Raw genomic sequence first — 41,548 nt, 5'->3', positions numbered from 1 at the left:
GGCTGCTTCGCAGCCCAACGCGGGGCAAGCCCGCTCGCCACAGTTACAGTGTTCCTCCTTGGCTGACAGGCATTATGGCAAGCCCGCTTGCCACAAAAATGCGTTTCGTCATGCTGCCCGCGTTATCGTTAGCAATCTTCGCAATGTTTGAGTCCTTGTATGCCTGAACTGCACGTCGGCGAACGCCACTGGTCGGTCTCCACCGGCAGCAACCTATTGGATGCCCTGAACCAGGCCGGCGTCGCCGTGCCCTACAGTTGCCGCGCCGGCAGTTGCCATGCATGCCTGGTGCGATGCCAGGGCGACGTCGAGGACAAGCAACCCGACGCCCTCAGCCCGGCACAGCGCCAGGATGGCTGGCGCCTGGCCTGTCAGTGTCAGGTGACGGCGGACTTGCGGGTCGAAGCGTACGATCCGACACGCGACGGTCTGTCGGCCGAAGTGGTAGGCGCTGACTGGCTGAACACGACTGTACTGCGCTTGCGCCTGCAACCGGAGCGCGGCCTGCGCTACCGGGCCGGGCAGCATCTGGTGTTGTGGGCGGGGCAGGTGGCGCGGCCCTACTCCCTGGCCAGCCTGCCCCAGGAAGATCCGTTCTTGGAGTTTCATCTCGAGTGTCGCCAGCCTGGCGCGTTCAGCGATGCCGCTCGGCAGTTGCGTGTCGGGGACCGCCTGCGCCTGGGCGAACTGCGCGGCGGCGCGTTGCAATACGACCCCGCCTGGCAAACCCAGCCGCTGTGGCTGCTGGCATCCGGTACCGGTATGGGCCCGTTGTGGGGCGTGCTGCGCGAGGCGTTGCGCCAGAATCACCAGGGGGCTATCCGCGTGATTCATCTCGCCCATGATGCCAGTGGCCATTACCTGGCCGAACCCCTGGCCGCGCTGGCCGCGCAGCATGCGAACCTGACGGTGGAGCTATGGACCGCGGCGGAGCAAGCCCAGGCATTGGCGCAACTGCGGCTTGTTTCGCGGCAAACTCTGGCCTTACTCTGCGGGCACCCCGCCAACGTCGAGGCCTTCTCCAAGCGCCTGTTCCTGGCGGGATTGCCGCGCAATCAACTGCTGGCCGATGTGTTCCTGCCCCGTGGTTGAGCGCTGAATTCTACAGCCGCGAGACTGACCATGACCGACGCCATCCTGCAGCAGCGCGAACGTGGGTTGCTGACCCTGCAGTTCAACCGCCCCGACAAGAAAAACGCCCTGACCCGAGCCATGTATACGCAGTTGGCCGAAGCGCTGGAGCAGGCTGATGCGGACCCGACCATCAGCGCTGTGTTGATTCAGGGCAGCAACGCGTGTTTTACCGCCGGCAATGACATCGGCGATTTTCTTGAGCTGCCACCCAGCGACCTCGACAGCCCGCCGTTCCACTTCATGAAAAGCCTGCTCAATTGCCGCAAACCCGTGATCGCCGCCGTGGCGGGCGCAGCGGTGGGCATCGGCACGACCCTGCTGCTGCATTGCGACCTGGTATATATCAGCCGGGATGCGCGGTTGCGCATGCCGTTCGTCAACCTGGGGTTGTGTCCGGAGTTTGGCTCCAGCCTGATCCTGCCGCGTCTGTTGGGACATGCGAAGGCGGCTGAACTGTTGCTGTTGGGCGAGGGCTTCAGCGGCGAACAGGCCGTAGCGTGGGGAATTGCCACCGAAGCCTTGGGCAGTGGTGACGCGGCGTTGGCCAAGGCGCGGGACATCGCTGAGCGCTTTGAAACCCTGGCACCGGGGGCGGTGCAGGTGACCAAGCAATTGATGAAGAGTGTGGACCGTGAACAATTGCGGCAAGTGATCGAGGAGGAGGGGGCGTTGTTTGTCCAGCGATTGAAATCACCGGAAGCGATTACGGCGTTGTCGGCGGTTATCGCCAGGCGCTGACAGCTGATGCTGTTTAGACGAATTCATTCTAGAGAACTGTGAGAAATCACAGTGATCTGCGCTGCGCGGTCTCCCTATGCTGGTCACTCATGCATCTGCGCGTTGAACCGTCCTGGAGGCCAGAATGAATGCTCATGACTTTTCCTGGAGAAACGGCAAACCGGGTGCGCTTGATCCCTCGTTTGCCGACCACGGCAGTTGTTTGTTGGACTTTGAAGGGTATGCCCAGAGCATGATCGTCAGCTCGGCGGGGGGCTGGGTTATTGGCTTGCGGCCGGACAAGCATTTCGCTTTGGTGCGCCTTGGGCATACGGGGCAAGTGGTGCCTGACTTCGGTGACAAAGGTTTTGTGTTCGACAGTTTTTCCGACGACCCCTATGACCGCTCTGCCCTTGAGAATGTCGTTGAGCTTGCTGACGGCAAGATATTGGTGCTGGGTTCGGTTTATGAGGACGACAGTCGCCAGTACTTTCCGGCTGCGGCGCGCTACGACGTCCGGGGCCAACTCGACCGTGGCTTTGGGGATGGCGGCAGGATCGTTTTCTGGCAGTTTGACGGGGACGGAGGGAGGGTGGCCGATCGCTCCCAAGCGATCCATGCAGAGCGTGCCGTTCCTCGTGTTGGGCCGTTGCTTCAGGCAAAAGGTGAGGTGATTTTTCATTTCTATGGGTTCGATGGTGGGGCGTCGTATTTGGTCAGCCTTGATGACAAAGGCCAACTGAATAGCCATTTCGGTGGTAAGGGTTTTGTTCGTCTGATCTATGGTCAGCGGCCTTTGCGACTCAGCGCGCTGCTTCGCCAGCATGACGACAAGGTGGTCTTTGCCGGGTATGGCGAGGGCTTCGCCGCTGTGATCGGCCGTATGGAAGGCAATGGTTTTTTGGATAAGGCTTTTGCTGATCAGGGTTTTTATGCGCTGCGGGATAGCGAGGTTCGTGTGGACAGTTTGTTTGCACGAAGCGACAGGACGCTCTTCGCGGCGGGTACGCCTCCACAGGAGCAAGGACGATACCTGGTCTTGCTTAAGCTGGATGCGCAGGGTAAACCAGACTCGACATTTAACGCGGGAAAGGCGTTGCGCGTCGACGTGCCGGGGCTGGAACCCCATCCGCATGCTTTAGCGATTGATCTGGAGGGGCGCTGGTGTCTGGCGGGTGGGTGCTTCCTGGCTGAAGAGCCGAATACCCGATACAGCCTGTTGATTCGCTTTCTTTATACAGGAGCGCTCGATAGCGCTTATGGCAATGGCGACGGGGTGGTGGTCGGTCCTGATGCCGGGGAATTTCTAGCGATGCAACTGGAGCATGATGATCGTGCCGTGGTCGTGGGCCATCGTGGGATCTTTCCCTTCTTCCCGGTGATTGAGCGTCACTTGGCGTAATTATCTGCGTCGGCTAAAACGCAAAAAGCCCCGCCATTCACATGGCGGGGCTTTTGTATTTCAAGCAACCGATCACTCAGACCATTGGGTCGCCAACGTGCAGGATTTTCATGCCGTTGGTGCCGCCGATGGTGTGGTAGCTGTCGCCCTTGGTCAGGATGACCCAGTCGCCTTTCTCGACGACGCCACGCTTGATCAGCTCGTCGATGGCCGCCTGGCTGACTTCGTGCGGCGGCAACGACGCCGGGTCGAACGGTACGGTATACACGCCGCGGAACAAAGCCGCGCGGGCCTGGGTTTCGCGGTGCGGGGAGAACGCGTAGATCGGTACCGAGGAGCGGATGCGTGACATGATCAACGGCGTGTAGCCACTTTCGGTCAGGGCGATGATCGCCTTGACGCCCGGGAAGTGGTTGGCGGTGTACATGGCCGCCAGGGCGATGCTCTGGTCGCAGCTTTCGAAGACCTTGCCGATGCGATGGCTGGAGGTCTTGCTGGTCGGGTGCTTTTCAGCACCGACGCAGATACGCGCCATGGCCTGGACTGCTTCCAGCGGGTACGGGCCTGCGGCACTTTCTGCAGAAAGCATCACGGCGTCGGTGTAGTCGAGCACGGCGTTGGCCACGTCGGACACTTCGGCGCGGGTCGGCATCGGGTTCTGGATCATCGACTCCATCATCTGGGTCGCCACGATCACCGCTTTGTTGTGGCGGCGTGCGTGCAGGATGATCTTCTTCTGGATACCGATCAGCTCGGCGTCACCGATTTCCACGCCCAGGTCGCCACGGGCAACCATTACGGCGTCCGACGCCTTGATCAGGCCGTCGAGGGTTTCGTCGTCGGCCACGGCTTCGGCGCGTTCGATCTTCGCCACCAGCCAGGCGGTACCGCCGGCTTCGTCGCGCAGCTTACGGGCGTATTCCATGTCGGCGGCGTCGCGCGGGAAGGATACGGCGAGGTAATCCACTTCCATTTCGGCGGCGAGCTTGATGTCGGCCTTGTCTTTTTCAGTCAGGGCCGGGGCGGTCAGGCCACCGCCGCGACGGTTGATGCCCTTGTGGTCGGACAGCGGGCCGCCGATGATCACGGTGCAGTTCAGCTCGGTGACGGAAGCGGTGTCGACGCGCATGACCACACGGCCGTCATCCAGCAGCAGTTCGTCGCCGACGCCGCAGTCCTTGACCAGGTCCGGGTAGTCGATACCGACGACTTCCTGGGTACCTTCGGTCAGCGGGTGGCTGGTGGAGAAGGTGAACTTGTCACCGATCTTCAGCTCGATCCGCTTGTTGGCGAATTTGGCGATACGAATTTTCGGGCCTTGCAGGTCACCCAGCAATGCGACGAAGCGGCCATGCTTGGCGGCCAGGTCTCGCACCAGCTTGGCGCGAGCCTTGTGCTCGTCCGGAGTGCCGTGGGAGAAGTTCAGACGGGCAACGTCCAAACCAGCCAGAATCAGCTGTTCGAGGACTTCCGGCGAGTTGCTGGCCGGGCCAAGGGTGGCGACGATTTTGGTACGACGGACGGACATGCACAGACTCCTGAGTTCAAGCGCTGAGGAAGGCTACTATGCTCTTTGGTTGTAGTCATTGTTCGTTTGCACTACTTATCGGCCATTCGCTTGTTTTCGCTTCGATTGAATAAATGAACATCCTTGAAGATTTTCGACCAGGGGTCGATACACTGCACAAGACAGGAGAACCCCCATGCGAATTTTGCTCATTGCTGCCCTGGCCGTCAGCGTTATCGGCTGCACCCGCTGGTCGATGGACCACCATTTGAACAACGCCTACCGTGCGTACGGGGTCGGTGACTGCGAACGCGTGACCCTGGAATTGTCCCAGGTCGACCGTGAAAGCCGTACCCGCCGCTATGTGCAACCTGAGGTCTCGATGTTGCGCGGGCAATGCCTGGAGCGGCAGAAGCTGTTTGTCGATGCGGTGCAGACCTATCAGTTCATCATTAATCAGTACCCGTCCAGTGAGTACGCTTATCGGGCCCGTGCCCGGCTCGATACCCTGCAGCAACTCGGGCATTACCCCGGCGCGAGCGTTGCGCAGCCACGTCCGGCCTCGTTGTGATGATATTTGTCATTCTATAGCTGGCCCGTCGCCAGTCTTGGGCTATTCTTTGAATGTCCGTTTGTACAAGTTTGTACTCATACGGATGGAATGCTTGGGATTGGCAGCTGTAGAGTGACAAGGCGCTTGCTGTTGTCGCACCGATTCCCAGGGAGAGCGGCCTTAATGGGGCGTTCCGAATCACTGGTAAGGCCAGAGTCATGGCCAATGGATGGCGATTTCATCATGTTTACCGACCGACGTATTGAGCGACATCAGTTGTCTTGTTTCCTGCAAGTGTTTAACCGAGTGACGGACAAACCCATTGGCTACTTGGGTAACGTGTCCGAAGATGGGCTGATGTTGATCAGCCAATTGCCGATGATGGTCGACGTAGAGTTCGAGCTGCGCTTGAAGATTCCTGCGGCTGGCGGCGATTTTCAGGCCATTGACCTCACAGCCACCTGTTTATGGAGCCATGAGGACGTCAACCCGCAGCACTACGATTCCGGGTTCAGCGTGGTTGAAGCGTCGCCAGAGTACGGCCTACTGATCAACGCCTTATTTCAGTACTTCAGTTTCGATCCCTTGCAGGCTTCTGCCTAAACGTTACTTGCTGCAAGCCCGGCTTAGGTCGGGCTATCCATGTTGGGGTGTGTGACATTCACAGGACGCCGGCTTTTTTCCAGCCCAGGTAACGTGTCACCAAGGCCGGCCCCAGCCCTGAGGGTGGTGTATCCAGTACCGATAACCCGTGGGCGCTCAAGCGTTCGTGCAGTTCGTCCCTTTTATTCAGGTAGTCGACGGTGCCGCTGTAGGCCAGCGCTTCGGGCAAGGTTTGCACCGGCGACTGGCGCAATTGGTCGAGTACGTCTTCGCGCAGGCTGGCGACCATCACCCGGTGCTGTCGGCCGATGCGCTTGACCGCTGTCAGTAATGCCTCATCGTCCTCATCCCGCAGGTTGGTCACCACAATGACCAATGCCCGACGTTTTTGCCGCGCCAGTAACTGACTGGCTGCGGCCTCGTAATCGGCTGTGCGTCGGGTGGTGTCCAGGTCGTATACGGCGTTGAGCAACAGGTTCAACTGGCCGGTGCCCTTGACGGGGGCCAGGTAGCGCGGCTGGTCGCAGGCAAAGGTACACAGGCCCACCGCATCGCCCTGGCGCAAGGCGACATAACTGAGCAGCAGGCAGGCGTTGAGTGCGTGATCGAAGTGGGACAGTTCGGCATCCTGGCTGCGCATGCGTCGGCCACAATCGAGCATGAACACGATCTGCTGGTCGCGCTCGTCCTGGTATTCCCGGGCAATCGGCGTGCGTTGGCGCGCGGTGGCCTTCCAGTCGATCTGCCGCAGGCTGTCGCCCTCGCGGAACTCGCGCAACTGGTGAAACTCCAGGCCCAACCCCCGTCGCTGGCGTTGACGCACTCCCAGTTGGCTCAGCCAGTTATCCACACCCAATAGCTGGGCGCCATACAGGCGGGCGAAATCCGGGTAGACGCGGGTGGCATCGCTGGCTTGGGTAAAGCGTCGTGCGGCCCACAGCCCCAAGGGGCTGGGCAGCTGTATCTCGCATTGACTGAAACTGAAATGGCCGCGCCGCAAAGGGCGTAGGCGATAGCCCAATTCACTGCATTCGCCCGGGCGCAGTTCGATGGACTGGGGCATATTCTCCACACTCAAGCCGTCGGGGACGTGATCGAACACCTGTACGGTCAGCGGCTGTGGGTAATCATGGTCGAGCTTCAGGCGTACTTCTCCCCAGCGGCCCAGCGCCAGGCTGCCTGGCATCTGCCGTTGTACCCGCACGGAGGGGCGGCGGTGCAGGCGAGCTGCGTCCAGTAGTGCCAGCAGCAACAGTGCCAGCAGCAGGCCCCAGGCGACTGAATGCAGGCTGGTGGGTAGCTTGAGCTGCAACGCTGCCGCCGTACCCAGCAGGATATTCAAGCCCAGCAGCACGCCGAGCCAGCTCAACAGCAGACGAGTCGGCTTCATGGACGGCTCATTGGCGAGGCGCCGGAATCTGGTCCAGCAGTTGCTTGAGCACCTGGTCCACCTCCAGTCCGTCGATATCCAGTTCGGGAGCGATACGAACCCGGTGGCGCAGCACCGCCAAGGCGCAGCCCTTGATGTCGTCCGGGGTGACGAACTCGCCCCCGCGCAGCAGGGCTCGGGCACGGGCACCGCGTACCAGGGCAATGGAGGCGCGCGGACCTGCACCGATGGTCAGCCCCGGCCAACTGCGGGTGGCCCGGGCCAGGCGCACGGCGTAGTCCAGCACTTGCTCGTCCAGCGCCAGCTCACTGGCTATCTGCTGCAACTTCAGTACATCCCCGGCTTGCAGCACGACTCGCAGCGGTTGGACATCCAGCATGTCGGCCCGGGACGAACGCGTGACTTCGCGCACCATGTCCAGTTCCTGCCGGGAGTCGGGATAGTCCATGCGTACCTTGAGCATGAAGCGATCCAGTTCGGCCTCGGGCAGCGGGTAGGTGCCTTCCTGCTCGATGGGGTTCTGGGTCGCCAACACCATGAACGGCTGGCCGATCGGCAAGGCCTCGCCCTCAAGGGTGACTTGGCGTTCCTGCATGGCTTCGAGCAGCGCTGCCTGGGTCTTGGCTGGCGCGCGGTTGATTTCATCGGCCAGCAGCAAGTGGGTAAACAGCGGCCCCTTGCGCAGTTTGAATTGTTCGGTGTGCAGGTCGTACACGGCATGGCCGGTGACATCGCTGGGCATCAGGTCCGGCGTGAACTGGATACGTGCGAAATCGCCGCCAAAGCAACGGGCCAGGGCCCGCACCAGCAAGGTCTTGCCCAGCCCGGGTACGCCTTCAAGCAGCACATGGCCACCGGCGATCAGCGCAGTGAGTACGTCATCGATTACCTGATCCTGGCCGATGACCGCCTTGCGCAGTTCAATGCGCAGGGACTGGGCCTGCTGGCTGGCGAGTTGCAGGGTTTCGCTGGTCAGGGCCGTGGCCGTTGGAAAGTCGCTCATAGGGCATTCCTGAGAGTTTGCAGGCATGCCACCTGACGGCTGAAATCGGCGCTGGAAAGCCGTTTTGCCGAAAGTGGGCCGAGGGCCTGATTGATGACGTGGGAGGGTTGGCGTGTCAGGTGTTCAAGGACCCGCCACTGTTCTTCGGTGTCGAGGTGTTCAAAACCGGGGTGGCGGTGCCGGGCGGCGCGCAGGATATCGCGCTGCAAGGCACGGAGCAGCGTGCCTTGGCCGTTGCGCCGCATGAGGAAATCGGCGCTGGCCTTCAAGTGCTCCTGCAATTGTCGGCGAGCCTTGGGGGCGGGCGCCTGGATCGGCCCCTGGCGCATGCCGGCGTGCCAGAGTGCCAGGATGAGCAGCGCGGCGAGTGCGACCAGGGCCTGGGGGAAATGGCGCAGCAGCAGGGTGAACAGATCGTCCACGTCGCTGTTGAACAGCAAGGTCACGTCAGTGCCCTGGTTCAGGTACCACAGCAGCCAGGCGTTATCGTGCTTGCCGATGTTCGCGTTGTTCCACAGGTCACTGTCAGTGACCACCGTCACATTGCCTTGCCCGAGGTCGAGTTGCATCAGGTGGCTGGACCTGGCGCTGTTGGCGGAAAACTGCGCGACATGCCTGGGGTCGGTGAGATTGAAGTCGGTATCGAAGCTGAAATAGGCCGGAGCGGTTTCATTGTCGACATAGAGCTTGGTCAGGTCCGGCGTTTTCTTCTTGGGGGCCGGGGAGGGGGCTTCAGGGTCATCGCTCAATGTCTGGTGGATGTGCAGGCGATCGAGCAGCCAGTCACCGCTCTTACCGGTCTCTTCATCCCACAGTGCTTCGGCGACCACCAGCAGGTGCCCGCCGGACCTGGCCCACGCCAGCAGTTGATCCACCTGGCGTGGGGTCATGTTGCTGCGCTCACCTAGCAACAACAGGCTGTGGCCCTTGGCTGGCAAGTCGTCAAGCCGATCAAGGCCGTTGGCATGCCCCACCGACAGGCCTTGCTGGCGCAGGAAATGCTCGGCTGCCAGGTAGGGATTGGCCAGCGCCTCCGGCGATGGACCGCGATCCACTACTTGCTCATACGGGATAGCCTTCTGCCACGCGTACAAGCCGCCCGCTCCCAACAGGCATGCCAGCAGCAGCCCCACCCACAATAACGGTTGTTTCATCATGCGGCCCCCGCGTTGAACAGGGCGCGCCAATCTCGGCACAGTTGCTGTTGTGCCAAGGCCGGTGGGAGGCGATGACCATAGGCGAGGTTCTGCCAATGACGGGTCAGATCATCGCTGAAGGCCAGCAGTTGCGGTTGTTGCAACTGATGAATGCGAGCCAGGACCTGGCCCTCGGTGTCTGCGCTTTTCAGCGGCAGGTCGAAGTCGTGCAATAACCGACTGAGCAGGCCGCGATACAGCAGGCCAAGGGCTTCCCGTGGTTGGGTGGCCCAGAGTTGTTCGGCGGTAGCGGCGATATCGTCTGGCAAGGTTTCGGTGGCCAGTTCCAGGCCGAATAATTGCGACGGCACCGGCCTGGTGATTTCAGGCTTGAGTGGCACTTGCCGGCTGACAAACGTGCGCAGCCAATCACGATAGCGCCAGATCAGCAAGGCCACGCTACCTGCCAGCAAGCTCCATAGCAGCACTTCCAGGGCTTGGGCGACGGGCTTGAAGGTATCGCTGTTGAGATTGTCCAGCAGCGCCTGGAGCCAGGCCGGCAGCTTGCCGTCGCCGTGCTCTTTGTTTTTGACGATGGGTTTATCCTCGCCAAAACGGTAGTGGGTGACGGTTTCCGGGTTCTTGAAGGGGGGCACGTCCAGCAGCGCCTTGATCGATTGGCTGGAGGCCTGGGGCGTCAGTGGCTTGGGTGATATGGGGTTGTCTGCCAGGGCCTGTGGGCTGAACGGCAGCAACATCAGCCCGGCCACCAGCAACAGCAATGGCGCGACACTGCTCAAGCGTTGGCGCAGGCGGCGGAATACCAGCTCCAGGTCCCAGGCCTCCAGCACGGTGCGGCGGTTGAGATAGAGGCTGAAGCCGCAAGCGATGTAGATCGGTTCCCAGAACACCAGGATCAGCGCATAGAAGGCGTTGCCCAGGTGCTCCAGCCATAGCCCTTCTGAATCGCCCGCCAGCGCCAGGCGTTGCCAGTCCCAGGCCAGTTCAAGCTGCTGTGGAATCAATAGATAGAACAGCGCCATGCAGCCAAACCAGAGACCAATCTCCAGATGCACGCCTAGGATGGTCAACCAGCGTGCGGCCCCGGCGTTGTGTTGCTGCAATACACCCAGGCGTTTTTGGCGTGCCGGGCCATCCAGGCCTTCGAGTTGGCTAACCGGCATCACAAAGCTGCGGCTCAGGCTGAACCGCCGCCAGGTCAGGCTGGCCAGCAACTGGCCCTTGAGCAGTCGCGGCCATTGGCGCACGGCCTGCTTGAGGCTGGGCGTCTCGCCAAACAAGGTTTTGGACAGGATATGCAATGGCAGGCGGTCGAAGGCGGGCTTTAACCACCAGAACAGGAATATGGCCGTGGACGGGGATTGCCACAGTAGCGCGGTCAACAGGATGAACACCGGGAGGGTGACGATGGCCCAACTGGCCATTAACAACAGGCGGTGTTCCCGGGCCATTAATACGCCAAGGTCCATGGCTTCCCAGGTCGTACGGGGACGAATCACGACGCTGGCATCACTCAGGCGCATGATGAGTCCGTCCGGCAAGGATCAGGTAGGCGGCCACCAGTAGCCAGAGCCCGGCACCAACCAGGTATTTCACCCAGTGAGCGACCGAGGTAATGGATGACCAGTAGGCTTCGATAAAGGCTGCGATCAGCAGGAAGGCCATGACACCGCAGAGCATCTGCACGCTTTTGTGCGCTGCCAGCCGCAGGGCCTCGCCACGGGTCAACCGGCCGGGAGCGATCAGCGCCCAGCCCAACTGCAAGCCCGCCGCGCCGGCCAGGGCAATGGCGCTGAGTTCGAATGCGCCATGGCCGATGACGAATGACCAGAAAGTCTGGCCATAGCCGATTTCAGTGAGGTGCCCGGAGACGGCACCGATGATCAGGCCGTTGAAAATCAGGAAGAACACGCTGCCCAGCCCGAACAGCAAGCCGGCGGCAAAGGTCTGGAAGGCGATGCCGATGTTATGCATCACGTAGTAGCCGAACATCATCCAGTCTTCACTGGAGGCGCGGTCGGCGACGCGGCCCAGGCGACTGGCATCGGGGTCGTACATGCTTTGCATCTCGGCCACCTGCTGGGGGCTGACGATGCTGTAGATCAGCTCGGGGAACAGGTACACCAGCAGCGCGATACCCACCAGGCTGCCGAAAAACAGCAGGCTGGCGATCAATACGAAACGCCATTGTTCACGCACCAGCCGAGGGAAGTCGGCCAGGACGAAACTCAACAGGTTAGCCCCCAACTGGCTGCGATGGCGGTACAACTGTTGGTGGCCGCGCAGTGCCAGCTGTTGCAACGGGTCCACCAGGTAGCTGCTGTAGCCACGCTCCTGGGCCAGGGCGAGATGTTGGCACAAGCGTCGATATTGATGAGGGAAGTCGGCCACATCACCGGCCTTGGCGTTGCCTTGCTCCAACTGCTTCAGTTGCTCGGCGAAGGCTTGCCATTGTGCTTGATGACGACTTTCGAACAGGCTCTGCTTCATGTCGGCCCCAGTAAGCCACGCGCCACGCCATTGAGCTGCTCCACGGCGCGAGCCGGGGATACTTGCAGGGGCGTTGCAAGGATTGAGGCCAGTTCGTGTACCCGCTCAGCCGACAGTTGGCCCTGGCGTTCCGCGAAACCCAGGATCGCACGTTGTTCGCTGAGCTCCAGGGCGAAGGGCAGGCGCAGGGCCGCCGCCGGGGGCACCTGTGGACGAGCCAGGGGGTGTTCACGGTAGATCACCAGCGTGCCGCCGGCCAGGTCGCCCAGTCGTTTGAAATGAGGATGTTGCAGGCAACTGATGGCGCCGAGAAAGTAACCGAAAGGCAACATGTCGACAAAGCGCAGCAGGTTGCGGATAAGCGAAGCGGACCAGCCAACAGGCGTGCCGTCGTCCTGTACCACGCGCAGGCCCATGACTTGCTTGCCGGGGGAGCAGCCCTGGTTGAGAACTTCAAACAGCACCATGTACCACCAACTGACCAGGAACAGCAGCAGCGAACCCAGGCCTATGCCGATATTGCCGAGCAGGGCCAAAGGCACCAGCAGGATGCCCATGAACAGCCCGCGCACGCCCAGGTCGAAGGCAAAGGCCAGCGCGCGTGGCAGCAGGCCGGCCGGGCGCAAGGGCAGGTCGATGCCCTCCGGGGTCTCGATCTGGTAACGGGTATCCAATGGGGCTGATGGCATCGCGATCCTTGGCAGTGCAGGGCAGTTGGAAGACACGGATGCTAGCAGTGTCGGCGGTGGAAGCAACCATTCAAGGTTTTTCTGGGTGTTTGTACCGTTAAGGTAGCGCTGGCCCCGAACGCCTTGCAGCGCCTAGACTTTGTCGATCTTCAGCACAGGAACAGCCCGTGACCTCCATTTTCTGGTACGACTATGAAACCACCGGCATCAACCCGCGCAGCGATCGCCCCCTTCAGGTAGCGGGTATCCGCACTGACCTCGACCTCAATGAGGTTGGCGCACCGGTCAACCTGTATTGCCGACCCAGTGACGATATCCTGCCTCACCCGGCGGCCTGCGCCATTACCGGCATTACCCCGGGCATCCTGGCGCAAAAGGGCTTGGCCGAAGCCGACTTCATGACTCGGGTGCATGCAGAACTGGCGGCTCCCGGCACCTGTGGCGCTGGTTACAACACCCTGCGCTTTGACGATGAGATGACGCGCTACAGCCTCTATCGCAACTTTTTCGACCCCTATGCGCGTGAATGGCAGGGCGGGAACAGTCGCTGGGATTTGATCGATGTGGTGCGAACCGCCTATGCGCTGCGCCCGGAAGGGATCACCTGGCCCCAGCAGGATGGGCGTGTCACGCTCAAGCTTGAGCGTTTGACCGAGGCCAATGGCATCGAGCATGGCCAGGCCCATGATGCCTTGTCCGATGTGCGCGCCACCATTGCCCTGGCCCGGCTGGTGCGCGAGAAACAGCCCAAGTTGTACGACTGGCTGTTCCAGCTGCGCAGCAAGCAGCGGGTGATGGACCAGGTGCGCCTGCTGCAACCGATGGTGCATATCTCCGGGCGTTTTTCTGCCGAACGCCATTATCTGGGGGTTGTATTGCCCCTGGCTTGGCACCCGCGCAATCGCAATGCGCTGATCGTCTGCGACCTCGGGCTCGACCCGCAGGGCCTGTTGGACGTGGACGCCGAGACCTTGCGCCAACGCCTCTATACTCGCCGTGATGAACTGGCCGAAGGCGAGTTGCCGGTGCCGCTCAAGTTGTTGCATATCAACCGCTGTCCAGTGGTCGCACCGTTGAACGTGCTGCGTGCCCAAGACCGTGCGCGGCTGCAATTGGATATGGACGCTTATCAGGCGCGTGCGCTGCGGCTAACTGACGCACAGGAAGTTTGGCGCGACAAGTTGGCGGCGATTTACGCGGATGAAGAGTTTGCACCGGTGACCGACCCGGAGCAGCAGCTCTACGATGGTTTTATCGGTGATCGTGATCGTCGTTTATGCGAGCAAGTGCGAGCGGCAGAGCCTGCGCAATTAGCGAGCCAGCAGTGGCCATTTGATGATCAGCGTTTGCCGGAATTATTATTCCGCTACCGAGCGCGTAACTTTCCTGACACCTTGAACAGTGAGGAGCAGCAACGCTGGCAATTCTTCTGTCAGCAACGTTTGAGCGATCCACAATGGGGCGCCCCCAATACCCTGGAAGCATTTAATCAGGCGCGCCAGGAGTTGGCTGTTAGTGCTACGCCGTTTCAATGCCAGGTGCTCGATCAATGGCAGGAGTTTGCCAATGCATTAGCGGCGCGCTTGAAGCTGTAGTCAGCTAATTGCAGAATCTGCAGGCAATAAAAAACGCCAGCAAGCTGGCGTTTTTAATGTGTCGCGTATCAGGCGCAAGCCTGGCAAGGCTTAGCCCAGCAGGGTAGCCCAACCTTCAACCACGTCAGCGCCCCACTTGGCTTTCCACTCTTTCAGCGTCTTGTGGTTGCCGCCTTTGGTTTCAATCACTTCGCCGTTGTGTGGGTTTTTGTATTGCTTGACCTTACGAGCACGCTTGGTGCCGGTAGTTTTTACGGCGCCACGTGGTGCTTTAACTTTCGATTCTGGATCCAGCAGCGCAATGATGTCACGCAGGGATTTGGAGTATTCGCCCATCAGGGTGCGCAGTTTGCCTTCGAATTCCAGCTCGGTTTGCAGCTTGTCGTCTTGGGACAGGTTCTTCAAACGGGCTTGCAGTTCTTTGATAGCTTCTTCGGTGGCACGGTATTCGTTGATCAGAGACATGTGGACTACCTTATGTAGAGCGCTGATTGACAGGGATAGTGGCCCAATAATAGTCAGGCAATTTCATCAAGTAAACATTTAAGAATGCATTTATGTGAATTACTTTGAATGTTTGTGGCAAAGCGATGCAATTGAGTTAATTAGTAGAGGGCACGGCTATAGATAATCTCGTTAATTTCCCTCGCAACTGCACGTGCTTGCCCATGCATCTTCATATAGCAGTGCTAAAACCTTACGCTATTAAGGGCTGTGGCCAGGCCGGGCTGTCAGAATAAGCCTCAAGGAATACTGCAGTTTTTCTGCGTAATCGCTAGAATAGCGGCCTTTGCGAAGTTCTGGAGTTCCCCCCTAATGCGCACTTTTCGGCTGGTGATAGCTTGCCCGGACCGGGTTGGCATCGTTGCCAAAGTCAGTAACTTTCTGGCTTCCCACAACGGCTGGATCACCGAGGCGAGCCATCACTCGGACAATCTCAGCGGTTGGTTCTTCATGCGTCACGAAATTCGTGCCGATACGCTGCCCTTTGGTCTTGAAGCTTTTCGTGAGGCGTTTGCGCCGATCGCCGAAGAGTTTTCGATGACCTGGCGCATCACCGACACCGAGCAGAAAAAACGCGTGGTGCTGATGGCCAGCCGCGAATCCCACTGCCTGGCTGACTTGCTGCACCGCTGGCACAGCGATGAACTGGACTGTGAGATTGCCTGTGTGATCTCCAACCATGACGACCTGCGCAGCATGGTCGAGTGGCATGGCATCCCGTACTACCACGTACCGGTCAACCCACAGGACAAGGAGCCCGCGTTCGCCGAGGTCTCCCGCCTGGTCAAGCAGCATGACGCTGATGTGGTGGTACTGGCGCGCTATATGCAGATCCTGCCACCGGACCTGTGCCGCGAATACGCCGGCAAGGTCATCAATATCCACCACAGCTTCCTGCCGTCGTTCGTCGGTGCCAAGCCTTATCACCAGGCTTCCCTGCGTGGTGTGAAGTTGATTGGCGCAACCTGCCACTACGTGACCGAGGAGCTGGACGCCGGCCCGATCATTGAGCAGGACGTGGTGCGTGTCAGCCATAGCGACAGCATTGAAGACATGGTGCGTTTCGGCCGCGACGTCGAGAAGATGGTGCTGGCCCGTGGCCTGCGTTATCACTTGGAAGACCGCGTGCTGGTGCACGGCAACAAGACGGTCGTGTTCTGATCATCGTGTTTTGATTGAACAAAGAAGGGCCTGGGCGTTAAATCGTCGCAGGCCCTTTTTATTGATCGGCATAAGAGGACAAGCCCATGACCGACCCGCTCGATAAAGCCACATCCAAGGCGCCCGCTACGTTGGGCGAGGGGTGTCTGAGTCGCTATGACCCGGATGCGCTGGATGCCGAGGATGGTACGGACTTCCCAGGGGCTGCCCAGTTATGGGAGCAGTTGCAGGAGCAACCTGCTTACCCTGAAAAAGACGCTTGAGCAGTGGTTTGCCAACCATCAGCACAAACACCGGCCCACCGGCCAACAGATAGAAGTAATAGGTCACCGCCCGCCAGATCAAAATCGCCGCCGCGGCGGTGGATTTGCCCACCATGGGCGCCAGCAAGGCCGCCGACGTCAGTTCCGCCGCGCCGGCACCGCCCGGTAACAGGCTGAATTGCCCCGCCGTCAAAGACAGCATCTGGATCAGGAAGCTCCAGGCCCACTGCACATCGCCGCCCAGCCCGCGTAGCGCCAGGTACAGCACGCTGTAACGCAATAGCCAATGCAGACTGGTCAGCGCGAACACTGCCACCAGTGTGTGCCAAGGCAGTTTCAGCGTGTCACTGAATGCCGCTAGAAAATGCAGCAGCCGGCGTGCCCAGCGCCGCCGTGTCGTGGCCCGAACCTTTAGGGCCTTGAGTGCCAGGCCTATCAGGCGAATCAGGCGCCGATGAAATCGCACCATGAGCAGGCAACTGACAACGCCCCCGGTCATCGATACGGCGCTGAGCCCCAGCAACCATTCCAGGCGTGGATTGAGGCTGTGGAACAGCGCGTACAACGCGATCCCCACCAGCGCACAAAGAAAAAACAGCAAGTCGCTCAACTGGTCCATGGCGAATACCGCGCTGCCGTGGGCCGGGCGTATACCGTGGCGTGCCAGCAAGGCCATCAAGGTCAGCGGCCCACCGCTGCCACCGGGTGTAGCGCACATGGCGAACTCAGTCGAGATCACCACCCCAAGGCATTTAAGTCGCCCCAACCGGCCACGGTGCATGCCCAGCAATAAGCGGATGCGCAGGCTGTTGATCAGCCAGCACAGGACAATCATGACAAACATCAGCAACAGCAGCGGCAAGGGGAATTGCCGAAGGCGCGTTATGGTTTCGCTGCCCCCCAATCCCACGGGAATCACCAGCGCGACCAGCAGGGCGAGCAACAGCCAGATCAATCGGCTCACGGTTGCATCGCCAGCCACGCGGCCTTGGTCAGTGGGATGCGTCCGGCGTTCAACAGGCGTTGCAGGGTGTCCAGCCAATAACGGCGGGAAAACTCATGGCGCATGTCCACCGGGTGTAACCCCAGGCGAATGACCGGGGCTGTTTGCCAGTGTTGCTCACGTCGGTCGCTGAGGACTTTGGACAAGCCACGGCGCCAGGCGCTGCGCCCGCTCCACACCAGCCCCGGCGCATTGAGCGCGGTGAAGTCGGGCAGGCGATACAGGTGCTGCGGGTCGCTGGTGTAGCTCAGGGGTAATTGGCGTAGTGCCTGGCGAGTGCCCTGGCTCATCAGCCAGGCAGGGGCGACGAAGCCCTGCAGCGGCCAGCCATTGCGTTGGAACACCTCGATGCCATCGGTAATACGCTGCAAGGCCTGGACCTGGGGCAGTTGGTAGAACTCGCCTTCATGGGTATAGACCCGGCGCATGAACCACTCTTTTGGCGAGCGCGGTGGCGGTTGATCGTCGCAATGGTAGTAGCCGTGCAACGTCAGTTCATCGCCCTTGGCGACGCGGGTGTCGAGCAACCGTCGGAAATCAGTGTGGGCGGCCAGGGCGTCACGATGATGAAAGTCCGGCACCACCAGCCAGGTCATCGGCACGGCGCCCAAGGCGTCGACAGCTTCGACGAATGGGCGATAGTCGGTCCAGGTGTGCGGCGCGACATCGTGCAGCACCAGTAAAACCGAGCGCTCAACCATGGGCGAGCATCGGTTTGTGGCGGCCCAGCACCGCGTAGTAATGACCCAGCAGGCTATCGACCACCGTGTCCCAGGCGTAATGCTGTTCGACATGGCGTCGTGCCTGCTCCCCCAGGCGCCGACTATCGGTGCCGAACAACTCGCGCACGGCATCGGCCATCGCTTTGGGGTGGTTGGGCGCGCAGAGCAGGCCGCAGCGCTCGTCGACAATCTCAGTGAACGCACCGGCCGCCACGGCAACGACCGGGATACCGCAGGCCATGGCCTCCAGGATCACCAGGCCGAAGGTTTCCTGGTCTCCGGCATGCAGCAGCGCGTCGGCACTGGCCATCAACCGGGCGACATGGAGGGCGGGGCGGAACCCATCGATCACCGTGACGTTGTCCGGTACGCTGGCCGGCATGCCAGAGCCCACTAACAGTAAGTGGTAGCCATCCCCCAGGCGCTTCATGCACTTGAGCAGCACCGGCAGGTTTTTTTCCTTGGAACCTCGCCCGGCGAAGATCAGCAGGCGGGTGTCTTCATCAATCCCCAGTTCGGCGCGCAAGCCGGGGTCGCGCACGGCCGGCGTGAAGGTCTGCAGGTCGACACCCAGCGGCTGCACGAACACATTCCTGACCCCAAGCCCGATGAGCTTGTCGGCCATCACTTGGCTCGGCGCCAATACCCGATCGAAATTGCCGTAGAGCTTGCTGACATACGCCTCGACATTAGGGGTAAACCAAGGCCCCATGCGGTTGCTCACCAGCAGCGGTAAATCGGAATGGTAGAAGCCGATGACCGGCACATCCAGCTGGCGCCGCGCATCCAGTGCCGCCCAGGCGGTCAGGTAGGGATCGCCAACTTCGATCAGATCGGGCTGTAAGTCATGCAGGACATTTCGCCAGGGCGCGAGCCGAAGGGGGAAGCGATAGCCTTTGCCGAAGGGCAGGGCAGGCGCCGGCACCTTGAAGATCCCATCCTGTTCGCTCAAGTGCGCGCCGGGGATCAACAGGCTGTGGCGAATGCCGGGCTTGAGCGCCAGACGCCGATGCTTGGCGTCGAGATAAGTGCGTACGCCACCGCTGGCAGGGGCGTAGAACATGGTTATGTCCGCAATGTGCACGATGAACATCCCTCCTATCCGTTGCTCTCCTAACGTGGACCTGAGGTAAGGATAGATGTTCGATCGAGATTGGGGATGCACGGTGCGATCGAGTTTGAACAGCGTCAGTGTGGGAGAGGGTTCACTCGCGATAGCCGTGGTTCAGTCAATACATCACCGGCTGATACTGCGCTATCGCGAGCGAGAGGGCTGCCTGTCAGATGCGGAAACTACCCACCAGTTGCTTCAGCCGCGCCGCCTGCTGTTCCAGGTCCGAGCACGCGCGCAGGGTTGATTGCAGGTTTTCCACGCCTTCCTGGTTAAGCGTATTGATCTCGGTGATGTCCATGTTGATCGACTCCACGACCGAAGTCTGCTCCTCGGTGGCGGTGGCGACGGACTGGTTCATCCCGTCGATCTCACCGATGCGCTGGGTCACGCTGTTCAAGCGTTCGCCGGCCAGGTTGGCGATTTCCACACTGTCGAGGCTGTGGCGCTGGCTTTCGCTCATGGTGCTGACCGAGTCTCGGGCGCCGATTTGCAGCTCCTCGATCATGGTCTGCACCTGCTGCGCCGACTCTTGGGTGCGATGCGCGAGGTTGCGCACCTCATCGGCGACCACCGCAAACCCGCGTCCGGCTTCCCCGGCACGCGCCGCTTCGATGGCGGCGTTGAGTGCCAGCAGGTTGGTTTGCTGGGAAATACTGGTGATTACCTCAAGAATCTGGCCGATATTCACCGTCTTGCTGTTAAGTGCTTCGATATTGCTGCTTGAGGTACTGATCATCGCGGAAAGCTGGGTCATCGCCTTGATGTTGCGATCAACCACCTGTTGACCGTCTTCGGCCAACTGCCGCGCATCGCTGGCCTGGTTGGATGCTTGCGCAGCGTTGCGGGCGATTTCCTGGGCTGCGGCCCCTAGCTCGTTGATGGCGGCGGCAACGCTGTTGGTACGGTTGGCCTGCTCGTCGGAGTTGACCATTGACGAGTTGGAGGCGCTGACCACCCGCAGGGCCACTTCGTTGACGTGCTCGGTGGCCGAGGACACTTCGCGAATCGATGTATGAATGCGTTCCACGAAGCGGTTGAACGCATTCCCCAGGATACCGAACTCGTCGTGGTTCTGGATGGTCAGCCGGCGGGTCAGGTCACCCTCACCGTCGGCGATGTCCTGCATGGCACGGGTCATCACGTGCAGCGGTTGCATCAAGACGCGAATCAGCATGCCCAGCAGGGCGATGATGATCACCACGGCAATGACGGTAGCGATGACGGCCGAGGTACGGAATTCGCTGAGCATGGCGAAGGATTTGTCTTTATCCACCGAAATACCCAGGTACCAGTTCACCGATGGCAGCCCTTTGATTGGCGTGAAGGTCACGATGTTGTCTTTGCCATTGGCTTGGACCTCACTGAAATCACCGCTGATTTTGGGTGTGTGTGTCGGGTAGACGTCCGCCAGGGTCTTCATCACCAGGTTTTTGTCCGGGTGCACCAACACTTTGCCGTCGGCGCTGACCAGGAACGCATAGCCCATGCCGCCGAAGTTCAAGGCTGCGATGTTGTCCACCAGGGTTTGCAGGCTCAGGTCGCCGCCGACCACGCCGATGCTCTGGCTGCCCTTGGCGCTGGGGGTGGCGATGGAGATGATCAATTGCCCGGTTGCGGCATCGATGTAGGGTTCGGTCAGGGTCGAACCGTTGCTGTTCTGGGCGCCTTTGTACCAGGGGCGAACGCGCGGGTCGAAGCCGTCCGGCATCTTGGTGTCGGGACGGATGGTGAAGGCGCCTTTGCTGTCGCCCACGTAGGTCGCCATGAATGCAGAGGTCAGGGCTTTCTGTTCCAGCAGGCTGGCAACCACGCTTGGTTCGGGATTGATGGCGATGTTTTGCGCAGCGTTTTCCACCAACGCAATGCGCCCGGTGAGCCAGGTTTGAATGTTGCTGGCGGTGACATCGCCCATTTCATGCAGGTAGTTATTCAGGTCGTCGCGAATCGCGTTGCGTTGCAGGTAGTCGTTGTAGAGGGTAAACAGCGCGAAGGCGGCAATGACGATAAGGGAGGCTGCAAGCAGGATTTTATGGCTGAAACGCAGATTTTTATTCATGGCTTGAAGGGTCCGCTAAGGTCTTTATATCCGAAGCGCGTCCTTGTGGGAGGCGCAAAATGGCAGTGTCAAAAAAGGTGTGATACTTCTTGGCGATAGCTCTGTGGGTCCCTGTAGGAACTATCTGACCTATTTTTAGACTTTGTGGGTCTCACATCTGTCTGTATCGACTGGCGGCACGAAAGATTAACCATAGGTGACGAAATGCCTGATTCCTCGCAACTCCTTATTGGTGCCGGTCCCGACGACCAGCCCATCGCCCAGGCCATGCGCCTGGCCAACCGCCACGGGTTGATTGCTGGCGCCACCGGCACGGGCAAGACCGTCACGCTGCAACGCCTGGCCGAGGCGTTCAGTGATGCGGGCGTGGCGGTATTTGCCGCCGATATAAAGGGTGACCTCTGTGGCCTGGGCGCTGCGGCGAACCCGCTGGGCAAGGTGGCCGAACGCATCGCCGGCATGCCCTTTCTTCATTACACGAGCAAGGCGTATCCGGTCACGCTGTGGGACATTCATGGCCAGTCTGGTCATCCCTTGCGCACCACTATCAGCGAAATGGGCCCGCTGTTGCTCGGCAGCCTGCTGGAGTTGACGGACAGCCAGCAGTCGGCGCTCTACGCGGCATTCAAGGTGGCAGATCGCGAAGGCCTGTTGCTGCTGGACCTCAAGGACCTCAAGGCACTGCTCAACCACCTACGCTATCACCCGGAACTGCTGGGGGAAGATGCCGCGCTGATGACCACGGGTTCCAGCCAGGCATTGTTGCGGCGCCTGGCGGTGCTGGAGCAGCAGGGTGCCGAAGCCTTGTTTGGCGAGCCGGCCCTGCAGCTTGAGGATATTTTGCAGCCTGCCAGCGACGGACGCGGACGCATCCATTTGCTGGACGCCAGCCGCCTGGTGCATGACGCGCCGAAGGTCTATGCGACCTTTCTGCTGTGGCTGCTGGCGGAGTTGTTTGAACAGCTGCCGGAGCGCGGCGATGCGGACAAACCGCTGCTGGCGCTGTTTTTTGACGAGGCCCACTTATTATTCGCCGACACGCCCAAGGCCTTGCAGGACCGCCTGGAACAAGTGGTTCGATTGATTCGCTCCAAGGGGGTGGGGGTGTATTTCGTCACCCAATCCCCTGGCGATTTGCCTGATGCGGTGCTGGCGCAACTGGGCCTGCGTATCCAGCATGGGTTGCGTGCGTTCACCACTAAAGAGCAGAAATCCCTGCGAGCGGTGGCGGACGGCTTTCGCCCCAACCCTGCGTTCGATGCCTTGGCGGTCCTGACAGAGCTGGGTACGGGCGAGGCATTGGTGGGCACCTTGCAGGAAAAAGGCACACCGGAAGTCGTCCAACGCGTGTTGGTCGCACCGCCACAATCGCGGATCGGGCCGCTCAGTGAAGGTGAACGTGCCGCCTTGGTCGCCAGTTCGCCGTTGCAAGGCCGTTATGACAAGCCGATTGATCGAGAGTCGGCCTATGAAGTACTGATGGCGCGCAAGGAATTGGGGCCTGCCGAGGCGTCCACGCCTGCAGCCCAGGAGCCGAGCTTTACCGATAAGGCCGGTGCGTTCCTGGGGACCGCGGCGGGCAAGGCGCTCAAGTCCGCCATGCAGCAAGCCGCCAATCAGATGGGGCGGCAATTGGTGCGGGGCTTGTTGGGGTCTTTACTGGGGGGGAGCAAGCGCAAATAACGGATCAGGGCTTGGGCTTGGCATGCGCGGCCAGGCGCTCCAGTGCCGCGCGCAAGCCCGGGTCGCTGATGCCGTCGGCCGTGGCTTGAATGGTCTCGGCCGCGTTCACCGATAAATTGATTGTGTGCCCGACCGCGCCTTGCTGCACGGTTGGCGGTTGCACCTTGAACTGGATCCGCGTCAGGCTGGCGAACTCATCGAAGGCCATCAATTGCCGTTGCAGGCGTTTTTGCTGATAGCGCAGGCGTGTTGCCCAATGGCCATCTGTGACAATTAGCAGCAGGTTGCCTTCGCGCCAGGAGGCCACATGACAGTGTTCCCGCGCGGCAGGTTGCAGTTGGGTTTCAAGCAGGCGTTGCAAATGGCCCAAGCGTTGCGCATGGCCGAAGATGGCTTTCAACGGCTTGGCTTCGCGAAGCAACACGCTGGGCGCGCGGGCTGTAAGAGGGCGAAATGCCATGATCAGACACCTAAAGTAACAGAGCGGCCATCTTAGCAGAATCCGCCCAGGCACCCCCAGGCAATGCATTGGCGAGGCTTTACCCGTGAAATCAATAGATAACTTCTGGGCTCCATGGGTTGAAGTTCCAGCAAAAGCCCTTATTTTAAACAAGCCCTCTCACAGCACCATGCCAGCATCGGGGAACAACGCCACTTTCCTCACCCACGATTCCGGGTAGAATGCGCGTTCGCATGCGGCCGTGAGGGCTGCTCGGGCCACTCACGGTGCGCCCTCCATCCCTATGTGTGGAAGAACCTGCCGATATGTTTGCGCCTTTGTTAAAGAAACTTTTTGGAAGCAAGAATGAGCGCGAAGTCAAACGCATGCTCAAGACGGTGCAGCTGGTCAATGCCTTCGAAGAGCAGATGGTTGCCCTTTCGGACGAGCAATTGCGCGCCAAGACCGAAGAGTTCAAGGCCCGCATAGCCAAAGGTGAAACCCTCGACAAGCTGCTCCCCGAAGCCTTTGCGGTTGCCCGTGAAGCCGGTAAGCGCGTCATGGGCATGCGCCACTTCGACGTCCAGTTGATCGGCGGCATGACCTTGCATGAAGGCATGATTGCCGAAATGCGTACCGGTGAAGGCAAGACCCTGGTGGCGACCCTGGGTGTTTACCTCAACGCACTGTCCGGCAAGGGCGTGCATGTTGTGACGGTGAACGACTACCTGGCCCGCCGGGACGCCAACTGGATGCGCCCGCTGTATGAATTCCTCGGCCTGACCGTCGGTGTCGTGACGCCGTTCCAACCGCCGGAAGAAAAACGCGCGGCCTACGCTGCCGACATCACCTACGGTACCAACAACGAATTCGGCTTCGACTACCTGCGCGACAACATGGCGTTCAGCATGGAAGAAAAATTCCAGCGTGAACTCAACTTTGCCGTCATCGACGAAGTCGACTCCATCCTCATCGACGAAGCCCGTACCCCGCTGATCATCTCCGGCCAGGCCGAAGACAGCTCGCGCCTGTACACCGAGATCAACAAGTTGATCCCGCGCCTGGAGCAGCACATCGAGGAAGTGGAAGGCGTGGTGACCAAAGAAGGTCACTTCACCATCGACGAGAAGACCCGCCAGGTCGAACTCAACGAAGCCGGCCACCAGTTCGTCGAAGACATGCTGACCCAGATCGGCCTGCTGGCCGAGGGCGAAAGCCTGTACTCGGCACACAACCTGGGCCTGTTGACCCACGTGTATGCTGGCCTGCGCGCCCACAAGCTGTTCCATCGCAACGTCGAATACATCGTCCAGGACGGCCAGGTCGTACTGGTTGACGAACACACCGGCCGTACCATGCCGGGTCGTCGTCTGTCCGAAGGCCTGCACCAGGCCATCGAAGCCAAGGAAATGCTCAACATCCAGGCTGAAAGCCAGACGTTGGCGTCCACGACTTTCCAGAACTACTTCCGTCTGTACAACAAGCTGTCCGGCATGACCGGTACCGCCGACACCGAAGCGTTCGAGTTCCACCAGATCTACGGTCTGTCGGTGGTGGTCATTCCGCCGAACAAGCCATTGGCGCGTAAAGACTTCAACGACCTGGTGTTCCTGACCGCCGAAGAGAAATACGCGGCGATCATCAATGACATCAAGGACGGCATGGCCCAGGGTCGTCCGATCCTGGTGGGTACCGCCACCATCGAGACTTCCGAGCATGTGTCCAACCTGCTCAATAAGGAAGGCATCGAGCACAAGGTCCTCAACGCCAAGTTCCACGAAAAAGAAGCCGAGATCATCGCCCAGGCCGGCCGCCCAGGCGCGCTGACCATCGCCACCAACATGGCCGGTCGTGGTACCGACATCCTGTTGGGCGGCAACTGGGAAGTGGAAGTTGCGTCCCTGGACAACCCGACCCCTGAGCAGATCGCCCAGATCAAGGCCGACTGGCAGAAACGCCACCAGGCGGTGCTGGAGTCCGGTGGCCTGCAGGTGATCGCTTCCGAGCGCCACGAGTCGCGCCGTATCGACAACCAGCTGCGTGGTCGTGCCGGTCGTCAGGGTGACGCCGGTTCCAGCCGTTTCTACCTGTCGCTGGAAGACAGCCTGATGCGTATCTTCGCCTCGGATCGGGTGAAGAACTTCATGAAGGCCCTGGGCATGCAGTCCGGTGAAGCGATCGAGCACCGCATGGTGACCAACGCCATCGAGAAGGCCCAGCGCAAGGTAGAAGGTCGTAACTTCGACATTCGTAAGCAACTGCTCGAGTTCGATGACGTCAACAACGAACAGCGTAAAGTGATCTATCACATGCGTAACACGTTGCTGGCCGCCGACAACATTGGCGAGACCATTGCCGATTTCCGCCAGGACGTGCTCAACGCCACCGTCAGCGCGCACATTCCGCCACAGTCCCTGCCTGAGCAGTGGGATGTTGCCGGTCTGGAAGCTGCGTTGAAGAGCGACTTCGGTGTTGACTTGCCGGTCCAGCAATGGCTCGACGAAGACGACCACCTGTACGAGGAAACCCTGCGCGAGAAGCTCATGACCGAGCTGCTGGCCGCGTACAACGAGAAAGAAGAGCAGGCGAGCGCCGAAGCCCTGCGTACTTTCGAAAAACAAATCGTACTGCGCGTGCTGGATGACCTGTGGAAAGACCACCTGTCGACCATGGACCACCTGCGTCATGGCATCCACCTGCGTGGCTATGCCCAGAAGAACCCTAAGCAGGAGTACAAGCGCGAGTCGTTCACGCTGTTCTCCGAGCTGCTGGATTCGATCAAGCGCGATTCGATTCGCGTGTTGTCCCACGTCCAGGTGCGTCGCGAAGATCCGGTCGAGGAAGAAGCTCGCCTGCGCCAGGAAGCGGAGGCCTTGGCTGCGCGCATGCAATTCCAGCATGACGAAGCGCCAGGTCTCGAGGCTCCTGAGGTGTTGGGCGAGGAGGTCGATGTGGCCCTGGCCCAGACCCCCGTGCGCAACGAGCAGAAGCTGGGCCGTAACGAGCTGTGCTGGTGCGGTTCGGGCAAGAAGTTCAAACACTGCCACGGCGAAATCAACTAAGATTTTCGCCTGACGCTGCAACACCCCGCGCCGCGACCGGCATCAGCCGTCGCGGCGTTTTGCCATTAATTCCTACCGTCGAACGCGACGGCACAGACACCACCTATTTTTAAGGAGCGCATTCATGGCTGTTGGTCTTGGTCCTTTGCCCACTTTGCACCCGGTTGCCGGTTTTGAACTCGGTATCGCTTCGGCCGGCATCAAACGCCCGGGGCGCAAGGACGTGGTGGTGATGCGCTGTGCCGAAGGCTCGACCGTCGCTGGTGTGTTCACCCTCAACGCCTTCTGCGCCGCGCCGGTGATCCTGGCCAAGCAGCGCGTGGCCGGCCCGATTCGTTACCTGTTGACCAACACCGGCAATGCCAACGCCGGCACCGGTGAACCTGGCCTGGTTGCCGCCGCCCGTACTTGCGCCAAGCTGGCGCAACTGACCGGCGTGGACGCCAGCCAGGTACTGCCGTACTCCACCGGCGTGATCGGCGAGCCGCTGCCCGTGGAAAAAATCGAAGCGGCCCTGCAAGCCGCGTTGGATGACCTGTCTGTGGATAACTGGGCGGCCGCCGCCACTGGGATCATGACCACCGACACGCTGCCCAAAGGTGCAAGCCGTCAGTTTGTGCACGAAGGCGTGACGGTCACCGTGACCGGCATCAGCAAAGGTGCGGGCATGATTCGCCCGAACATGGCCACCATGCTCGGCTACATTGCCACCGACGCCAAAGTTTCCCGCGATGTGCTGCAACGCCTGATCCTGGATGGCGCCAACAAGTCGTTCAACCGCATCACCATTGATGGCGATACCTCCACCAACGATTGCTGCATGCTGATCGCCACTGGCCAAGCCAACCTGCCGCAAATCACCGAAGCCAACGGGCCGCTGTTTACTGCATTGAAGCAGGCGGTGTTCGAAGTGTGCATGGACGTGGCCCAGGCCATCGTGCGTGACGGCGAAGGCGCAACCAAGTTCGTCACGGTTGAAGTCAACGGCGGCGGCAACCACCAGGAATGCCTGGATGTCGGTTATACCGTGGCCCATTCGCCACTGATCAAGACCGCACTGTTCGCCTCCGACCCGAACTGGGGGCGTATCCTCGCCGCCGTCGGTCGTGCCGGCGTGCCGGACCTGGATGTGAGCAAGATCGACGTGTTCCTCGGCGACGTATGCATCGCCAGCGGTGGCGCGCGCGCCGAGACCTACACCGAAGCCCAGGGCTCGGCGGTGATGCAGCAGGAAGAAATCACCATCCGCATCGAACTGGGGCGTGGTAACTGCAGCGAAACCATCTGGACCACCGACCTGTCCCACGAATACGTGAAGATCAATGCGGAATACCGCACCTGAAAACGAACGTTACCTCGTAGGCGCGAGCTTGCTCGCGAAGAACGTCAACGATAACGCGGACATTCTGGATGCACGCGGTGCCTGGGCGTTTTTCGCGAGTAGGCTCGCTCCTGCAAAGGGCAGCTCAAGGCTTGTAAGGGAGACAGTGGCGTGAAACGAGTGCATGTAGCAGCAGCGGTGATCCGCGGCGTCGATGGCAGGATCCTGCTGGCGCGCCGCGCCGATACCCAGCATCAGGGCGGTCTCTGGGAGTTTCCTGGCGGCAAGGTGGAGGCCGACGAGTCGGTCGCCACCGCGCTGTCCCGCGAGTTGCAGGAAGAGCTGGGTATCCAGGTCACCACGGCGCGGCCACTGATCAAGGTGCAGCATGACTACCCGGACAAGCAGGTGTTGCTGGATGTCTGGGAAGTCTCGGCCTTTACCGGCGAGCCCCATGGTGCTGAAGGGCAGCCGCTGGCGTGGGTGGCCCAACGGGATTTGCTCAACTATGAGTTTCCGGCAGCCAATGCGCCGATCGTTGCCGCCGCACGCCTGCCCGCCGAATACCTGATCACCCCGGGCGAGCTGGAAACCCCGACATTGTTGCGTGGTATCCAGAAAGCCATTGCCGGTGGCGTCAAACTGGTTCAGTTGCGTGCCCCCAACGGTTATGACCCCAAGTACCGTGACCTTGCGGTGGACGCAGTGGGGCTGTGCGCCGGTAAGGCGCAGTTGATGCTCAAGGGGCCGTTTGAATGGCTGGGGGATTTTCCGGCGGCCGGCTGGCACATGACCGCCGCGCAACTGCGCAAATACGCGAGCAAGGGCCGCCCGCTGCCCAAGGATCGTTGGCTGGCGGCTTCCTGCCACAACGCCGAAGAACTGGCGCTGGCGGAAATGATGGACGTGGATTTTGTCACGCTGTCGCCCGTGCAGCCGACCCAGACCCATCCTGATGCCCAACCGTTGGGCTGGGAACTGGCGGCAGAGTTGATCCGTGGGTTCAGCAAACCGGTGTTTCTGTTAGGCGGGGTTGGGCCTGCGCAGCGGGAGCAGGCGTGGGAAGCCGGCGCTCAAGGTGTCGCAGGGATTCGGGCGTTCTGGCCTGAGCTTTGATGGTGCTCTGAAGGGCCCTATCGGGGGCAAGCCCCCTCCCACATTCGACCGAGTTCCAACTTTGGAATGTGATCAACATGTGGGAGGGGGCACCCCGATGAGGCCCAATCAGTCACCGAATCATCATCAGTGCGGCTTCGCCGCCGCCTGCCACAACACTTCTGCAACACCCTGGCGCTTGGCAATCACCCGCGCCGCCACAAACAGCAAATCCGACAGCCGATTGATATACGCCAACCCCACCCCTTCCAACGGCTCGACAGCATTCAGATGCTGACAGCGCCGCTCGGCACTGCGCGCCAGGCTGCGGCATACATGGGCCTGGGCAATCAGCGCTGAACCACCAGGCAAGATAAAGTTTTCCAGCGGTCCGACTTCCTCGTTCCAGCGATCAATCGCTGCTTCCAGCCGATCAACTTCCGCCGCATTCAGTGCCTTGTACTCCGGCATCGCCAACTCGCCGCCCAGATCGAACAATCGATGCTGGCAAGGCGTAAGCACCTCGATCACGTCCTGTAAGCCTGGATGCTGCCCGCCGAGTGCTTCGAGATACGCCAGCAGCAGCCCCAACTGACTGTTCAGCGTATCGACTTCGCCAATGGCTTCCACCCGTGGGTGGTCCTTGGGCACGCGGCGACCGTCGCCGAGGCCGGTTTCACCCTGGTCGCCGGTACGGGTGTAAATCTTCGACAGGCGAAAGCCCATGGTCAGTGCTCCAGTTGGGTAAGTTCAGCGGGGGACAATTGGCTGCCCGCCAGGGGCAGGCGCAAGGTGAAGCAGGTACCTTGGCCCAGGGTGGAGTGCACCTCCATCTGGCCCTTATGGTTGTTGGTGATGATGAAGTACGACACCGACAGCCCAAGCCCGGTGCCCTGGCCGATCTCCTTGGTGGTGAAGAATGGCTCGAACGTGCGTTTGCGCACGTTTTCGCTCATGCCGATACCGTTGTCTTCCACCTGGATTTCGGCCCAGGGCGGATTAAGGCGAGTGCGCAGGATGATGCGTCCCGGCTCGCGATCGTCCCCGCGCAGGTGAATGGCTTGGGCGGCGTTTTTCAGCAGGTTGAGCAACACCTGCTCCAGCTCGTTGGCGGTGCCGGGCACCGGGCCCAGTTGCGGGTCGAATTGGCGGATGATCGCCTGGCCCTTGAAGTCGAAGCCGATGGCGAGGTCGAAGTCATTACCGGCAATTTCCACGGCCTGGTCGATCAGGGCCGGCAAGTCGCAAGGCGCCATTTGCCGATTGCTGCGGCGGCTGAAACTGAGCATATGGGTCACGATCTTCGCCGCCCGCGCGCCGGCTTGCTGGATGCCGTCGAGCAGCTGCGGCACTTCGCGGCTTTGCAGGTAACGGTTGACCGTGTCCAGGTCGATGCCAACCTGCTCGGCCTGTTCCAGGTTCTTGGGCAGGTCGGGCGACAAGCGGCGGCGGATGTTTTGCACGTTATGCAGGATCGCTCCCAACGGGTTGTTGATCTCATGGGCCATGCCGGCCGCGAGCCCGCCGACGGAAAGCATTTTTTCCGACTGCACCATCATTTCTTCCAGGGACAGGCGCTGGGTGATGTCATCGATACGGATCACCACGCCGCGCCCGGCACCGCCCGTCAGCGGGTAGAAGGTCAGGGCGTAATGCTTGGGCTCATCGTCCTTGATCCAGGTGACCCGCTCGATGCGTTCCACCGTGTGTTGCTCGACGGTAGCCTTGATTTGCGGCAGGTACGGCTTGAGGGGTTGGAAGGCGAGGTAGATCGGCTGATTCAAGGCTTCGTCGAGGCGCGTACCGGAAAGCGCGCTGGCTTCCTGGTTCCACTGGGTGACATAGAGCTGCTCATCCAGGGCGATCAGCGCCGACGGCATGGAGTCGATGATGCTGTTCAGGTAATTCTGGAAACCGGTGAGTTTTTTCTCGATCTTGCTGCGCACCTGGACTTCCAGTTCCAGCTTGCGGTTGGTGTGGCGCGTCTCCTCGGCCAGGCCCTGGGCCTGGGAATAGGCGGCCTGGGAGTCGTCCCGCGCGCGCTTGAGCTGCTGTGCGCGGGCTTCGATACGCGACAGCATGGTATTGAAGGCCTCGGCCAGGCTGCCGATTTCATCGCGGTTGCCGCGGCCGGCGCGCAGGGCGTAGTTCTCTTCGCGGGTGACCTGGCGGGACAGCTCTTCCAGCTCATGGATGGGGCGCGTGATCAAGCGTTTGATCTGCCGGGCGATGACTAGCCACAGCAGTACGCTGAAAATCAGGATACCCAGGCTGGCGGTCAACGTACCGGTGTAGAACGCCACCGGCAGCTCGCTGCTGGCCACCAGCAGCAAATGCCCGGATGGCTGGCCCGCGCGAGGCAGGGTGATCACCTGGTTGCTGCGGAATTCAGTGACCCGCCAGGCCTCGATATGCCGGTAGCTGTCCGGCAAGTGCAGGCGGTCGCCATGTTGCATCTGCGCCAGGCGGTTGCCTTCGCCGTCGTACAGTGCGGCGGCGCGCAGCGGCGAATAGCTGGTCAGTTCATTGAGCAGGGCGTCGGCCTTGGCTGGAGATTCCAGGGCTTCGGCGGCGAGTGCCGGGTTGGACACCAGCCGACCGATGGCCTGCAAGGCCTGGGGCGCCATGCTTTCCTGGGAAATCCAGTAGGCGGCGCTGATAAAGGTCAGGTTGGCCACCAGCAATACAGTGGTCAGCAGCACCAGTAGGGCGGCCAGCAGCTTTTGCCCCACCGGGAGATTTTCGAGACGCTGGCGCAGTGGCATCAGTTTTCCACAGGTAATAGACAAGTGGGCAGGGTAGCGCGTGCCTCAGTCGCTGGGCAATCCGCGTGCAATCAACTGCTCGACCAGGCGCATCTGCACCTGTTGCAAGTGCGGCAGGACCAATTGATGACGGTTGGCCGCCTGGCACGCATAGCCCAGCAGGTAGCTGATTTCGGTGCGCCGCGCGTTGGCCACGTCCTGATACATCGAGGAGTAATTGGCGGCCGTGGCCTGGATCACTCGCTCTACCTCACTGTGCAGATCTTGCGCGGCGGCAGGCTGGCCGCAGCATTCGAGCAGCTCGCTCAGTTCGGCGCACAGGGTCGCGACTTCACACTGATGTGCCTGCAGGCCGCCATTTCGGCATTGGTACAGCACCGTCAGCGGGTTGATCGCGCAATTGAGCGCGAGTTTGCGCCACAGGCGGGTGAGGATGTCCGTGCTCCATTCGTGGGGGATGCCCGCAGCCTGCAGGTCATCCAGCCATAGCGGTGGAGTGGGGTGCTGAGCGTCGCCCAGCCAGGTGTAGCCATGCCCGGCGAATACCACGCGCCAGTCGCCGTCGCGAAACGCGCCTTCGGTGCTGGAGGCGAAGATGCAACGCGCCTGGGGCAGTTGCGCCGCGACGGCGTCCTGGCTGCCCAGGCCGTTTTGCAAGAGGATCAGTTCGGCGTCCGGTACCAGTCGATGCTGCAACCGGGCGATGGCACCCTGGGCGTCGTAGGCTTTGCACGCCACCAGCAGACGATGAATCGGGCCGGGGCTGTCAGGTGTTTCGCCGATCACAGGGTAGGTGTGTGCTACGCCTTGCTCCACAAGGGTCAGCCCTGGCCCCGCCTGGTAGCTGGCCAGGCGCGCCTCATCGCGCAGGATCAGCCTCACGGGCACGCCGGCGCGCGTCAGGCGGGTGGCCCAGAGTGTGCCGAGGCTGCCGGCGCCGAGAATGTGCCAAGGGGTCGACATCAGTTTGTGCTCCGTAGGGGCGCCCACGGTGAATGGGGCGAAAGAACCGCTATAATGCCCCGGCATTTTAGCTCGGCGCGCTCCATCTTTACTGAGCCCGCCCTTTATATTGGAGAAATGACATGCCTTCGTTCGACGTGGTATCCGAACTGGACAAACACGAAGTCACCAACGCCGTCGAGAACGCCGTCAAGGAACTGGACCGCCGCTATGACTTGAAAGGCAAGGGCAGCTTCGAATTCAAGGAAAAGGAACTGACTGTCAACTTGACCGCTGAAGCCGATTTCCAGCTGGAAGCGATGATCGAGATCCTCAAGCTGGCCCTGGTCAAGCGCAAGATCGACGTGCAGTGCCTTGAAGTCAAGGACGCCTACGCCTCCGGCAAGCTGATGAAGCAGGAAGCCGTGCTCAAGGAAGGCATCGACAAGGAGCTGGCGAAGAAGATCGTCGCCCATATCAAGGATGCCAAGCTGAAAGTCCAGGCTGCCATCCAGGGTGAGCAGGTACGTGTCACCGGCAAGAAGCGTGACGACCTGCAAGAGGCAATCGCGGCCCTGCGCGCCAAGACATTCGACATGCCGCTGCAGTTCAATAACTTCCGCGACTGATGGCACTTCGGGGAACCTGCGGGCGTTTTCGACGTCCCACGCCCCAGAACCCACGCCTGCACTTGAGCCCTACGGGGCTCATTTGTGTTTCTAGGCCGTCAATAAGCCGCACATCCGCCACACAGGAGAAGCTACATGGATTTAAACGCTGAAATGGATCACTTGATCAAGACGTCGCAGTCGTGGATCCCGATGATCATGGAATACGGCAGCCGGGTGTTGCTGGCGGTGATCACCCTGGCCATTGGCTGGTGGCTGATCAACGTATTGACCCACCGCGTGGGTCGCCTGCTGGCCATGCGTAACGCGGACCTGGCGCTGCAGCACTTCATCACCAGCCTTGCGAACATTGCGCTGAAAGTCATGCTGATTGTCAGCGTGGCCTCGATGATCGGCGTGGCAACCACCTCGTTCGTCGCGGCTATCGGTGCGGCTACCCTGGCCATCGGCCTGGCATTGCAAGGCAGCCTGGCCAACTTCGCCGGCGGGGTGCTGATTCTGTTGTTCCGTCCGTTCCGTATCGGCGACTGGATCGAAGCCCAGGGCACCGCCGGTACCGTCGACAGCATCCAGATCTTCCACACCGTGCTGCGCACCGGCGACAACAAGACCGTGATCGTGCCGAACGGCATCCTGTCCAATGGCATTATCACCAACACCAACCGTCAGCCGACCCGCAAGGTGGTGTTCGATGTGGGGGTGGATTACGAGGCCGATCTGCAAAAAGCCCGCGAAGTGCTGCTGGAGCTGGCGAAAGATCCGCGCGTGCTGGCTGACCCTGCGCCTGTTGCCGTGGTGTCGACCCTGGGTGACAGCTCAATCACTGTTTCTCTGCGTTGCTGGACCAATACCCCGGATTATTGGGATGTAGTGTTCATGCTTAATGAACTGTCGCGTGACCGTTTAAAGGCAGCCGGGATTGATATTCCATTTCCGCAGCGAGTTATACGAGTCATGCAAGAGGCTGCGCCGAAGTAAGCGAAAGCGTCATGTTTAACTTGGCCGAAAGGTCAGGTTAAACGTGTCAGCTTAATCTCGTTAGTTAGCTTGCTAGTTATTTATTCGCTGAAGTAAAACTGCAATAAAAAAGCCGCCCCCCTGGCTAGCAGAGGGGCGGCTTTTTTTGTTTAAGGCCGAAGCCTTAAGTCATCGTTGTAATCAAACGCTTAATTACAAGATGTTCAGCGGGTATTGCGCGATCAGACGCAGTTCGTCGATCGACGCCGAACCGTAGTACACGCCGTCAGACGAACGATAGGTCGCTTGACGGACGCGCAGGCTCAGGTCTTTGGCTGGGCCGCTCTGGATCACGTATTTGGCTTCGATGTCGCGTTCCCACTCTTTACCGTTCGATGTGGTGCCAGTGTTGGCGCCGCTGCCGTTGACGTAACGAGTCATGAAGCTCAGGCCTGGCACGCCGAAGGTGGCCATGTTCAGGTCGTAGCGAGCTTGCCAGGATTTCTCGTCTTCAGCGTTGAAGTCGGAACGGGCGATGGAGTTGGCCAGGAAAATCGTGCCGCCGCCGTCTACGCCGTAACCGTAGTCGCCGTCACCGCTAACTTTCTGGTAGGCGAGGGTAAAGGTGTGAGCGCCGAGGGTATAGGCGCCCTGCAAGCTGTAGGCACGGTTATCCAGCTTGGTGGTGCCGTCTTTTTCTGCGCGTTGCAGGCCGGCGCCGTCGCTTTTGGTGCTGTAGATGTTGAAGTCGACAGCCAGGGACTGATCATCGCTAAGCGCGTGGGTCCAGTTCACGTTGGCGTAGAGTTTCTTCCAGTAGTCTTCCACTTTCGAGTAGTAGAGGCTGGTAGTGAACTCTGGGGTCCAGGAGTACACGCCGCCTACGAAGTTGGCGTCGCGCAGGCCAGTACCGGTACCCGGCTCGGAGCTAGCGATACTGTCCTTGTAGGTGTGGTCCTGGGCAACGATCGAGGTGAAGTGACCGGCTTCCAGTTTCAGGCCCTTGATCTCGTTGCTGGTGAGCGAGATACCTTGTGGCAGTTCTGGCAGGAGGCGGCTGTCATCGGATGCGAATACCGGGGCGGTGGTGTACTGGTCGCCGATTTTCAAGACCGTATCGGAAATACGGAACTTGATGGCTGCGCCACCCTTGGAGTAATCATCCTGCGCACGACCGTCGGAGCCGTTAGGGAACAGGCCGGTACCGGCACGGCCCTTGCCGCTGTCGAGTTTGATGCCCAGCAAACCAATGGCATCGACACCGACACCGATGGTGCCTTGTGTGTAGCCCGAGCTGAACAGACCGTGGAAGCCGAGGCCGGTTTCTTCGCGACGGCTTTGAGTGCCTGGCGCGTTGTTACGGAAGTCACGGCTGAAGTACAGGGTACGAGTCAGGATACTGGCTGTGCTGTCCTCGATAAAGCCTTTGGAATCGTCCTGGGCGGACGCCATTGCGAACTGCGAGGTGCCTGCTGAAACAGCCAGGGCGATCATGCTCCACTTCATCACGCGCATCGTGATTTGCTCCTTTGGTTTTAGGAAGAGTAACGCCGTCCCACCTGTATTTTTATCTGGGCGGCTCTTTCTTTTTTGTGTCGGCGTAAAGTTATATCACGCAGACCGTATTGACGATACTTGTCCAACTATCCTTTCAGCTTCTTTACGAGGCTGTCGTAAATTGCTAGCTCCATGTCGCAAATTCACAGTCCGAATGTAACTGGACTGACAACTTCAATGCTGTTTTCAAACCCTTCAGTAGTTTGGAGTCTTCCTTGATTCGCATTGAAACGCTGTTGTTCTTTTCGCGAAACACCTGCTTCCGAACGGGTGTCGTTGCCGACGATATGGGTGTGAATGCAACAAGCGCGCCCAAATCGGTAACTGAATGTCATTTTTTCGTGAAAATCGTTACTGCCCTGTAAAAACCGCATAAGCACGGGCTTTTTACGCCCTTTGGTTTGGTCTTGACGGCCGCGCATGACATCAGTGCGGTGGTACAAAAAACCTGTGCCTGCGCAAAACGTTACCGGTTCACCCCGATGAGTGGGTACTTGGCGGATCTCTTTGAGGCACAAGTGGGTCATTTTGGTGCGTTCCGGTGAGGCCCGTTCTAGCGTAGCTCATATATTCGCTTGCTTCGAAAAGGTGCAGGTTTTTTTGTCGGACCGTGCCGACGCTTCCTGCATTCGCCGTGAAGCCGCGAACAATCAACGGTATGCTGGGTACCTGAACTTGACCTGCCGAACGGAGTGCCCGCGGTGTTCGCCTTAGACCAACGCTTGCAACAAGACACACTGGCCCTCGGGGATTTCCCGCTGTGCCGCCTGCTGCTGTCCAATGACTCGAACTACCCATGGTTCATTCTGGTACCGCGTATCAACGGTATCAGCGAAGTGTTTCAGCTGGATGTCGCAGATCAACGAATCCTATGGGAAGAAACCACGGCCCTGGCGCAGTTGCTCAACGAAGGCTTGATGGCCGACAAGATGAATATTGGTGCGCTGGGCAACGTCGTCAGCCAGTTGCACGTGCATGTGATCGTACGCAGGCGCGATGACGCGGCATGGCCGGCTCCGGTTTGGGGCAAGCATCCGGCGCAGCCGTACACTGAACAACAGGTAGCGGCTATTCGCGCGCGCATGCGTGAGTTGTTGCCTGCCGACTTTATTTTTGCGCAGGACTGAACCATGGATCTGCAAGACCGTGTGACGGACCTGGAAAGCCGCTTGGCCTTCCAGGACGACACCATCGAGACGCTCAACGATATCCTGGTGACCCAGCAGCGCGCGGTTGAACGCCTGCAGCTTCAGATGGCGGCGCTGCTCAAGCGCCAGGAAGAAATGGGCGGCCAGTTCGAAACCTCCGAAGAGGAGGCTCCACCGCCTCACTATTAATTGGCCCACCCTTGATAGTCGCGCATAAAAAACCGCGATCCAGCCTAGCTGGATCGCGGTTTTTTGTGCAGCGCGGGCTGGAATCAGCGACGTGGCAGGGCAGCGATCACGTCTTCGGCTTGCAGGCCTTTGTCGCGATTCATGACGGAGAATTCCACACGCTGGCCTTCGACCAGAACGCGATGGCCTTCGCCACGGATGGCCCGGAAGTGGACGAAGATATCGTCGCCCGAATCGCGGGAAATAAAGCCGAAGCCTTTGGACGTGTTGAACCACTTGACGGTCCCGGTATCCCGATTGGTCATGTCGTAGTTTTGCGACGCGGCCGCAGGGGACGAACGGTAGAAGCTGATGGCCAGGTGAAGAACGATGGCGACCAGCGCAATGACCAGGCTGAGCAGGATGGCCGGGTGGCCGCCGACTTCAGGCATGGGTGCCAGGAGGGTGAGGGTTTGGACCACAACAGTCAGCACCAACAGCGCACTGACGAGGTTTTGCAGTTGATGACGCATGCCTTTGTTCCAGTACGGAATCACGGGCGCCAGCGTCAGGTTAAGAAGGCCGAACAAGGCCAGGTACAGAGCGTCATGTTGTTGCAGGTAGGGCAGGCTTTCAGGCTGCAGGCTCGGGATAAAGGACAGCAGCAAAGCTGCAACGCCCGTTAGCAGGTGGACGATTTTCAACATTTTGATTAACTCACGTTAAGACGGATCACAAGGAAGAGCTGACTGGCACGGTTCGCTTCTGAACAATGGGAGGCGTTGAGCACGTGCACGGGTATCAGCCTATGCGCTGGCCGAAGAAAATAACGGCAGCGACACGCTGCCTATTTAACAGCAAAGGCTGTGCCTACTCAAATCAAGCATTTCCAGGCATTGCAAGGGGTGTGGCATTTCTGCGTCAAACGCTTGTCCTAGACGTTTGCAGGCTTTTTTATCGCTATCAGACAAATCGCCTGTCGGGCGCAAAGCCTTGCTTGTCACAGGCCGGTGCGCCCGCGCGGGGCGAATTGCCGCACGTCGCCTGGTGCTGCCGGGCTGCACAAGGTGGGGACTCTTGCTAGAGTGGTCCTGCACCTGATCAATGAATGCTTGTCAATTGAAGGGGATAAACATGGCAATCGATATCGGTATCAGTGAAGAAGATCGTAAATCCATCGTCGATGGGCTTTCGCGACTGCTTTCCGATACCTATGTACTGTACCTGAAGACCCACAATTTCCATTGGAACGTCACGGGCCCCATGTTCCGCACGCTGCACCTGATGTTCGAGGAGCAGTACAACGAGCTGGCGCTGGCGGTGGACTCCATTGCCGAACGTATTCGTGCCCTGGGCTTTCCGGCGCCGGGTGCCTATTCGATCTATGCCCGTCTTTCTTCGATCAAGGAAGAAGAAGGCGTACCGAGCGCAGAAGAGATGATCAAGCAATTGGTTGCGGGCCAGGAAGCGGTCACGCGGACCGCGCGTGGCATTTTCCCGCTGCTCGACAAGGTCAGTGACGAGCCAACGGCCGACTTGTTGACCCAACGCATGCAGGTTCACGAGAAAACCGCGTGGATGCTGCGTTCCCTGCTCGAAAACCAGTAACCATCGACCTCGAGTGGCGTCGCCCCGGCGCCGCTCGCGGGTTTCCCCGCGCTTCCTGGCGTTCTCCTACGATGATCGACTCTCCGTCTTCTGGCTGCCCCTGTCTTCCTGCTGTTTTATAGGCCTATCGCCCAATGGGAGAAACCCATGGGCTGTTGTTTGGCAACGGAGTGTCAGGTGTATGTCACGTGGAGCGGTGAGTGGAGTGATGGAAACGGGTGGTTTTCAGAAGATAAAGGTCGATCCCTTCTCCAGGGGGTTCGATATGGGATTGGCCAGGCCGTTGTCCCGATCGGTCAGGCTCAACGGTTTTTCCACCTGTCTGCGGCTCGAGCAGATCTATTGGAATATCCTCACGGAGATTGCCAGGCTCAATGCCTGTTCGGTCAGTGCATTGCTGTCTTACGTCGATCGGGAAGTGCATTTGCGGTATGGAGGCGTGAAGAACTTCAGTGGACTGGTCAGGGTCGTGTGCGTGGTTCACCTGTTAAAAGGCTGCAGCGCACCGTTGAGTCCTGAGTAATCTTGCGGTTCCGTGGCCAGGCCTGCCCCAGGGCGGGCCTGGCTTCGGGCAGAAAGCCGGCTGCGCTGCCTCGATTTACCAGATATAATCCCGCGCTTTGCTGCGAATGCCGGGGCTTGATCCGTTGGGCAGGCGTAGCGCGTAACGATCTGATCGCCGAGACATCTCCATGCCCATGTACGACTATCAATGTGCTTCCTGTGGTCATCAGTTGGAAGCCATTCAAAAGATCAGCGCAGCGCCGTTGGTCGATTGCCCGGCCTGCCAGGCGCCTGAACTCAAGAAGATGTTGTCCATGCCGGGCTTCCGCCTGAGTGGCAGCGGCTGGTACGAGACCGATTTCAAGACCGGCTCGAAGAAGAATCTGGCCGGCGGCGACAAAGCAGACTGAGTTGAACTCTACGCGCGGGCTCCTGCATTATCCGTCCCCTGCTTAACTGTGCGGTGACGAGGCAGGCCTCCACCGAATTTCGAATTACGAGAAGTGAAACCACTACCATGATGCGCAGCCACTATTGCGGCCAACTGAACGAGACCCTGGATGGTCAGGAAATCACCCTTTGCGGATGGGTTCACCGTCGCCGCGACCACGGCGGGGTGATCTTCCTCGATATCCGTGATCGTGATGGTCTGGCCCAGGTGGTGTTCGACCCGGATCGCGCCGAGAGCTTCGCCGCCGCCGACCGCGTGCGCAGCGAATACGTCGTGAAGATCACCGGCAAGGTACGCCTGCGTCCGGCCGGGGCTGTGAACCCGAACATGGCGTCCGGCGCAATCGAAGTGCTGGGCTACGAGCTGGAAGTGCTGAACGAATCGGAAACCCCGCCGTTCCCGCTTAACGAATACTCCGACGTCGGCGAAGAAACCCGCCTGCGCTACCGCTTCCTGGACCTGCGTCGTCCGGAAATGGCCGAGAAGCTGCGCCTGCGTTCGCGCATGACCACCAGCATCCGTCGCTTCCTGGACGAGAACGGCTTTCTCGACGTCGAAACGCCGATCCTCACCCGGGCTACCCCGGAAGGCGCGCGTGACTACCTGGTGCCAAGCCGCACCCACGCCGGCAGCTTCTTCGCCCTGCCGCAATCGCCGCAGTTGTTCAAGCAACTGCTGATGGTGGCCGGCTTTGACCGTTACTACCAGATCGCCAAGTGCTTCCGTGACGAAGACCTGCGCGCCGATCGCCAACCTGAATTCACCCAGATCGACATCGAGACCAGCTTCCTCGATGAAAAAGAGATCATGGGTATCACCGAACAAATGATCCGCAACCTGTTCAAGGAAGTGCTGGACCTGGAATTCGGCGAATTCCCGCACATGACGTTCGAAGAAGCCATGCGCCGCTACGGTTCCGACAAGCCAGACCTGCGTAACCCTCTGGAACTGGTGGACGTGGCCGACCAGCTTAAAGATGTTGATTTCAAGGTGTTCAGCGGCCCGGCCAACGACCCGAAATGCCGCATCGCCGCCCTGCGTGTGCCTGGTGGCGCGAGCATGCCGCGCAAGCAGATCGACGACTACACCAAGTTTGTCGGCATCTACGGTGCCAAGGGCCTGGCGTACATCAAGGTCAACGAGCGCGCCAAAGGTGTTGAAGGCCTGCAGTCGCCTATCGTGAAGAACATCCCGGAAGCCAACCTCAATGTGATCCTGGATCGCGTTGGTGCGGTCGACGGCGACATCGTGTTCTTCGGCGCCGACAAGGCCAAGATCGTCAGTGAAGCCCTTGGCGCGCTGCGGATCAAGCTGGGCCACGACCTCGACCTGCTGACCTGCAAGTGGGCACCGATGTGGGTCGTCGACTTCCCGATGTTCGAAGAGAACGACGATGGCAGCTTCAGCGCCTTGCACCACCCGTTCACTGCGCCGAAGTGCTCCCCTGAAGAGCTGGAAGCCAACCCGGCAGGCGCTCTGTCCCGTGCCTACGACATGGTGCTGAACGGCACCGAGCTGGGTGGCGGTTCGATCCGTATCCATCGCAAAGAGATGCAGCAAGCGGTATTCCGCCTGCTGGGCATCAACGAAGCGGAACAGGAAGAGAAGTTCGGCTTCCTGCTCGACGCCCTGAAATACGGCGCGCCGCCGCACGGTGGCCTGGCCTTCGGCCTGGATCGCCTGGTGATGCTGATGACTGGCGCCCAGTCGATCCGTGAAGTGATCGCGTTCCCGAAAACCCAGAGCGCTGCGGACGTCATGACCCAGGCGCCGGGTGTGGTGGATGCCAAGGCACTGCGCGAGTTGCACATTCGCCTGCGCGAGACGCCGAAGGCTGAGTAAGGCTGCTGCGTGAAAGCGCGATAAGGTTTTACGCGGTCAAAAAGGCGCATCTTCGGATGCGCCTTTGCGTTACAAGGGTTGCATCCCGCCTGGGGCGGGGTTGATAAGGTTTCTAGAGAATTTCGGAGTTGTGTTATGGCTGGCCATTCCAAGTGGGCGAACATCAAGCACCGCAAAGAGCGTCAGGATGCCAAGAAAGGCAAGATCTTCACCAAGTGGATTCGCGAACTGACGGTCGCTGCCCGCCAGGGCGGTGGTGACCCAGGCTCCAACCCGCGTCTGCGCCTGGCGCTGGATAAAGCCCTCGGCGCCAA

Annotated in this window: 39 protein-coding genes and 1 pseudogene (1 of these 40 only partly in view); 20 read left to right on the top strand and 20 right to left on the bottom strand. The window is 60.1% G+C overall.

Features of this window, described 5'->3' with window-relative positions:
- The first annotated feature begins 159 nt into the window (after window positions 1-159).
- The 3 genes from ACODSV_RS09260 to ACODSV_RS09250 all read left to right on the top strand — a co-directional run bounded on the left by ACODSV_RS09260 (window position 160) and on the right by ACODSV_RS09250 (window position 3,253).
- A complete protein-coding gene (locus ACODSV_RS09260; RefSeq protein WP_024077181.1) occupies window positions 160-1,092 on the top strand; it encodes an iron-sulfur-binding ferredoxin reductase in 933 nt (310 codons plus the stop codon).
- A gap of 30 nt (window positions 1,093-1,122) precedes the next feature.
- Entirely contained in the window at window positions 1,123-1,872 is a 750-nt protein-coding gene (locus ACODSV_RS09255; protein ID WP_150055193.1) for an enoyl-CoA hydratase-related protein, read from the top strand.
- 124 nt (window positions 1,873-1,996) lie between these two features.
- Window positions 1,997-3,253: an NHL repeat-containing protein gene (locus ACODSV_RS09250; RefSeq protein ID WP_150095475.1), complete on the top strand. Its 1,257-nt coding sequence runs from the start codon at window positions 1,997-1,999 to the stop codon at window positions 3,251-3,253.
- A 76-nt stretch (window positions 3,254-3,329) separates the two neighbouring features.
- Here the strand turns inward: ACODSV_RS09250 and pyk are convergent, their stop codons facing one another.
- Window positions 3,330-4,781 (bottom strand): pyruvate kinase, encoded by a 1,452-nt coding sequence (gene pyk, locus ACODSV_RS09245; RefSeq protein ID WP_150055195.1) that lies wholly within the window; start codon window positions 4,779-4,781, stop codon window positions 3,330-3,332.
- A gap of 175 nt (window positions 4,782-4,956) precedes the next feature.
- Between pyk and ACODSV_RS09240 the strand changes: the two genes are divergently transcribed.
- Window positions 4,957-5,331, top strand: a complete 375-nt coding sequence (locus ACODSV_RS09240) for a tetratricopeptide repeat protein (RefSeq protein WP_150055196.1) — start codon at window positions 4,957-4,959, stop codon at window positions 5,329-5,331.
- A gap of 225 nt (window positions 5,332-5,556) precedes the next feature.
- Entirely contained in the window at window positions 5,557-5,916 is a 360-nt protein-coding gene (locus ACODSV_RS09235; RefSeq protein ID WP_150055197.1) for a PilZ domain-containing protein, read from the top strand.
- Between the two features lie 58 nt (window positions 5,917-5,974).
- Here the strand turns inward: ACODSV_RS09235 and ACODSV_RS09230 are convergent, their stop codons facing one another.
- The 6 genes from ACODSV_RS09230 to ACODSV_RS09205 are packed head-to-tail and all read right to left on the bottom strand — an operon-like array spanning window position 5,975 to window position 12,645.
- Entirely contained in the window at window positions 5,975-7,306 is a 1,332-nt protein-coding gene (locus tag ACODSV_RS09230; RefSeq protein ID WP_150055198.1) for a DUF58 domain-containing protein, read from the bottom strand.
- Between the two features lie 7 nt (window positions 7,307-7,313).
- Entirely contained in the window at window positions 7,314-8,309 is a 996-nt protein-coding gene (locus ACODSV_RS09225) for an AAA family ATPase (protein ID WP_024077175.1), read from the bottom strand.
- On the bottom strand, window positions 8,306-9,463 hold the full coding sequence (locus tag ACODSV_RS09220; RefSeq protein ID WP_150095389.1) for a DUF4350 domain-containing protein: 1,158 nt from the start codon (window positions 9,461-9,463) through the stop codon (window positions 8,306-8,308). Before ACODSV_RS09220 ends, ACODSV_RS09225 begins: the two co-directional genes overlap by 4 nt.
- Window positions 9,463-10,989 carry a DUF4129 domain-containing protein gene (locus ACODSV_RS09215; RefSeq protein ID WP_150053894.1) on the bottom strand — a complete coding sequence of 509 codons (1,527 nt, stop codon included), beginning with the start codon at window positions 10,987-10,989 and terminating at the stop codon, window positions 9,463-9,465. Before ACODSV_RS09215 ends, ACODSV_RS09220 begins: the two co-directional genes overlap by 1 nt.
- A complete protein-coding gene (locus ACODSV_RS09210; RefSeq protein WP_069076921.1) occupies window positions 10,976-11,956 on the bottom strand; it encodes a stage II sporulation protein M in 981 nt (326 codons plus the stop codon). The genes ACODSV_RS09215 and ACODSV_RS09210 overlap by 14 nt, the downstream gene beginning before the upstream one ends.
- Window positions 11,953-12,645 carry an RDD family protein gene (locus ACODSV_RS09205; protein ID WP_041161009.1) on the bottom strand — a complete coding sequence of 231 codons (693 nt, stop codon included), beginning with the start codon at window positions 12,643-12,645 and terminating at the stop codon, window positions 11,953-11,955. The genes ACODSV_RS09210 and ACODSV_RS09205 overlap by 4 nt, the downstream gene beginning before the upstream one ends.
- 167 nt (window positions 12,646-12,812) lie before the next feature.
- On the opposite strand from ACODSV_RS09205, the gene sbcB reads away from it, so the two are divergent.
- The gene (gene sbcB / locus ACODSV_RS09200; RefSeq protein WP_024077170.1) at window positions 12,813-14,240 is read left to right on the top strand and encodes an exodeoxyribonuclease I; all 1,428 of its coding nucleotides are present in this window, start codon (window positions 12,813-12,815) and stop codon (window positions 14,238-14,240) included.
- A gap of 90 nt (window positions 14,241-14,330) precedes the next feature.
- On the opposite strand, the gene mvaT is transcribed toward sbcB, so the two are convergent.
- Window positions 14,331-14,705 (bottom strand): histone-like nucleoid-structuring protein MvaT, encoded by a 375-nt coding sequence (mvaT, locus tag ACODSV_RS09195; RefSeq protein WP_024077169.1) that lies wholly within the window; start codon window positions 14,703-14,705, stop codon window positions 14,331-14,333.
- A 351-nt stretch (window positions 14,706-15,056) separates the two neighbouring features.
- On the opposite strand from mvaT, the gene purU reads away from it, so the two are divergent.
- Window positions 15,057-15,905, top strand: a complete 849-nt coding sequence (purU, locus tag ACODSV_RS09190; protein ID WP_024077168.1) for a formyltetrahydrofolate deformylase — start codon at window positions 15,057-15,059, stop codon at window positions 15,903-15,905.
- A gap of 126 nt (window positions 15,906-16,031) precedes the next feature.
- Here the strand turns inward: purU and gpgF are convergent, their stop codons facing one another.
- From gpgF to ACODSV_RS09165, 5 genes and pseudogenes are all read right to left on the bottom strand, one after another.
- The gene (gene gpgF, locus ACODSV_RS09185) at window positions 16,032-17,132 is read right to left on the bottom strand and encodes a glucosaminyl phosphatidylglycerol flippase (protein ID WP_024077167.1); all 1,101 of its coding nucleotides are present in this window, start codon (window positions 17,130-17,132) and stop codon (window positions 16,032-16,034) included.
- Window positions 17,129-17,872 carry an N-acetylglucosaminyl phosphatidylglycerol deacetylase gene (gene gpgD, locus ACODSV_RS09180; protein ID WP_150095390.1) on the bottom strand — a complete coding sequence of 248 codons (744 nt, stop codon included), beginning with the start codon at window positions 17,870-17,872 and terminating at the stop codon, window positions 17,129-17,131. Before gpgD ends, gpgF begins: the two co-directional genes overlap by 4 nt.
- A complete protein-coding gene (gene gpgS, locus ACODSV_RS09175) occupies window positions 17,865-18,986 on the bottom strand; it encodes an N-acetylglucosaminyl phosphatidylglycerol synthase (RefSeq protein ID WP_024077165.1) in 1,122 nt (373 codons plus the stop codon). The genes gpgD and gpgS overlap by 8 nt, the downstream gene beginning before the upstream one ends.
- A gap of 187 nt (window positions 18,987-19,173) precedes the next feature.
- Window positions 19,174-19,938 carry a methyl-accepting chemotaxis protein gene (locus ACODSV_RS09170; protein ID WP_370531131.1) on the bottom strand — a complete coding sequence of 255 codons (765 nt, stop codon included), beginning with the start codon at window positions 19,936-19,938 and terminating at the stop codon, window positions 19,174-19,176.
- Window positions 19,939-20,031: 93 nt separating this feature from the next.
- Window positions 20,032-21,063: pseudogene (locus ACODSV_RS09165) on the bottom strand (HAMP domain-containing protein); the annotation flags it as partial.
- Window positions 21,064-21,267: 204 nt separating this feature from the next.
- Here ACODSV_RS09165 and ACODSV_RS09160 point away from each other — a divergent pair.
- On the top strand, window positions 21,268-22,746 hold the full coding sequence (locus ACODSV_RS09160; RefSeq protein ID WP_150055826.1) for a helicase HerA-like domain-containing protein: 1,479 nt from the start codon (window positions 21,268-21,270) through the stop codon (window positions 22,744-22,746).
- Between the two features lie 4 nt (window positions 22,747-22,750).
- On the opposite strand, the gene ACODSV_RS09155 is transcribed toward ACODSV_RS09160, so the two are convergent.
- The gene (locus tag ACODSV_RS09155; RefSeq protein WP_024077162.1) at window positions 22,751-23,206 is read right to left on the bottom strand and encodes a DUF721 domain-containing protein; all 456 of its coding nucleotides are present in this window, start codon (window positions 23,204-23,206) and stop codon (window positions 22,751-22,753) included.
- Between the two features lie 305 nt (window positions 23,207-23,511).
- On the opposite strand from ACODSV_RS09155, the gene secA reads away from it, so the two are divergent.
- The 3 genes from secA to ACODSV_RS09140 all read left to right on the top strand — a co-directional run bounded on the left by secA (window position 23,512) and on the right by ACODSV_RS09140 (window position 28,684).
- A complete protein-coding gene (gene secA, locus ACODSV_RS09150) occupies window positions 23,512-26,247 on the top strand; it encodes a preprotein translocase subunit SecA (protein WP_150095525.1) in 2,736 nt (911 codons plus the stop codon).
- Between the two features lie 124 nt (window positions 26,248-26,371).
- Entirely contained in the window at window positions 26,372-27,589 is a 1,218-nt protein-coding gene (gene argJ / locus ACODSV_RS09145; RefSeq protein ID WP_024077160.1) for a bifunctional glutamate N-acetyltransferase/amino-acid acetyltransferase ArgJ, read from the top strand.
- Window positions 27,590-27,739: 150 nt separating this feature from the next.
- Window positions 27,740-28,684 carry a Nudix family hydrolase gene (locus ACODSV_RS09140; RefSeq protein WP_024077159.1) on the top strand — a complete coding sequence of 315 codons (945 nt, stop codon included), beginning with the start codon at window positions 27,740-27,742 and terminating at the stop codon, window positions 28,682-28,684.
- A gap of 126 nt (window positions 28,685-28,810) precedes the next feature.
- Here ACODSV_RS09140 and ACODSV_RS09135 read toward each other — a convergent pair whose 3' ends face one another.
- The 3 genes from ACODSV_RS09135 to ACODSV_RS09125 are packed head-to-tail and all read right to left on the bottom strand — an operon-like array spanning window position 28,811 to window position 32,391.
- A complete protein-coding gene (locus ACODSV_RS09135; protein ID WP_024077158.1) occupies window positions 28,811-29,389 on the bottom strand; it encodes a cob(I)yrinic acid a,c-diamide adenosyltransferase in 579 nt (192 codons plus the stop codon).
- 2 nt (window positions 29,390-29,391) lie between these two features.
- Window positions 29,392-31,428 carry a sensor histidine kinase gene (locus tag ACODSV_RS09130; RefSeq protein ID WP_489046479.1) on the bottom strand — a complete coding sequence of 679 codons (2,037 nt, stop codon included), beginning with the start codon at window positions 31,426-31,428 and terminating at the stop codon, window positions 29,392-29,394.
- 45 nt (window positions 31,429-31,473) lie between these two features.
- Window positions 31,474-32,391 (bottom strand): putative 2-dehydropantoate 2-reductase, encoded by a 918-nt coding sequence (locus ACODSV_RS09125; protein WP_069077451.1) that lies wholly within the window; start codon window positions 32,389-32,391, stop codon window positions 31,474-31,476.
- 122 nt (window positions 32,392-32,513) lie between these two features.
- Here ACODSV_RS09125 and ACODSV_RS09120 point away from each other — a divergent pair, with 122 nt between their 5' ends.
- Complete coding sequence (locus ACODSV_RS09120; RefSeq protein WP_003193880.1) at window positions 32,514-32,999, top strand: YajQ family cyclic di-GMP-binding protein; 486 nt, start codon at window positions 32,514-32,516, stop codon at window positions 32,997-32,999.
- A 135-nt stretch (window positions 33,000-33,134) separates the two neighbouring features.
- Window positions 33,135-33,977: a mechanosensitive ion channel family protein gene (locus tag ACODSV_RS09115; RefSeq protein ID WP_024077155.1), complete on the top strand. Its 843-nt coding sequence runs from the start codon at window positions 33,135-33,137 to the stop codon at window positions 33,975-33,977.
- Between the two features lie 192 nt (window positions 33,978-34,169).
- On the opposite strand, the gene ACODSV_RS09110 is transcribed toward ACODSV_RS09115, so the two are convergent.
- Both ACODSV_RS09110 and ACODSV_RS09105 read right to left on the bottom strand, forming a co-directional pair.
- On the bottom strand, window positions 34,170-35,471 hold the full coding sequence (locus tag ACODSV_RS09110) for an OprD family porin (RefSeq protein ID WP_069076927.1): 1,302 nt from the start codon (window positions 35,469-35,471) through the stop codon (window positions 34,170-34,172).
- 185 nt (window positions 35,472-35,656) lie between these two features.
- Window positions 35,657-36,040, bottom strand: a complete 384-nt coding sequence (locus ACODSV_RS09105; protein WP_150055268.1) for a hypothetical protein — start codon at window positions 36,038-36,040, stop codon at window positions 35,657-35,659.
- Between the two features lie 174 nt (window positions 36,041-36,214).
- Between ACODSV_RS09105 and ACODSV_RS09100 the strand changes: the two genes are divergently transcribed.
- Together ACODSV_RS09100 and ACODSV_RS09095 are read left to right on the top strand one after the other, a co-directional pair.
- Window positions 36,215-36,640 carry an HIT domain-containing protein gene (locus ACODSV_RS09100; RefSeq protein ID WP_041161288.1) on the top strand — a complete coding sequence of 142 codons (426 nt, stop codon included), beginning with the start codon at window positions 36,215-36,217 and terminating at the stop codon, window positions 36,638-36,640.
- A 3-nt stretch (window positions 36,641-36,643) separates the two neighbouring features.
- Window positions 36,644-36,850, top strand: coding sequence for a SlyX family protein (locus tag ACODSV_RS09095; protein WP_024077152.1), 207 nt, complete (start codon window positions 36,644-36,646; stop codon window positions 36,848-36,850).
- A gap of 83 nt (window positions 36,851-36,933) precedes the next feature.
- On the opposite strand, the gene ACODSV_RS09090 is transcribed toward ACODSV_RS09095, so the two are convergent.
- Entirely contained in the window at window positions 36,934-37,536 is a 603-nt protein-coding gene (locus ACODSV_RS09090; protein ID WP_024077151.1) for a cold-shock protein, read from the bottom strand.
- Between the two features lie 427 nt (window positions 37,537-37,963).
- On the opposite strand from ACODSV_RS09090, the gene ACODSV_RS09085 reads away from it, so the two are divergent.
- From ACODSV_RS09085 to ACODSV_RS09065, 5 genes are all read left to right on the top strand, one after another.
- Window positions 37,964-38,437 (top strand): Dps family protein, encoded by a 474-nt coding sequence (locus ACODSV_RS09085; RefSeq protein WP_003193874.1) that lies wholly within the window; start codon window positions 37,964-37,966, stop codon window positions 38,435-38,437.
- A 181-nt stretch (window positions 38,438-38,618) separates the two neighbouring features.
- A complete protein-coding gene (locus ACODSV_RS09080; protein ID WP_041161008.1) occupies window positions 38,619-38,960 on the top strand; it encodes a ribbon-helix-helix domain-containing protein in 342 nt (113 codons plus the stop codon).
- A 169-nt stretch (window positions 38,961-39,129) separates the two neighbouring features.
- Window positions 39,130-39,351: an FmdB family zinc ribbon protein gene (locus tag ACODSV_RS09075; RefSeq protein ID WP_010208103.1), complete on the top strand. Its 222-nt coding sequence runs from the start codon at window positions 39,130-39,132 to the stop codon at window positions 39,349-39,351.
- A 107-nt stretch (window positions 39,352-39,458) separates the two neighbouring features.
- The gene (aspS, locus tag ACODSV_RS09070) at window positions 39,459-41,234 is read left to right on the top strand and encodes an aspartate--tRNA ligase (RefSeq protein ID WP_024077149.1); all 1,776 of its coding nucleotides are present in this window, start codon (window positions 39,459-39,461) and stop codon (window positions 41,232-41,234) included.
- Between the two features lie 135 nt (window positions 41,235-41,369).
- On the top strand, window positions 41,370-41,548 hold the beginning of the coding sequence (locus ACODSV_RS09065) for a YebC/PmpR family DNA-binding transcriptional regulator (RefSeq protein WP_024077148.1). The gene runs 568 nt beyond the window's last position; the window shows 179 of its 747 coding nt (coding positions 1-179); the start codon lies at window positions 41,370-41,372; its stop codon lies off the right edge, out of view.

Source organism: Pseudomonas sp. FG86 (assembly GCF_057808775.1).
This window is presented reverse-complemented; position numbering and strand designations above follow the sequence as displayed.

Coding starts and splice junctions, on each gene's coding strand:
- pyk (WP_150055195.1), bottom strand. CDS start 4,781: ATGTCCGTCCGTCGTACCAAAATCGTCGCCACCCTTGGCCCGGCCAGC.
- ACODSV_RS09230 (WP_150055198.1), bottom strand. CDS start 7,306: ATGAAGCCGACTCGTCTGCTGTTGAGCTGGCTCGGCGTGCTGCTGGGC.
- ACODSV_RS09090 (WP_024077151.1), bottom strand. CDS start 37,536: ATGTTGAAAATCGTCCACCTGCTAACGGGCGTTGCAGCTTTGCTGCTG.
- ACODSV_RS09225 (WP_024077175.1), bottom strand. CDS start 8,309: ATGAGCGACTTTCCAACGGCCACGGCCCTGACCAGCGAAACCCTGCAA.
- ACODSV_RS09075 (WP_010208103.1), top strand. CDS start 39,130: ATGCCCATGTACGACTATCAATGTGCTTCCTGTGGTCATCAGTTGGAA.
- argJ (WP_024077160.1), top strand. CDS start 26,372: ATGGCTGTTGGTCTTGGTCCTTTGCCCACTTTGCACCCGGTTGCCGGT.
- ACODSV_RS09130 (WP_489046479.1), bottom strand. CDS start 31,428: ATGCCACTGCGCCAGCGTCTCGAAAATCTCCCGGTGGGGCAAAAGCTG.
- ACODSV_RS09125 (WP_069077451.1), bottom strand. CDS start 32,391: ATGTCGACCCCTTGGCACATTCTCGGCGCCGGCAGCCTCGGCACACTC.
- ACODSV_RS09095 (WP_024077152.1), top strand. CDS start 36,644: ATGGATCTGCAAGACCGTGTGACGGACCTGGAAAGCCGCTTGGCCTTC.
- ACODSV_RS09155 (WP_024077162.1), bottom strand. CDS start 23,206: ATGGCATTTCGCCCTCTTACAGCCCGCGCGCCCAGCGTGTTGCTTCGC.
- ACODSV_RS09235 (WP_150055197.1), top strand. CDS start 5,557: ATGTTTACCGACCGACGTATTGAGCGACATCAGTTGTCTTGTTTCCTG.
- gpgD (WP_150095390.1), bottom strand. CDS start 17,872: ATGGTTGAGCGCTCGGTTTTACTGGTGCTGCACGATGTCGCGCCGCAC.
- ACODSV_RS09255 (WP_150055193.1), top strand. CDS start 1,123: ATGACCGACGCCATCCTGCAGCAGCGCGAACGTGGGTTGCTGACCCTG.
- ACODSV_RS09170 (WP_370531131.1), bottom strand. CDS start 19,938: ATGGTCAACTCCGACGAGCAGGCCAACCGTACCAACAGCGTTGCCGCC.
- ACODSV_RS09260 (WP_024077181.1), top strand. CDS start 160: ATGCCTGAACTGCACGTCGGCGAACGCCACTGGTCGGTCTCCACCGGC.
- ACODSV_RS09105 (WP_150055268.1), bottom strand. CDS start 36,040: ATGACCCACTTGTGCCTCAAAGAGATCCGCCAAGTACCCACTCATCGG.
- ACODSV_RS09250 (WP_150095475.1), top strand. CDS start 1,997: ATGAATGCTCATGACTTTTCCTGGAGAAACGGCAAACCGGGTGCGCTT.
- purU (WP_024077168.1), top strand. CDS start 15,057: ATGCGCACTTTTCGGCTGGTGATAGCTTGCCCGGACCGGGTTGGCATC.
- ACODSV_RS09080 (WP_041161008.1), top strand. CDS start 38,619: ATGTCACGTGGAGCGGTGAGTGGAGTGATGGAAACGGGTGGTTTTCAG.
- ACODSV_RS09160 (WP_150055826.1), top strand. CDS start 21,268: ATGCCTGATTCCTCGCAACTCCTTATTGGTGCCGGTCCCGACGACCAG.
- gpgS (WP_024077165.1), bottom strand. CDS start 18,986: ATGTTCATCGTGCACATTGCGGACATAACCATGTTCTACGCCCCTGCC.
- ACODSV_RS09135 (WP_024077158.1), bottom strand. CDS start 29,389: ATGGGCTTTCGCCTGTCGAAGATTTACACCCGTACCGGCGACCAGGGT.
- ACODSV_RS09115 (WP_024077155.1), top strand. CDS start 33,135: ATGGATTTAAACGCTGAAATGGATCACTTGATCAAGACGTCGCAGTCG.
- ACODSV_RS09085 (WP_003193874.1), top strand. CDS start 37,964: ATGGCAATCGATATCGGTATCAGTGAAGAAGATCGTAAATCCATCGTC.
- ACODSV_RS09120 (WP_003193880.1), top strand. CDS start 32,514: ATGCCTTCGTTCGACGTGGTATCCGAACTGGACAAACACGAAGTCACC.
- ACODSV_RS09220 (WP_150095389.1), bottom strand. CDS start 9,463: ATGAAACAACCGTTATTGTGGGTGGGGCTGCTGCTGGCATGCCTGTTG.
- ACODSV_RS09210 (WP_069076921.1), bottom strand. CDS start 11,956: ATGAAGCAGAGCCTGTTCGAAAGTCGTCATCAAGCACAATGGCAAGCC.
- ACODSV_RS09110 (WP_069076927.1), bottom strand. CDS start 35,471: ATGCGCGTGATGAAGTGGAGCATGATCGCCCTGGCTGTTTCAGCAGGC.
- ACODSV_RS09215 (WP_150053894.1), bottom strand. CDS start 10,989: ATGCGCCTGAGTGATGCCAGCGTCGTGATTCGTCCCCGTACGACCTGG.
- mvaT (WP_024077169.1), bottom strand. CDS start 14,705: ATGTCTCTGATCAACGAATACCGTGCCACCGAAGAAGCTATCAAAGAA.
- secA (WP_150095525.1), top strand. CDS start 23,512: ATGTTTGCGCCTTTGTTAAAGAAACTTTTTGGAAGCAAGAATGAGCGC.
- aspS (WP_024077149.1), top strand. CDS start 39,459: ATGATGCGCAGCCACTATTGCGGCCAACTGAACGAGACCCTGGATGGT.
- ACODSV_RS09205 (WP_041161009.1), bottom strand. CDS start 12,645: ATGCCATCAGCCCCATTGGATACCCGTTACCAGATCGAGACCCCGGAG.
- ACODSV_RS09240 (WP_150055196.1), top strand. CDS start 4,957: ATGCGAATTTTGCTCATTGCTGCCCTGGCCGTCAGCGTTATCGGCTGC.